Source organism: Paenibacillus tuaregi, from assembly GCF_900086655.1.
In the GTDB taxonomy this organism is placed as follows: Bacteria; Bacillota; Bacilli; order Paenibacillales; family Paenibacillaceae; genus Fontibacillus; species Fontibacillus tuaregi.
Genome location: NZ_LT575476.1, coordinates 645,335 through 703,005, shown reverse-complemented (window position 1 = coordinate 703,005; position 57,671 = coordinate 645,335). Strand labels below are relative to the sequence as shown.

At 50.6% G+C, this 57,671-nt stretch carries 52 protein-coding genes and 2 pseudogenes (2 of these 54 running past the window's edge); 16 read left to right on the top strand and 38 right to left on the bottom strand.

Going from position 1 to position 57,671, the window contains the following annotated elements; genetic code table 11:
* Positions 1-1,719, top strand: the 3' portion of a protein-coding gene (gene acnA, locus BN6628_RS03460) for an aconitate hydratase AcnA (protein ID WP_068614303.1). It extends 1,005 nt beyond the left edge of the window; only the last 1,719 of its 2,724 coding nucleotides appear in the window; its start codon lies beyond the left edge, outside the window; the stop codon is at positions 1,717-1,719.
* Positions 1,720-1,914: 195 nt separating this feature from the next.
* Here the strand turns inward: acnA and cysK are convergent, their stop codons facing one another.
* Entirely contained in the window at positions 1,915-2,847 is a 933-nt protein-coding gene (gene cysK, locus BN6628_RS03455) for a cysteine synthase A (protein ID WP_068614299.1), read from the bottom strand.
* Positions 2,848-3,108: 261 nt separating this feature from the next.
* Between cysK and BN6628_RS03450 the strand changes: the two genes are divergently transcribed.
* Genes BN6628_RS03450 through BN6628_RS03440 form a run of 3 tightly spaced genes read left to right on the top strand, consistent with a single transcriptional unit; the run spans position 3,109 to position 6,280 of the window.
* The gene (locus BN6628_RS03450; RefSeq protein ID WP_068614296.1) at positions 3,109-3,510 is read left to right on the top strand and encodes a GntR family transcriptional regulator; all 402 of its coding nucleotides are present in this window, start codon (positions 3,109-3,111) and stop codon (positions 3,508-3,510) included.
* Between the two features lies 1 nt (position 3,511).
* Positions 3,512-4,615, top strand: a complete 1,104-nt coding sequence (locus BN6628_RS03445) for a DUF1648 domain-containing protein (protein ID WP_068614293.1) — start codon at positions 3,512-3,514, stop codon at positions 4,613-4,615.
* A gap of 39 nt (positions 4,616-4,654) precedes the next feature.
* Positions 4,655-6,280 carry an alpha/beta hydrolase family protein gene (locus BN6628_RS03440; RefSeq protein WP_235847564.1) on the top strand — a complete coding sequence of 542 codons (1,626 nt, stop codon included), beginning with the start codon at positions 4,655-4,657 and terminating at the stop codon, positions 6,278-6,280.
* Positions 6,281-6,347: 67 nt separating this feature from the next.
* Here the strand turns inward: BN6628_RS03440 and BN6628_RS03435 are convergent, their stop codons facing one another.
* Together BN6628_RS03435 and BN6628_RS03430 are read right to left on the bottom strand one after the other, a co-directional pair.
* Positions 6,348-6,641, bottom strand: a complete 294-nt coding sequence (locus BN6628_RS03435) for a hypothetical protein (RefSeq protein ID WP_068614285.1) — start codon at positions 6,639-6,641, stop codon at positions 6,348-6,350.
* A gap of 126 nt (positions 6,642-6,767) precedes the next feature.
* The gene (locus tag BN6628_RS03430; protein ID WP_068614282.1) at positions 6,768-7,511 is read right to left on the bottom strand and encodes an IclR family transcriptional regulator; all 744 of its coding nucleotides are present in this window, start codon (positions 7,509-7,511) and stop codon (positions 6,768-6,770) included.
* Positions 7,512-7,764: 253 nt separating this feature from the next.
* Between BN6628_RS03430 and BN6628_RS03425 the strand changes: the two genes are divergently transcribed.
* Positions 7,765-8,781 (top strand): alpha/beta hydrolase, encoded by a 1,017-nt coding sequence (locus tag BN6628_RS03425; RefSeq protein WP_068614278.1) that lies wholly within the window; start codon positions 7,765-7,767, stop codon positions 8,779-8,781.
* A gap of 103 nt (positions 8,782-8,884) precedes the next feature.
* Entirely contained in the window at positions 8,885-10,081 is a 1,197-nt protein-coding gene (locus tag BN6628_RS03420) for a Fe-Mn family superoxide dismutase (protein ID WP_068614275.1), read from the top strand.
* A 176-nt stretch (positions 10,082-10,257) separates the two neighbouring features.
* Here the strand turns inward: BN6628_RS03420 and folE are convergent, their stop codons facing one another.
* The 6 genes and pseudogenes from folE to BN6628_RS03390 form a co-directional block, all read right to left on the bottom strand.
* Positions 10,258-10,851, bottom strand: a complete 594-nt coding sequence (gene folE / locus BN6628_RS03415) for a GTP cyclohydrolase I FolE (RefSeq protein WP_068614272.1) — start codon at positions 10,849-10,851, stop codon at positions 10,258-10,260.
* Positions 10,852-10,902: 51 nt separating this feature from the next.
* Positions 10,903-11,133, bottom strand: a complete 231-nt coding sequence (locus BN6628_RS03410) for a YneF family protein (protein WP_068614269.1) — start codon at positions 11,131-11,133, stop codon at positions 10,903-10,905.
* A gap of 97 nt (positions 11,134-11,230) precedes the next feature.
* Positions 11,231-12,268: an HD-GYP domain-containing protein gene (locus BN6628_RS03405; protein ID WP_068614266.1), complete on the bottom strand. Its 1,038-nt coding sequence runs from the start codon at positions 12,266-12,268 to the stop codon at positions 11,231-11,233.
* A gap of 88 nt (positions 12,269-12,356) precedes the next feature.
* Positions 12,357-13,535, bottom strand: a pseudogene (gene queG, locus BN6628_RS03400) (tRNA epoxyqueuosine(34) reductase QueG); the annotation flags it as partial.
* A gap of 473 nt (positions 13,536-14,008) precedes the next feature.
* Positions 14,009-14,446 carry a GNAT family N-acetyltransferase gene (locus tag BN6628_RS03395; protein ID WP_068614263.1) on the bottom strand — a complete coding sequence of 146 codons (438 nt, stop codon included), beginning with the start codon at positions 14,444-14,446 and terminating at the stop codon, positions 14,009-14,011.
* Positions 14,447-14,789: 343 nt separating this feature from the next.
* A complete protein-coding gene (locus BN6628_RS03390) occupies positions 14,790-16,004 on the bottom strand; it encodes a chromate transporter (protein ID WP_068621924.1) in 1,215 nt (404 codons plus the stop codon).
* Positions 16,005-16,210: 206 nt separating this feature from the next.
* Between BN6628_RS03390 and BN6628_RS03385 the strand changes: the two genes are divergently transcribed.
* Entirely contained in the window at positions 16,211-16,825 is a 615-nt protein-coding gene (locus BN6628_RS03385) for a superoxide dismutase (RefSeq protein WP_068614260.1), read from the top strand.
* Positions 16,826-16,962: 137 nt separating this feature from the next.
* Positions 16,963-17,157 (top strand): hypothetical protein, encoded by a 195-nt coding sequence (locus BN6628_RS03380; protein ID WP_068614256.1) that lies wholly within the window; start codon positions 16,963-16,965, stop codon positions 17,155-17,157.
* Between the two features lie 100 nt (positions 17,158-17,257).
* Here BN6628_RS03380 and mutY read toward each other — a convergent pair whose 3' ends face one another.
* On the bottom strand, positions 17,258-18,445 hold the full coding sequence (gene mutY, locus BN6628_RS03375) for an A/G-specific adenine glycosylase (protein ID WP_068614253.1): 1,188 nt from the start codon (positions 18,443-18,445) through the stop codon (positions 17,258-17,260).
* 11 nt (positions 18,446-18,456) lie between these two features.
* Positions 18,457-18,876: a holo-ACP synthase gene (gene acpS / locus BN6628_RS03370; RefSeq protein WP_068614248.1), complete on the bottom strand. Its 420-nt coding sequence runs from the start codon at positions 18,874-18,876 to the stop codon at positions 18,457-18,459.
* A gap of 125 nt (positions 18,877-19,001) precedes the next feature.
* Between acpS and BN6628_RS03365 the strand changes: the two genes are divergently transcribed.
* Complete coding sequence (locus tag BN6628_RS03365; protein ID WP_068614245.1) at positions 19,002-19,823, top strand: serine aminopeptidase domain-containing protein; 822 nt, start codon at positions 19,002-19,004, stop codon at positions 19,821-19,823.
* A 194-nt stretch (positions 19,824-20,017) separates the two neighbouring features.
* Here the strand turns inward: BN6628_RS03365 and BN6628_RS03360 are convergent, their stop codons facing one another.
* The 5 genes and pseudogenes from BN6628_RS03360 to BN6628_RS03345 form a co-directional block, all read right to left on the bottom strand.
* Positions 20,018-22,543: a glycosyl hydrolase family 18 protein gene (locus tag BN6628_RS03360; RefSeq protein ID WP_068614242.1), complete on the bottom strand. Its 2,526-nt coding sequence runs from the start codon at positions 22,541-22,543 to the stop codon at positions 20,018-20,020.
* A 21-nt stretch (positions 22,544-22,564) separates the two neighbouring features.
* A pseudogene (locus BN6628_RS26525) lies at positions 22,565-22,735 on the bottom strand (hypothetical protein); the annotation flags it as partial.
* Between the two features lie 510 nt (positions 22,736-23,245).
* Entirely contained in the window at positions 23,246-24,055 is an 810-nt protein-coding gene (gene nadE, locus BN6628_RS03355) for an ammonia-dependent NAD(+) synthetase (RefSeq protein WP_068614239.1), read from the bottom strand.
* A gap of 124 nt (positions 24,056-24,179) precedes the next feature.
* On the bottom strand, positions 24,180-24,614 hold the full coding sequence (locus tag BN6628_RS03350) for a BrxA/BrxB family bacilliredoxin (RefSeq protein WP_068614235.1): 435 nt from the start codon (positions 24,612-24,614) through the stop codon (positions 24,180-24,182).
* 111 nt (positions 24,615-24,725) lie between these two features.
* The gene (locus tag BN6628_RS03345) at positions 24,726-26,432 is read right to left on the bottom strand and encodes a two-component system sensor histidine kinase NtrB (RefSeq protein WP_068614232.1); all 1,707 of its coding nucleotides are present in this window, start codon (positions 26,430-26,432) and stop codon (positions 24,726-24,728) included.
* A 196-nt stretch (positions 26,433-26,628) separates the two neighbouring features.
* Here BN6628_RS03345 and BN6628_RS03340 point away from each other — a divergent pair, with 196 nt between their 5' ends.
* Entirely contained in the window at positions 26,629-27,900 is a 1,272-nt protein-coding gene (locus BN6628_RS03340) for a BaiN/RdsA family NAD(P)/FAD-dependent oxidoreductase (RefSeq protein ID WP_068614229.1), read from the top strand.
* A gap of 61 nt (positions 27,901-27,961) precedes the next feature.
* Here BN6628_RS03340 and BN6628_RS03335 read toward each other — a convergent pair whose 3' ends face one another.
* From BN6628_RS03335 to BN6628_RS03290, 10 genes are all read right to left on the bottom strand, one after another.
* The gene (locus tag BN6628_RS03335; protein WP_068621923.1) at positions 27,962-28,543 is read right to left on the bottom strand and encodes a nucleotidyltransferase family protein; all 582 of its coding nucleotides are present in this window, start codon (positions 28,541-28,543) and stop codon (positions 27,962-27,964) included.
* Positions 28,540-29,811, bottom strand: a complete 1,272-nt coding sequence (locus BN6628_RS03330; protein ID WP_068614225.1) for an ABC transporter permease — start codon at positions 29,809-29,811, stop codon at positions 28,540-28,542. Before BN6628_RS03330 ends, BN6628_RS03335 begins: the two co-directional genes overlap by 4 nt.
* Positions 29,812-29,824: 13 nt before the next feature.
* Positions 29,825-30,544 carry an ABC transporter ATP-binding protein gene (locus tag BN6628_RS03325; protein ID WP_068614221.1) on the bottom strand — a complete coding sequence of 240 codons (720 nt, stop codon included), beginning with the start codon at positions 30,542-30,544 and terminating at the stop codon, positions 29,825-29,827.
* Between the two features lie 163 nt (positions 30,545-30,707).
* Positions 30,708-31,052 (bottom strand): hypothetical protein, encoded by a 345-nt coding sequence (locus BN6628_RS03320; protein ID WP_068614217.1) that lies wholly within the window; start codon positions 31,050-31,052, stop codon positions 30,708-30,710.
* 21 nt (positions 31,053-31,073) lie between these two features.
* On the bottom strand, positions 31,074-31,862 hold the full coding sequence (locus BN6628_RS03315; protein WP_068614214.1) for a polysaccharide deacetylase family protein: 789 nt from the start codon (positions 31,860-31,862) through the stop codon (positions 31,074-31,076).
* Entirely contained in the window at positions 31,862-32,473 is a 612-nt protein-coding gene (locus BN6628_RS03310; protein WP_068614211.1) for a YkoP family protein, read from the bottom strand. Before BN6628_RS03310 ends, BN6628_RS03315 begins: the two co-directional genes overlap by 1 nt.
* Positions 32,474-32,558: 85 nt before the next feature.
* Entirely contained in the window at positions 32,559-33,140 is a 582-nt protein-coding gene (locus tag BN6628_RS03305) for a sensor domain-containing protein (protein WP_068614208.1), read from the bottom strand.
* Positions 33,141-33,484: 344 nt separating this feature from the next.
* A complete protein-coding gene (locus BN6628_RS03300; RefSeq protein WP_235847706.1) occupies positions 33,485-35,287 on the bottom strand; it encodes a helix-turn-helix transcriptional regulator in 1,803 nt (600 codons plus the stop codon).
* Positions 35,288-35,488: 201 nt separating this feature from the next.
* Positions 35,489-37,003, bottom strand: a complete 1,515-nt coding sequence (locus BN6628_RS03295) for an MDR family MFS transporter (protein ID WP_068614204.1) — start codon at positions 37,001-37,003, stop codon at positions 35,489-35,491.
* Between the two features lie 150 nt (positions 37,004-37,153).
* Positions 37,154-37,732, bottom strand: a complete 579-nt coding sequence (locus tag BN6628_RS03290; RefSeq protein ID WP_068614200.1) for a GNAT family N-acetyltransferase — start codon at positions 37,730-37,732, stop codon at positions 37,154-37,156.
* A 275-nt stretch (positions 37,733-38,007) separates the two neighbouring features.
* On the opposite strand from BN6628_RS03290, the gene BN6628_RS03285 reads away from it, so the two are divergent.
* Positions 38,008-38,985: an alpha/beta hydrolase gene (locus tag BN6628_RS03285; protein WP_068614197.1), complete on the top strand. Its 978-nt coding sequence runs from the start codon at positions 38,008-38,010 to the stop codon at positions 38,983-38,985.
* A gap of 97 nt (positions 38,986-39,082) precedes the next feature.
* Here the strand turns inward: BN6628_RS03285 and BN6628_RS03280 are convergent, their stop codons facing one another.
* From BN6628_RS03280 to BN6628_RS03270, 3 genes are all read right to left on the bottom strand, one after another.
* Positions 39,083-39,304 carry an aspartyl-phosphate phosphatase Spo0E family protein gene (locus BN6628_RS03280; RefSeq protein ID WP_068614194.1) on the bottom strand — a complete coding sequence of 74 codons (222 nt, stop codon included), beginning with the start codon at positions 39,302-39,304 and terminating at the stop codon, positions 39,083-39,085.
* Positions 39,305-39,783: 479 nt separating this feature from the next.
* Entirely contained in the window at positions 39,784-41,178 is a 1,395-nt protein-coding gene (locus tag BN6628_RS03275) for a DNA-binding protein (RefSeq protein WP_068614189.1), read from the bottom strand.
* A gap of 199 nt (positions 41,179-41,377) precedes the next feature.
* The gene (locus tag BN6628_RS03270; protein ID WP_068614184.1) at positions 41,378-41,671 is read right to left on the bottom strand and encodes a hypothetical protein; all 294 of its coding nucleotides are present in this window, start codon (positions 41,669-41,671) and stop codon (positions 41,378-41,380) included.
* Between the two features lie 183 nt (positions 41,672-41,854).
* On the opposite strand from BN6628_RS03270, the gene BN6628_RS03265 reads away from it, so the two are divergent.
* Complete coding sequence (locus BN6628_RS03265; RefSeq protein ID WP_068614181.1) at positions 41,855-42,346, top strand: GAF domain-containing protein; 492 nt, start codon at positions 41,855-41,857, stop codon at positions 42,344-42,346.
* A gap of 331 nt (positions 42,347-42,677) precedes the next feature.
* Here BN6628_RS03265 and BN6628_RS03260 read toward each other — a convergent pair whose 3' ends face one another.
* Both BN6628_RS03260 and BN6628_RS03255 read right to left on the bottom strand, forming a co-directional pair.
* Entirely contained in the window at positions 42,678-44,888 is a 2,211-nt protein-coding gene (locus BN6628_RS03260; protein ID WP_068614178.1) for an endonuclease MutS2, read from the bottom strand.
* Positions 44,889-45,316: 428 nt separating this feature from the next.
* On the bottom strand, positions 45,317-46,720 hold the full coding sequence (locus BN6628_RS03255) for an MATE family efflux transporter (protein ID WP_082927072.1): 1,404 nt from the start codon (positions 46,718-46,720) through the stop codon (positions 45,317-45,319).
* A 142-nt stretch (positions 46,721-46,862) separates the two neighbouring features.
* Between BN6628_RS03255 and BN6628_RS03250 the strand changes: the two genes are divergently transcribed.
* The 3 genes from BN6628_RS03250 to BN6628_RS03240 all read left to right on the top strand — a co-directional run bounded on the left by BN6628_RS03250 (position 46,863) and on the right by BN6628_RS03240 (position 49,225).
* Positions 46,863-47,741 (top strand): helix-turn-helix transcriptional regulator, encoded by an 879-nt coding sequence (locus BN6628_RS03250; RefSeq protein WP_068614171.1) that lies wholly within the window; start codon positions 46,863-46,865, stop codon positions 47,739-47,741.
* 293 nt (positions 47,742-48,034) lie between these two features.
* Positions 48,035-48,448 (top strand): hypothetical protein, encoded by a 414-nt coding sequence (locus tag BN6628_RS03245; protein WP_082926766.1) that lies wholly within the window; start codon positions 48,035-48,037, stop codon positions 48,446-48,448.
* Between the two features lie 72 nt (positions 48,449-48,520).
* Complete coding sequence (locus BN6628_RS03240; protein WP_068614164.1) at positions 48,521-49,225, top strand: AIM24 family protein; 705 nt, start codon at positions 48,521-48,523, stop codon at positions 49,223-49,225.
* Between the two features lie 105 nt (positions 49,226-49,330).
* On the opposite strand, the gene BN6628_RS03235 is transcribed toward BN6628_RS03240, so the two are convergent.
* From BN6628_RS03235 to BN6628_RS03225, 3 genes are all read right to left on the bottom strand, one after another.
* A complete protein-coding gene (locus BN6628_RS03235; protein ID WP_068614161.1) occupies positions 49,331-50,452 on the bottom strand; it encodes a phosphodiester glycosidase family protein in 1,122 nt (373 codons plus the stop codon).
* A 168-nt stretch (positions 50,453-50,620) separates the two neighbouring features.
* Complete coding sequence (locus tag BN6628_RS03230) at positions 50,621-51,388, bottom strand: YheC/YheD family protein (RefSeq protein WP_068614158.1); 768 nt, start codon at positions 51,386-51,388, stop codon at positions 50,621-50,623.
* Between the two features lie 281 nt (positions 51,389-51,669).
* Positions 51,670-53,307, bottom strand: coding sequence for an aminotransferase-like domain-containing protein (locus BN6628_RS03225; protein ID WP_316245789.1), 1,638 nt, complete (start codon positions 53,305-53,307; stop codon positions 51,670-51,672).
* Between the two features lie 120 nt (positions 53,308-53,427).
* Here BN6628_RS03225 and BN6628_RS03220 point away from each other — a divergent pair, with 120 nt between their 5' ends.
* On the top strand, positions 53,428-54,357 hold the full coding sequence (locus tag BN6628_RS03220) for a DMT family transporter (RefSeq protein ID WP_068614153.1): 930 nt from the start codon (positions 53,428-53,430) through the stop codon (positions 54,355-54,357).
* 101 nt (positions 54,358-54,458) lie between these two features.
* Here BN6628_RS03220 and BN6628_RS03215 read toward each other — a convergent pair whose 3' ends face one another.
* The 4 genes from BN6628_RS03215 to BN6628_RS03200 all read right to left on the bottom strand — a co-directional run.
* Positions 54,459-55,328 carry a CPBP family intramembrane glutamic endopeptidase gene (locus tag BN6628_RS03215; RefSeq protein WP_068614150.1) on the bottom strand — a complete coding sequence of 290 codons (870 nt, stop codon included), beginning with the start codon at positions 55,326-55,328 and terminating at the stop codon, positions 54,459-54,461.
* Positions 55,329-55,343: 15 nt separating this feature from the next.
* Positions 55,344-56,036 carry an ABC transporter permease gene (locus tag BN6628_RS03210; RefSeq protein ID WP_068614147.1) on the bottom strand — a complete coding sequence of 231 codons (693 nt, stop codon included), beginning with the start codon at positions 56,034-56,036 and terminating at the stop codon, positions 55,344-55,346.
* Positions 56,029-56,952, bottom strand: a complete 924-nt coding sequence (locus tag BN6628_RS03205; protein WP_068614144.1) for an ABC transporter ATP-binding protein — start codon at positions 56,950-56,952, stop codon at positions 56,029-56,031. Before BN6628_RS03205 ends, BN6628_RS03210 begins: the two co-directional genes overlap by 8 nt.
* A 132-nt stretch (positions 56,953-57,084) precedes the next feature.
* A protein-coding gene (locus tag BN6628_RS03200; RefSeq protein WP_068614139.1) for a sensor histidine kinase crosses the window boundary here: on the bottom strand, positions 57,085-57,671 show its 3' portion. 349 nt of this gene lie beyond the right edge of the window; the window shows 587 of its 936 coding nt (coding positions 350-936); the start codon falls outside the window, past its right edge; the stop codon is at positions 57,085-57,087.

The following is a 57,671-nucleotide window of genomic DNA, read 5'->3' as shown; positions in this document are numbered from 1 at the left end:
GAGCAGGTCGCTCTGGTTGAAGCTTACTATAAAGCTCAAGGCATGTTCCGTACCAGTGAGACAGCAGATCCTCAATTCACAGATTTGATTGAACTGGATCTGGCTTCAGTTGTACCGAGTCTTGCGGGTCCGAAGCGTCCGCAAGACCGCATTGAGCTTACAGACATGAAGAAGAACTTCACTGAAATTATCCGCACTCCAGTGGATAAAGGCGGCTACGGCCTGAGCGATGAGAAGATCGCCAAATTCGTTGACGTGAAGCATCCGGATGGACGCGAGACCAAGCTGGGCACCGGTTCCGTGGTTATCGCAGCCATCACCAGCTGCACCAATACTTCTAACCCGAGCGTTATGCTGGGCGCCGGATTGCTTGCCAAGAAAGCGGTTGAGCGCGGCCTGACCAAGCCGGCTTATGTGAAGAGCAGCTTGACTCCGGGCTCCCTTGTGGTAACAGAGTACCTGGAGAAAGCCGGTCTGATCGACTCCCTGGAGCAGCTCGGATTCTACGTTGCCGGTTATGGCTGTGCAACATGTATCGGCAACTCCGGTCCGCTTCCAGATGAGGTAAGTGCGGCAATTGCGGATAACGACCTGACGGTTGCAGCTGTAATCTCCGGTAACCGCAACTTTGAAGGACGTGTCCATGCCCAGGTTAAGGCCAACTATCTGGCTTCACCACCACTGGTTGTAGCCTATGCCTTGGCCGGAACGGTCAACATTGACCTGCAGAACGATCCGCTTGGCCATGACCAGGAAGGCAATCCGGTGTATCTGAGAGATATCTGGCCAACATCCCAGGAGATCAAGGATGCGATCGGCCTGTCCGTCAGCCCTGCGATGTTCCGCAGCAAATATGAAAATGTATTTACCCAGAATGAACGTTGGAACTCCATCCCTGTGCCGGAAGGCGAATTGTACGAATGGGATGAGAAATCCACTTATATCGCGAATCCTCCATTCTTCGAGAAGCTTGCAGACGGCCTGCAGGATATTGAAGAAATCCGCGGCGCGCGTGTGCTTGCCCTGCTTGGTGATTCCGTAACAACGGACCACATCTCCCCTGCAGGTAACATCACACCAACCAGCCCGGCTGGGTTGTATTTGAACGAGCATGGCGTAGCCCGCAAGGACTTCAACTCCTACGGCTCCCGCCGCGGTAACCATGAAGTCATGATGCGCGGTACATTCGCGAACATCCGTATCCGCAACCAGGTTGCTCCAGGTACTGAAGGCGGCGTAACGAAGTACCTGCCAACGGATGAGATCATGTCCATCTATGACGCTTCAATGAACTACCAAAGCAATGGCACCAACCTGGTTGTACTCGCCGGGAAAGAGTACGGTACCGGAAGCTCCCGTGACTGGGCTGCCAAAGGAACCTACCTTTTGGGCGTCAAAGCGGTTATCGCCGAGAGCTTCGAGCGTATTCACCGCAGCAACCTTGTTGGCATGGGTGTACTTCCGCTTCAATTCCAGGAAGGCCATGGCTGGAAGACGCTTGGTATCGATGGTACCGAAACGTTCGATATCCTGGGCATTGACAACGGAGTGAAGCCAGGTCAAGTGCTGAACGTAGTGGCTACACGTACAGACGGAACCCAGTTCGAGTTCCCTGTTGTAGCCCGCCTGGACAGCATGGTGGATGTGGACTACTACCACAACGGCGGTATTCTGCAGACTGTGCTTCGCCAAATGATCAGCGAATCCGCAGCGAAGTAATCTGCTTATAATCAGTTGCAGTTATACTGCTTCAAAAAAGCCTGCAGCCACGGGAACCCGTTCCCGAGCTGCAGGCTTTTTCGCAATTAGTAAAAAGAACCGAAGAAACACATTAAGCCCCGCTGCCCATCCAGTCAGGATGCACAGCGAGGCTTCTTCGTGAGATGTACAAGCGGCAGCATGGACTTATCTAAGCTACTCCCCGAACAAGTCCGTAGATAAATATCTTTCGCCGGTATCCGGCAGTATCACAACGATAGTTCTACCCTTGTTCTCTGGACGCGCAGCGAGCGAGGCTGCTGCAAAAGCTGCAGCTCCGGAGGAAATCCCCACCAGCAGTCCCTCGCTGCGGGCAAGCCGGCGTGCCGTCTCGAACGCATCTTCATTCTTGACCCGAACAATCTCATCCACCACCTGTGGATTGTAGTTATCCGGGATAAATCCTGCGCCAATCCCCTGAATCGCATGGGGGCCCCGCTTGCCTCCCGACAGCACTGGGGAATCGAATGGCTCAACGGCTACAACTTCAATTGCAGGATTATACTTTTTAAGCACTTCACCGACTCCGCTGATCGTCCCTCCTGTGCCTACACCGGCCACAAAAATATCCACTTGTCCGTCCGTGTCCCGCCAAATTTCTTCTGCTGTTGTTTTCTTATGTATTTCAGGGTTCGCCGGGTTGTTGAATTGCTGTGGAATGAAGGCGTTCGGAATTTCTGCCGCCAGTTCTTCCGCTTTACGAATAGCCCCTGCCATGCCCTCGCTGGCCGGTGTCAAGACAAGCTCGGCACCATAAGCATTCATGAGCTTCCGGCGTTCAATGCTGAAGGTCTCCGGCAAGGTGATAATGAGCTTATATCCAAGTGCTGCTGCCGCAAAGGCGAGCCCAATCCCCATGTTCCCGCTGGTCGGCTCAATAATAACAGAATCCTTATTAAGCAATCCCTGCTCCTCAGCACGCTGAATTAAAGCAAAGCTTGTACGGTCCTTAACACTTCCAGCCGGATTGAAGTACTCCAGCTTAGCCAGTATTCGGGCCTGAAGTCCCTCCTTTTCTTCATAAGCACCTAATTCAAGCAGTGGGGTATTCCCAATCAGCTCTGTTAAATTCTTCGCAATCTTCGGCATAAGTATATTCCTTTCACACAAAATATCATTTCCCACCCGATTAAATCGGATTTAACTATATCTAATATACGCCTATATTTAGGGAAAACCAAATTGTATAAGATGAACTATTGATTTACATGTAAGCCATGTGAATGTTCTTCCGTCCCACTTCTTGCCTGTCGGTATTTCTTAAGTTCAACATTTGCAGCATTATCTATTTACAAACCAAATTATAACTGTTATATTTAAACTATAACAGATAGTTAGGAGGCCGCTATTGTGATTATCGAGCTTGATATGCAGTCCGATACCCCCATATACACCCAGCTCATCAACCAGATCATAGAAGGGATTGCCAGCGGCCGACTTCAGCCCGGAGAGGCTCTACCTTCAGTGAGAAGCTTGGCTTCCGATATCGGCATTAATCTGCATACCGTCAATAAAGCCTATACCCTGCTCAAGCAGGAAGGCTTCATTCTGGTCCATCGGCAGAAGGGGGTTGTGGTCAACCCGGATGGGATGCCCTCTGTCACTCCAGAGTTTTTGGAGCAGCAGCGCAGGCAGTTGAAATCCATTATTGCCGAAGCCATATGCAGAGGAATGACGAAGGAACAGCTCATAGATATCACAGGCAGCATCTATAGCGAACTTATGCCTGATAACAATGAGAGGGGCAAGTAATATGAACTGGCTTTCTATTATTATTCTGATCCTGATGATCGCCGCCGTCTCGGCAACCATGATCGCAATGCCATTTCTAAGCCGGAAGACCGTCAGCTTCGGAATTTCGGTCTCTGAGGAAATGTACTACAGCAAGGAAGTGGCAGGCATGCGCAGAGCTTATGCTTGGACTACAGGAGGCATTCAGGCTGTTCTATCGATTGCCTTTGCTCTGTTCATGTCCTCGGGCCAGGAGGGTACACTGGCCAACATTATTCTTCCTGTGTATGCTGCAGCGATGGTTTTAAGCTCTATGCTTATCCAGCTCTATTTTTATTTCAAAATGAAAGGTTATAAGGCTATGCATCCCGCTCTGCCTTCTAAGCAGGAGAAGCTTGTGATTGATACCAGCTTCCGCACGCATAAGCTTGTCTATTCAAACTGGTGGTTCATGCCTCATCTGCTTATAATTGCGGTCAACGTTGTGGTTGCCCTGATGAATTACGACCTTGTGCCCAACATGATACCGATGAAATACAGTATGGATGGAGAGGTCATAAGAAGTGTGGAGAAGTCGCACATGTCTGTTCTTTTCCCCAATGTCATGCAGGTAGTTTTGCTTTTACTCTTCTACATGGTTAACCGTATTATTTCCAGAAGCAAGCAGCAGCTTGAGCCGGGCAAAGGCGCGGCATCCTCCCAGCAGAATGTGCTGTTCCGCCGTAGATGGTCCATGTACAGCCTGGTTTCTGCCTTTACACTCATCCTGATGTTCTCATTCATACAGCTGAGTATGTTCTTGCAGATCAACAACCATATTCAAATGACCGTCATCATGCTGGCACCAGCCTTGATGATCCTATCAGCTCTCCTGCTCTCCTTCCAGACCGGACAAGGCGGCAGCCGCCTGGACAACAGTCCTGATAAATCGGGAACTATGCCTGTCAATGATGATCACAACTGGAAGCTCGGCAATTTCTACTACAATCCGAACGACCCTTCGCTCTTTGTTGAGAAGAGAATGGGTGTGGGCTGGACGATGAACTATGCAAGACCGCTTGCTTGGTTGATGTTGGTGGCACCATTTGTAATTATAATATTGGTTATTACTTTTCTGGCTCCCTAAGCCAGAGATTATTATACTTCATACATTTAGGAGGAACCCATGATGACGAAACGTCCAAAAATCCGGTACACTGCAGTTACCGCTGCCCTGTGTCTTAGTCTATCCGTTCCAGCTGCTGCTGGGGCAGCCAAGAGCGCCTCATCCGTTGCACCGGTCAGAGATACAGCCGCCAAGCTTGGCGCAGCAGTAACCTGGAATCAGAAGTCCCAAACCGTCACGATTACTAAAGGTGACAGCACGCTAGTTCTAACTGTTGGTAAGAAAACGGCTGCGCTGAATGGCAAGCAGATTAATTTGCCAGATTCTCTTCGGGTGGTTCGCAATCAAGCGCTCATCAATCCCGATGCGATCATTCAGCTGCTTCAGGATGCTCCAGCTGAAGAGAAGCCATCTGTGGAAGAGGGGCTTCCTGGGGATGCATTTGTACAGGCGCTTAAAACCGGTGACGCAGATGCTGCTGAGAAATGGATGAGTCCCGCGTTCAAGGTAGCGCTGCCCAAGCCTCAGCTGAAGGAGCTATGGAAAGGATACGCCCAAATCTATGGCGCTCCTTCCACCCAGCTGTCCAGAACGGTAACGCCTAACGGAGTGCACACCAATATCACCTATTCGTTCCAGACTCCAGCTGCACCACTCAATTATACTCTGCGTATGAATAAGGCTGGCCAAGTGGACGACCTGTTCATCGCACCGGGTGGCAGCGTGGCCTATACCAACCCGTCCTACGTGAATCCGGCTTCCTACACGGAAGAAGAGGTTACCCTTGGTGAAGGCGTATTCGCTCTGCCAGGCGTGTTGACCAAACCCGTATCCGGGGGGCCCGCTCCTGTGGTCGTACTGGTGCACGGCTCCGGGCCTAATGACCGGGATTCATCCATTGGCGCAGCTAAGCCGTTCCGTGATCTGGCGAATGGTCTGGCAAGTCAGGGGATTGCGGTACTCCGTTATGATAAAATTACGTATGAGCATACTTTCAAATTTGCCGCTAATCCTAAAGCAACCATCAAGCAGGAGACCGTGGATGATGCCATTACCGCCGTTAGATACCTGAAATCACGCAAGGACATTGATACGTCCCATATTTTCGTAGCTGGTCACAGTCAAGGCGGATTCGCTCTTCCGCTCATCATCAATGCGGACAAGGATGAACGGAATATCAAAGGCACCATTATGCTTGCTGGACCAAGCAGTACGTTCATGGATGTGGCGCTGGAGCAGCAGCAGGAATTGATCCGCCGGATTAAAGGCCTTGGCCAGGACACAGCTCCTTATGAACAGAGTGCGGCAGTATGGAGTGCGGCAGCCAAGATGCTGAATGACCCGCAGTACTCTCTGGATAATCTCCCGGCCAATTTCCCTCTGGGTACCCCTTACTGGTGGTATTCCATGAGAGATTACAAGCCAACGGACATGGCTAAAGGGCAGAAAGGCCCACTTCTCATTCTTGCCGGAGAGAATGACTATCAGGTTCCGATGACCCAATTCAACGCCTGGAAAACTGCCCTCGCTGGCCGCAGTGACGTGGAATATAAGTCTTACCCGAAAGTGAATCATCTTCTCAGCGAGTATGACGGGGTATCCACAAGCATGGAATATGCCCAACCATCTCACGCCTCCGAGACGATAATCAATGATATCGCGGCATGGGTGAAGAAAACCAAATAAGCTGTTTTTGAAATAAGCCGCCCCGCTAACAATAGGTTTAGCGGGGCGGCTTAGGTATATGCATGAATTATTCCAATTTCAGACGGCGCAGCTTGGCGAACATAACCAGTGTCAGTGTAAGTACAAAGGAGACCAGAATTATATTCAGCATCGGGATAATAGAAGATACATTAAACAACAGCGGAATGATCTCCCTGAGCAGCCCAGCCGCGCCAATGCTATAACAGTAAGTACCTAAAGAACGAATCATACGGCTTCCCGGTCCTTCGGGTGTGTCTGGATGCAGCAGGAGCCTCTTCCCTCTACGGACCATATACCCGGCCACAAGCAGAATGCCCCAGAAAATCAGCCATAGGATCAACTTATTCCCTCCTTATCTTCGTTGTTCTAACGGTCCGCGGGCCTGCATGTTTAGCCCAACCAAAAAAAGACCCCTGGCCTCTGGCGGCCGGCAGGGGTCTTTAAAGTTTCCCTCAATTGCGGATGATCAATGCATCATCAGGCCCATCTCGCGGGCAGCCTCAATCAGGATGGGGCCAAATTCCACAAGCGTCTGCGGCGAAAGGCGGCTGACAGGCCCGGAGACGGACAATGCGGCCACACTGGCACCCGCATGATTGAAGATTGGTGCGGATACGGCAGCCGCGCCCGGCTCACGTTCCTCATAGCTGGTTGCGTACCCTTTCGCGCGGATCTCGTCCAGCTGACGGATATAATCCTCACGGTCCACGGAAGATGGCCAATCCGGGCTGTTCAGGACCGCCTGCTGCGTAGACGGATCGGCAAATGCAACCAGTACCTTGCTTGAGGCCCCAACGTAAAGGGGCAGCCTGGCCCCTACAGGTGCAACCCGGCGTATGGCCTGGCTGCTCTGCACTGCCTGAATTCGAATCCGCTCGGTCCCATCCAGCAGATACAAGCTTACCGTTTCACCGAGCCGATCGCGTAACAACTCCATCTGCGGCAGAAGCAGTACGGCGGGATCATCGCTATGCGACAAATGGGCTGACAGCTCCCAAATCCGGAGTCCAAGGCGATACTTCTCTGTTGCCGAATCGCGAATCACGAACCCTTTCTCTTCCAGCGTTGTCATCAGCCTGTGCACAGTGCTCTTGTGCAGGCCGATCTGGCTTGAAATTTCCGTAAGTCCAAGATCCGTGGCTTTGGTAAAACACATTAATATATCAAGTGCCCTCTCTACGGCACGTACAGTCAGTTTGCGGTCCTCCATCAGGAAAGCCTCCCTATCGTTTCACTCCATGAAACCTAGTTACATAAAATTATACTAGAAACAACGCAGTCTCGTCTATATTTTTACTATGGCATAGTTTCTGGAAAAGTCCATATATTTCCCCGCCATTGACTTTGCCTAATCCTCATCATACGATAAAATATAAAATCATTTCTGGATATATAAGATTTAATACGCCCCTACCGGGTAATCACCATAAATATTAACTCAATTGATATAAGGAGGGGAATGCATGAACCCGATGACAACACGGAGCGATGCCCCCCACTCTACTGGAGCTACCGGAGTATCCAAGGACACGCAGACCGCGCTGCTGACCCCGCGTTTTATTAAATTAAAGCATGTGCTGGTGGCCCTGCTGCTGTCCATCGTTTTTTTTCTTGTGTTCTGCTTTATTGCTCTGCACGGTTATATTGCCTGGGTGCTGTCGAATCCGACGGTAGCCCCGCTGTATTCTAACCCCATGCTGGCCAAGGGCATGAAATATGAAGATGTTAATTTTCCTGCGATTGATGGAAGCCGTACTATGCAGGGGTGGTATATTCCGGCCCCCGGGTCCAAGAAGACCATTGTGTTCAGCCATGGGTACGGGGCCAACCGGGAAGAAAGCTGGATCCCGATGTATGACTTGGCTCACTTTGCCCACCGGCTGAACTTCAATGTTATTATGTTCGACTATGGCTTCGCCGCACAGAACAGCAAGGAAGTGGCTACAGGGGGCAAGAAAGAGACCCAGCAGCTGCTCGGTGCGATAGAGCTTGCCAAGCGAAGGGGTGCCAAAGAGATTGTAGTATGGGGCTTCTCCATGGGTGCAGGCACAGCCCTGCAGGCCGGTCTCGTCAGCAAAGATATCGACGCCATGATACTCGACAGTACCTTCCTGCTTGAGCCGGATACGCTGTACCATAACATTCGGCAGAAGATGAACCTGCCGCAGCATCCCTCTATTGAGATTCTGGAAATGCTGCTTCCGATCCAGAACGGAACCAGCCTGCGCCAGATTCCTTATCAGGAGGTCAAGAAGAAGAACTATCCGTTCCCAATCCTGTTCATCCACGGTACCGAGGATGAGAAGGCTCCTTATCCGATTGCGGAGAAGCTTGCGTCCAATCAGACCAATCCGGTATCTGGTGTCTGGATCGTAGAGAAGGCACATCATGAGTTGATTTTCAGGGAGCATCCAAGAGAGTACCTGCGCCGGGTATCCACGTTCCTGGGGCAGGCCCAGGCAGCCATGAAGAACAAATAACCGCTTATAACCTGTACCAGGCCCGTTAAATTTAGGCATAGCCAACCTCCCCTTGGCATAACTTCTATATCGAGAAGTTCATTTTAGAGGGGGTACACCTTTTATGCTCTATATTTACGGGCCTTTTTTGCCTGTTCGCATTTTGGAGGAAATCCGGTTCTGGAAACAGCAGGAGGATGAACATACCGATGTCATTAAGGCGATCGTGCCTAACCTTGAACAACCTTATGTACAACTGCTGGATGAATGGGCCATCGTGTTCAAGGAGACCGAGAAGGCGGCGAACGATCTGCTCCAGCACGCGATTCAGGTTCAGGCGAACCCAGTTCAGCCGGAGCTGCTGAGACAGATTGAACGCCTGCTGGATATCTCGTTCCAGCAATCACGAGAATGGATCCGTCAGCTGTACCTCATGCTGGACCAAAGTGCAGCCGTCAAGACGGTTCCGTTGGCCAAGACCGTCATCCTACATATCATCCGCGAATCCGAATACTTCCTAGGTGTCCTGGAGACACTGAACAGCCCTGGGCAGATTGAACATAGCGTTCACCATCCAGCCGTCCTGGACCCATACGCTCAGGCATTCATACGCAGTGAGGCTTCCCCCGGAACTCAGGAGCCATCTGCCGAGCCCTCCAGCCAGACGGCCGATGCAGGTAGGGTAAAGGCACAGCCGGTCCCCATCGGCGGTCATAAGCTTCCTCCCCTGCCTTATCCATATAATGCGCTCGAGCCTCACATCGACGAGACTACCGTCCGCATCCACCATGACAAGCACCACCAGAGTTATGTGGACAATCTGAACAAAGCGGAGACCAAGCTTGCAGAGGCGCGTAAGACCGGCAACTTTGACCTTGTGAAGCACTGGGAGCGGGAGCTGGCTTTTAACGGGGCCGGGCACTACCTGCACACCATCTACTGGGATACGATGAATCCAAAGGGAGGCGGCCGCCCTCAAGGTGAGCTGGCTGACCAGATCCGCCGGGACTTCGGAAGCTATGAGGCCTTCCATAAGCAGTTCACCAAAGCCGCGGAAGAGGTTGAAGGCGGCGGATGGGCGATTCTGGTATGGAGTCCGCGCAGCCACAGACTAGAGATTCTTCAAGCCGAGAAGCACCAGAACCTGTCCCAGTGGGATGTCGTTCCTCTGCTGCCGATAGACGTATGGGAACACTCCTATTATCTCAAGCATCAGAACGAGCGGAAGAAATACATTGCCGACTGGTGGAACGTGGTGTACTGGCCTGAAGTTGCCTACCGCTACGGTGAAGCCCGCAATCTGAAATGGCAGCCCTTCTAATCTGGGCAAAATGCCAGAGTTATAGAGCTGCTGAGTTATAGAGCCGCTGAGTTTCAGAATATCGCAGTTTAGTTCCGCAGACCCCATCTTCCATACATTATTGTCATATGCAAAAAGGAGCAGCATGCAGAAACCTCTGCAATGCCTGCTCCTTTGTCTTTAATTCAACCTGCTGATTATGACTTAATCAGTGACAGGAATTCGGCTCTGGAAGCCGCATCACTGCGGAATGTGCCGCGAACGGCGGACGTAACTGTCTTGCTTCCCGGCTTTCTGACCCCACGGGCGCACATGCACAGATGCTCACCTTCAACTACCACCATAACCCCTTGAGGGCTAAGGACCTCGTCCATAATGTCGGCGATCTGTGAAGTGATGCGCTCCTGTACTTGAAGCCGCCGGGTAACGGCCTCAACCAGACGGGCAAGCTTGCTGAGGCCCGCTATCCGGCCGCTCGGGATATACCCGATATGCACCTTGCCGAAGAAAGGCGCCATGTGGTGCTCACATTGACTGTAATAGACGATATCCTTAACGATGACCAGTTCCTCGTGGTTCTCTTCAAACGTAACCCCCAGCACATCACGCGGGTCCACCTCATAACCGCCGAAGATTTCCTCATACATTCGCGTGACCCTTGCCGGAGTATCCAGCAGTCCTTCACGCTCCACGTCTTCGCCAATCAGCTTCAGGATCTCACGCACATGGTGTTCCACCTGTTCACGGTTCTTGCCGACCTGGGTATTCAAATAATCCTTAACGCCTGCCATGGAAGCAGCCCCCCTTCGCTCTATAGTTCTTTATAAAATCGATGATACCCCTTATTTCTTCTTGCGATTCATCGGCGGCATTCCGCCTTGATTCTTCATCATTTGCTGCGCACGCTGCATTTGCTTGCCGTTCAGGTTGTATCCCATCTGCTTAGCCATTTTCTGAAGCATTTGCGGGTCGCTCTGCATCTTGGTCAACTGCTTGCGCAAGTATACGACCCCGATGAAAAATCCGCCGATCAAGCCAACGATAAGCGCAATAACACCAACGATATAGACCACGGTCGATCACCTCTAAATTCTGATTCTCTTATGCGTTCAGACAAGCAGACGCACTCACTAATAATATCATTCTTCAGCCCTGTGAAGCAAACAAAAATCAGGCGAGAACCGCCTCAATAAACAGGGTCGTCTCTGTTGCCAAATCCACTTCCTTGACCTCCATGTCATCGCCCGAACCACGGATTAACCGGACCACAGGACGCCCGGGCAGCCCGCGGTGCTGCCTTACGACGACCCCTGTCTCTTTCGTAGACAGCCTTACGGAAGTACCGTTAGGGTATATAGACACGATGCGTGTGAATTCTATGAGCACACTCCGGTCCAAATCATGTTCCGATGCGGCCATCATCGTCTCGCAGGCCTCGTGCGGCAGCATTCTTTTGTCCATACTGCCCGTCCCCTGACCAATCAGATTATCGTACCGGTTCGCAACCGCGACGATTTTGGCATACAAGTGAATCTCTTCATCAGTAAGCCCTCGTGGAACTCCACTGCCATCCGGCTTCTCATGATGCTGCAGAGCCGTGTGCGCTACCAGCAGGCTGAACTCCCGCTTCTGCTTGATCAGATCGAACCCGCGCCAGGTATGATGGAACTTGCCCGTCTCTGCGGCAGCCCCCTCCGGCACAGGCACAATCTTGCCGATATCATGCAGCATCGCCCCAATCGCCAGGTCCTTGAGCTGACTATAGTTAAGCCCTATATTCAGACCGATCAAGGAGGCAAGCAGGCACACATTGACCGCGTGAAGATATTGGTTATTATCCGCGGTCCTTATATCCGTAAGCTGAACAAGCACCCCTTTGTGATCCAGAACCTCGTGCAGAAGCTGATCAATGGACAGGCTAAGCTTCCTGGTACTCCATTCCTTGCCTGAACGCACGGCCTCCAGCGTCTCACTCATCTCCCTGAAGATCACCTGTTTGGTCTGTTCACTCAGCACATCCTCAATCTCCACATCCTCATACCGCTCATCCTGAATGTAGATCATCGTGACCCCGATCCGGTTCAAGGTGTTAATCATAAACACCGTTAATTGAACACCGCTGGACAACAGAACTGTCCCATTCGCAGAATATACGGTTCTGCCGAGATACTGACCCGGTTCAATGTCTTCGATGCTAACGTACCTCATGTTATCCCCCCGTTATCATTCGCCTTCGGAACAGCAATCATTAATCTGTTCTAGGTACCGGTGAGGGATTCCCATACTTGGAATCTCCGGCAAGGGAGGTCTTAAGCAGCTTCTCCCGCGCCCTTTCAATCCGGTCTCTGACGGCTTCGTCCTGCTCGGCCTCCGCAGCTTGGCCCAGCCCTTCCATGGCCTCGCTGCCGCCTATCCGGCCAAGCGCCCATGCAGCCGTCCCTCTCAGTTCCGGCCGTGGGTCCTTAAGCAGCACTTCTATTATCTTCGGTACGGCAAGCCGATCTTTGAAGTTACCCAGCCCAATTAACGCATTGCGCTGGATCGGCTTCTTGCCCCGCCAAGCTGCCGCACTCTCACCGAACCGTTCCTTGAACTCCCGGTTACTGATATCCAGAAGCGGCAAGAGCAGCGGCTTGGCCACCTCAGGATCAGGAAGAAGCTCCGGCCGGTGGTTCCAATGCTTGCCCCGATTCTTCGGGCATACCGTCTGGCAGGTATCACAGCCATACAGCCGGTTGCCGATCTTGAGCATGAATTCCTCCTCTAGCAGACCCTTGGTCTGAGTCAGGAAGGAGACGCACCGCTGTGCGTTCAGTTCCCCAGGGCCCACAAGGGCCCCCGTAGGGCACGCATCCAGGCACTTTGTGCATTCCCCGCAATCCTCAGTCACCGGGGTATCCGGTGGAAAGGGAATATTCGTAATCAGTTCACCCAAGTAAATCCATGAACCCCACTTCGGGGATATAATCAAACAATTCTTCCCCTTAAAACCTATTCCCGCACGCTCCGCCACCGCACGGTCATTTAAAGCACCGGTGTCCACCATGCTCTCAATTCTCGCCTCAGGCACCCTGAGCCGGATGAATTCCTCAAGCTTCTTCATCGCCTCCCGGAGCACATGGTGATAATCACGGCCCCAAGCAGAACGGGCAAGAATCCCGCGATTCCTGCCCGGTTCAGATTTTGGCGGATTCTCCATCTTGGATGGATAAGCCACTGCTATCGATATAAGCGAGGCCGGATTCTCCAGCGACAGCTCAGGATAGATTCGTTTGTCGATATCGGGCTCTTCAAAGCCCGATTCGTAGCCTTTCCGGCGCCGGTCAAGCAGCACCTCTTTTAAAGATAAGAAAGGGTCCGCAGCAGCGAAGCCTATATCATCAATGCCAAGGGATGGCGCAGCCTCCTGGATATCACGCTTCAGCTGCGCCCAGGATATGATGTCATCCTTCCTGGAGTTGTTCTGCGGCTTCATTAGCCATCACCTCATCTATTTAAGACATAAACCGGATATTGCAACATAATATTGAGAGAACCCCGGGTTAAGCCGGAGTTGCTATCTATAAAATATATAAAATGAACTTATGAAGGTTACCCCTTAGGTGCGCTGCGATGCCGAGTGTTCTTTAAGGCCACGGTTGTCTCCGAAATGCTTGAACTAGATATCCAAGCAGGGGCATTTCGGAGACCAAGGCGGACACTTCGCTTCTTCAGAATCACTCGGGATCGAAGCTGAGATCGGTTAATTCTAAAGTTCATATTATATAACGAATAATTTACACATAAGACGTATGAAATGTAAACTCGCCTGTTGGACGTTCTTAAGTTCATGCCATTGTTACTCAGCCCTGCTTCTAACACCTCACAATAATAGAAAAGCATATCTATCCGGCAAATGCAATGCACGGAAAGATATGCTTATAAAGGGATAAATAATTCGACTTAATTCTATGATCTCGATAACGTATGCGCCGCCGCGATTCCGAGTTTCTGGAAAGCCTCGAGAATTTTTCCGGCGTAGCCCATGGCTTCATAAAGCGGCATTGCAGCGAGATTATGCTCGTCTCCCGCGACCATAATGCGGCTGACCTTGCGCTGCTGGAAGCGCTGCTCCATTGCGGTTACCAGATTCTTGCCTACCCCTTGACGGCGGTAATTTGGATGAACGGCGACCCTGTAGATGCAGCCCAAGTTCTGGTCAATGGTGCCGATTAGAACGCCAACGATCTCTCCGTCCGCTTCCGTAACCATGATCAGCTCAGAATCCCAAGAGAGCTGCCGGGCAAATGCCCGCTTCGTATCCTCATAGCATTCCTCTGACAAGGCAACCTGCAAAAGCTCCATGACCTGACTGGCGTCACTCAATTGAAAGGAACGAACCCGCATGTCTATATCTCCCTTTTCCTCACAAGATGGGTTAACGTAAAGTAAAGCGGACGCCTGTCCACTCCAGGAAGTTTACATTAACCGAACATACACATGACAAAAACCGATAAAATAAAGCTTCCTTGACCATTAAACCACATTTATCGCAGCAAATCACCTGTTTTCTTCTGAAAGCGCTTAATAGGAAGCGTTTACATTAATATCATGCTTTTTGCTCATATCAAACAGGGCTTCTCTTATGAAGAAGAGCCCTGTTATACGGAATTATTTATCTCAATTATACACCTGATCCGAACAGCCAGAAATGACGGATTTTACAGTCTTGTAAGCGCATAAGCCAAGTTTAAGCCGCGGCAGCAAGAGCTCCCCCCGCTGCTCCAGCCAGCACAATCACCCACGGAGGACATTTCCAGAAATTAAGCATGACAAACAGAATCATAGCTAGGACAAAATCTGCCGGCTCTCTGACTGTAGAAGTCCAGAGCGGATTATAAAAGGCAGCGGCAAGAATTCCCACTACAGCAGCATTGACCCCTATCAGGGCTGCTTGGGCCCGGGGGTTTCCCCGAAGAGTACTCCAGAAAGGCAGCGCTCCGATCACCAGCAGAAACGCGGGAAGAAATATCCCCACAGTGGCAATAACCGCACCTCCCAGGCCGTAAGCCATCATCCCCAAGTAAGAGGCAAATGTAAAAAGAGGACCCGGCACAGCTTGAGCTGCCCCGTAACCGGCCAAAAACACAGACTTGCTCACCCAGCCTGACCCTACAATTTCCTGCTCTAACAAAGGCAGCACCACGTGGCCCCCGCCAAATACCAGAGCACCTGATCGGAAGAAGCTGTCAAACAAGGCGAGAGCTGGACTTGCAATTGCTGTCCGAAGCAGTGGCAAAGCCACAAGCAGAATGAAAAGGAGAATCAGACATCCCGCTCCTGCCCTACGGCTGATCGGCACTTTAAGCTGCCGCGTCTTCTCCCCTTGGCTATCCTCCCGGTACAGCCAGAGCCCTGCCAGACCTGCTGCGGCAATCACCGCGACCTGGCTGAAAGGATTCTGCCACAGCAGGATCACAGAAGCCGCCACAGCGGCAATCGTGGCCCGTTTCGCGTCAGGGGCCAATTTCTGCCCCATGCCCAATACCGCATGAGCCACAATAGCCAAGGCAGTAATCTTCAGCCCGTGAATCCATCCCGCTTGTGATATATCCATCCCCTGAAGAAGAAGCGCAAAGAAGACTAGTGCGATAACGGACGGAAGCGTAAAGCCGAGCCAGGCCACGATTCCCCCAAGCAGGCCTGTCCGGATCACCCCGATTCCAATCCCAACCTGGCTGCTCGCCGGACCGGGCAGGAACTGGCAGAGTGCCACCAAATCGGCGTAATTCCGTTCATCCATCCACTTGCGCTTTTGAACATATTCGTTATGAAAGTAGCCAAGATGTGCGATAGGCCCGCCAAAAGAAGTCAGTCCCAGCTTGACCGAGACCAGCAAAACCTCAAAAAGCGCCGCACCTCTGCCCTTTCCCCGGACTGCTTCCCCCCGGTCTTTCTTGTACATGAAAGCATCTCTCCCCCACGGATTGGCAATTACAAAATCGTCTCCTACCAACAGCATGCCAGAACCACCGGCCGATATCCAGCCCTTTCCATACAGCCCTATTGATTTAGTCAAGATTATCATGTTTAATTATAAGTGAGGCATCCGTACATAGGTGCTCTTTTGTATGTTTGAATACCAAAAAACATTTCAGGAGGGATTCACAAATGGCTCATCAACTGCCAGCATTGCCATATGCAGCAAACGCACTCGAACCACATATCGACGAACAAACTATGAACATCCACCACGATCGTCACCATAACACATATGTCACTAACCTGAACGCTGCACTTGAAAGCGCACCTGAACTTCAAAGCAAGAGCGTTGAAGAACTGATCTCCAACCTGGATGCAGTTCCAGAGAACATCCGTACAGCAGTACGCAACAACGGTGGCGGACATGCTAACCATAGCCTATTCTGGGAAATCATCGGACCTAACGGTGGCGGCAATCCTACTGGTGCTATCGCTTCCGCAATCGACAGCGAGCTTGGCGGTTTCGACAAGTTCAAGGAAGATTTCGCTAAAGCGGCAACTACGCGTTTCGGCAGCGGCTGGGCATGGCTCGTTGTTGGCAAAGACGGCAAGCTTGCGGTAACCAGCACGCCTAACCAAGACAGCCCAATCATGGAAGGACAAACTCCAGTTCTGGGTCTTGACGTATGGGAGCATGCTTACTACCTGAAATATCAGAACAAACGCCCTGACTACATCGCTGCGTTCTGGAACGTAATCAACTGGAACGAAGTGAACAAACGTTACGAGGCTGCCAAAAAATAATTTTCAGTCTACCCAAGGACCGCAAATGCGGTCCTTTTTTTATTCGCTTGGCTGTACGTCAGTACGGCAATTTTACTGGTTGGATTCAGGCAAATTGGGTAAAGTAATAACAACTCTTATATGGATAAGGAGGTTAGATGATGACTACCAACGATCCGCAAGAGCTGTTAAAGTCCAAGCATGAAGCCGACAAGCATAAGGCGCAGTTTACTAGCTTCGCCAGAAGTGTCAGCGGGGATACCGGTCATGTACAGGATCAGGAGATCCTGGATCAGAGCCGGGTGCCTGATGAGCAGAACAAGATGAAATCTGTCGAGAACCGGATGATCTGACTTTCGTAAACCGATCCGTCCCACGAACACAAACAAACAGCCTTCAATTCTGCCTGGCACTTTCCAGGCGGGAATGAAGGCTGCTTCTATATAGGCTAACTTAAGAATTACCAATAGAAAAGTACTGGTTCAGGATTTTCAGAAACACATTGGGAAAAGCCAGCTTCTCCATATCCTCCCGGTTAATCCAGCGCGTCTCCAGCGGCTCGCCTTCCTGAGCCGCGGCAATCTCATACACGGCGTCGGACTCCGCAACGGCGCCGAGGGCCGCCAGCGCCCCCAATTCGGGGGACTGGCGGAAACGGTACACGCGCAGGTTCCAATGAATGTGGCTGAACGTATGCTCAGCCTCCATATAAGGCCCCTGCGGCTGCGCGTACACCCTTGCGGCGGCAAGCGCGCCGATGAGCCGGTCTTCGGCCGGCCCATCCGGCAGTCCGGCGCCGCCGGCCGGGTCCGCTGCCGCCAGAATATGCGGCAGCTCCCACATGCGGGCGAGCAGGCCCGTGGCCGGGCGCTGCCGCACCAGCACGCGGCCTTCGTCCGGGCCGCTGCCTTCCACAAGCGCGGCCAGCCGGTATTCCGGCCGCGGCTTTTTGGCCTTGGTCTTGACCGGCAGCTCGGTCTCCATGCCTGCCAGACGACCCTGGCAGTGCTCCATCACCGGGCAGGTCAAGCAGTGCGGAGACTTGGGCGTACATACGAGCGCGCCCAGCTCCATTAGGGCCTGATTGAAATCGGAGGCCCGGCCTTCGGGAATCAGCTCTTCAGCCAGAGCCTCCATCTTCTTCCGGGTTGTTGCTTTCATGATGTCCTCTTCAATCAGGAAGTAACGGGACAGCACCCGCATCACATTCCCGTCCACAGCCGGCACAGGCCGGTTAAACGCTATGCTCATAATAGAGCCGCGGGTATAAGGGCCAACCCCTTTAAGAGCCGAGACGGCTTCCAAGTCATCAGGGATACTTCCCCCATGCTGCTCTACTACCTGCCTGGCGGCCTGCTGCAGATTGCGGGCGCGGGAGTAATATCCAAGCCCCTCCCAGCATTTCAGCACATCTTCCTCAGGGGCTTCTGCCAAAGCCTTAACCGTAGGAAACTTCTCTATAAAACGGTGGAAATACGGAATGACCGTGTCCACCCGGGTCTGCTGAAGCATAATTTCCGACACCCATATAAAGTAAGGGTCACGGTGTCGGCGCCAAGGTAAATCACGCTTGGACCGCCCGTACCATTCCAACAATTCAGTGCTAAAGAATTTTTTGATATCCTTGTTATCCTGCTGCATCCGTGTCTCCTCTATCGTTCATCTGATACGCTTTCTGGCGGTATATATTCAACAATAACAAAAGCCGAGGCCAGCTGTCTCTCATGGGTGATACTCACATGTATTTTATAGTGCTGCGGGCTGCCGCTAAGCGTAAGGCGCTCCCACGCCCCTTCGGAGAGCTCAGCCCAAGGCTTCCCGGCCGCATCCGGAGTAATCTGGATATCCTGGAAGCCCAAAGTCCGGCCGATGCCGCAACCAAACGCCTTGCTTACCGCTTCCTTGACGGCAAAGCGACCCGCCGTATACTCCGCCAGGCGATTGCGGCCAGCGGCACTTGCCCGCTCCGCCTCTGTAAGGACCCGCTTGAGAAACCGCTCTCCCAGCGGTCCACCCGCAAGCGCTTCGATACGGGGAATCTCGACTACATCATGGCCAATGCCATAGATCAATGTGACCCCTTCCTTCCGTCCAGACTATATTTCCATTGTACCAACTGTGCCGCATCCATGCGAGTCTTTAGTCCGGGATGTGATATAATGGTAGGCGATACCACCAGATAAGGATGTGAGCTTGAATGCCGATAGATTTCAATATCCGGCTGGATGAAGCGAACCTGCTCAGGTGCACCCGTTATCCCTCGAAGGAGGCTAGGCCGCAGAGCCTAATTATTCTGGCCCCCGGCTTCAAGGGTTTCAAAGATTGGGGCATGTTCCCCTATGTTGCCGAACAATTCAGCCGCCAGCATGAAGTCATTACTTTTAATTTCTCCCATAATGGCATTGGCGAAAGTCCAACAGAATTCACCGAACTTGATAAATTTGCCGTCAATACCTACGATCGCGAGCTTCGAGACCTCGAGGCTCTTCATACCTATATCCGGCAGGACCCGTCTCTGTCTGCCCTGCCCCTATTCCTGATCGGACACAGCCGGGGGGCCGGGGTTTGCCTGGTCTATGGCTTTGATCACCCGAGAACGTTGGCCGGGGTCCTGTCCTGGAACGGACTTACGAAGCTGGATCTCTTTAACGAGCAGCAAAAGAAGGAGATGCGTGAGCAAGGCCGCAGTCACGTGGTTAATGCAAGAACCGGCCAGCGGATGCCGCTGGATGTTGTTATTCTAGAAGATCTTGAGCAGCAGAAGGACCGTTATCATATTATGAACCGCATCGGCCTGGCCGATTTCGCCGTAGCTCTGATTCAGGGAACGGAGGACCATCTGTTGGAGGGCTCCCGAAAGCTGGTTGAAGCGAACCCTCATATTCCTTGGATTCTAATTGAGGGAGCCAATCATACCTTCAATACGACCCATCCCTTCCAGGGAGCGAGCCGCCAGTTGAAGGATGCCATTAATGCCAGCGAGCTGTTCATCTCCGATGTGCTCCGTAAGCGGGGATAACCTTGACTAAATGTTCTCATAACATGAAGAAGCCAAGCACATTCAGTTGTGCTTGGCTTCTTCGGATTAACACTCAAGAAGTTAAAATGGTTGTTCCTATTAAAGCTCATCCTAAGCAGTTTTCCATACCAGGCTAAAGGGCGTCCGAAGCTCAGAGCGTGGTATGGCGTTGCATAGCGGCGGCTGTCAACTGCTTAATTTGTGTTGGTACCCGGTTCAGGTGCTTTGCCCTGTAGAGCATCATAAAGTGCTCCTAACAAGGCCCCCGTCTTATCCTGGCTGTACTCCCAGAACAATACGCCGCCAAGTTTCTTATCCAGTACATATTTTCCTTTTTCCGTTAAGGACTGTGGATCGTCATAAGACAGAAATTCCTTAGTGGTCGGGTTGTACAGGTAAGGCGCCTTGGCTGCTTCATCCCAATGACGGATAAATCCATGCTCTTCGTTATATTTCGTAAGAATATCGTTGTACGTTGGCGTTTCCTCGCTGCCCTTGGCTTTCTGATCAAGAATATTCTCTCCGTCTGCTTCTACGTCTGTCCATTTGTGAGCGTAGAAAGCAGCTCCGATCGCAATTTTGCTTGCTGGCACGTGATTATCCAAGAACATCTGCACCGTTGAATCCACGCTTCTACCTGCATAAAGATTTGTGTGGTGAGCAGTTTTCTGCACCCATCCACCTGCCAAGTCATATGTCATGATGTTCAGGCTGTCCAGGAGCGGAATGATCTTATCCAGCTCGACCCACTTCGGATAGTCCGATGCGGTAGCCGCACAAATGGTCAGCTCATAATATTTGTTGTTCTCAAGGCCCAACTTGTTCAGCCTCTCACGAACCATTTGAAGAAGAAGTGTGAAGTTCTCCTTATCCTCTGGGCTTGCCTTAATCAGATCACCCGCCGTTTGTGTTGGATACTCCCAGTCGAGGTCCACTCCGTCCAGATTGTATTTCTTGATATGCTCGATCACACTGTTGACAAAAGTCTCCCGGGCTGCTGGTGTCGCTGCCGCATCCGAGAACCCATCTGCGCCCCATCCTCCAACAGAATTCAGAATCTTCAAATTGGGGTTCTTGGACTTCAGACTGCTTAAATAGGCATAGTTCTGATCATCATGGTAGTTTCCTTGGAATGGAATGAGCTTGTGATCTTTATCAATATGGTTAAATGCGTAGTTCAGGTGTGTCATTTTGGCTACATCTACCGTATTCGCATCAGACCAGTCTACCCAGCCGGGTACATATCCAATGATCCGCAGAGCTGGATCAATCTTGAATTTAACCGTTGTACTGGCGCTTTTGCCATTCTTGCTGGCCGTTACGACTAACGCATACTCGCCAGCATCCGTGATCCCTGTACCTTTCACATACGTCTTACCATTCAGAGTCGCTGTACTGGTTGTGCCTGCCGCATCGGTCCAGTTCGGCAGAACACCCGAAGTGTACGTCTTTCCTTCCACTACGTTCAATACCACAGGTGCTGCTGGTCCTGATGGATCGGTACCTCCACCGTTGTTAGAACCACCACCGGCTGAACCGCCGTTATTGCCCGTTGATCCACCAGTCCCTCCATTATTCGAACCGCTTGTGCCGGAACTAATAGAGCCGCTTTGAGGTCCGTCTACTTTACCTGGCGCTGTTTCAAATGAAGACCCTTTACCACCCTCATTTACAGTAGCATGTTGAACTTGACCAAAACCTAAAACTTTCACGGTTGCATTCAGAATTAATTTAGCAATGGTTGCATCTTTGCCAAGATGAATGGTGTTGCCGCTGCCATTAACTGTCATGCTTTCCACTAAACCTTTAAGAAACTCTACCTTAATATTCGAGGCCTCCATGGCCAGTGTGCTAAATGCTCCTGTTAAAGTAACAACAGAACCCGTTGGCAATTCTTTTGCAAAAATTACTTTTATAAAACCAGCACCGGTTCCTGCTTCCTCGAGCTTAGCGGATGATACTACATATGTCTCTTGGATAGATGACGTACCTTCAGCTACTATTCTTACTACTCCGCCTAATTTGTTTACAATTAGTTTAGTTAGAACAGTATTCACTAGATGGATGGAGCTCTCCCCACCGCCATTAACCGTTGTAGTCCCGTCTACTTTGACATTTTTGAGGGTAACATCCCCATTCTCAATGCCCTTGCCAAGTAACAGGTTCCCGCGGATTACCGTGTTCTGAAGAGTAGTTCCTGCCGCATTAATGGTCACATTGCCAAGAACCGTTACCGTTCCTGCCGCTGGACCGTAGGTGCCTGCTTTATCATAAGTCACGGTCTGGGCATTCGACATCCGACTTAACAGTACGACCCCTTCAGCACGGGTCAAATTAGCATTGGGGCGATACGTTCCATCTTCATATCCCTCAATAACCCCTTTACCCGCCAAGGTGCTGACCGCATCTTTGCTCCAGCTTGCGATAGCAGCAGCATCTTTGAAGCTGTTTAAGTTCCCCGTAGAAGCCGCCGGGTCAAGCTTAAGTGCTCTAGCGAGCATAACAGCTGTTTCCTGTCTGCTTACCTTTTGATCAGGACGAATCGTCCCATCGCTGTAGCCGTTGACATAACCAGCCTGAACAGCTTTAGCAATTTCCGAATGGTACCACTTATCGCCCTTAGTATCGGAGAAGCTAATGGCTTTCTCTTCTGTAAAATTAAAATATCTGTTAATAAGCGCAATAAGCTCTGCGCGAGTAATCGAATTATCGGGCTTCAATGAACCATCAGCGTATCCTTTAAGAAGACCATGACTTTGCCATTCAGCAAGTTGAGTCTCGGCCCAGTGTCCTTTAATATCCGATGATTGAGCCGATGCTTTTCCTGTTAATGCAAACGATGAGAAAATGAGTGCAGAACATAGTGAATAAACGATTAACTGCCATGCCCTAGTTTTTTGAAGCGCTTTCATATTACACCCCAATCTATCATTTTTGTACAATGCCATATAAGAAACACTGCTGCTTGTTCACCTCCACTATAGAATCTAGCGGCATTGTGTATATAAATTCATTCCTTTGATAGGAAATGAATTTAAACCATACTTAGCGGCACTTCATAAAGGAAATTGTTAAATAAACCGATCAGGGATTTAGAAGATACTCGAGGAAACTCTGTAATGTGGTTATGTCTCTTGAGGGTGTAAGCGGACGGATTGCATTTCATACCGTTCCATCCATTTAGTAGTAATTATATGCGAATTACAGTGACCTACTAGGGATGTTTTCTTACAAAGGAGGGATATAATTATCTAAACAAGCCGCAATCGACCAATTAATGGGCGATTTAGAATTATTTTAATCTATATTTTTATACAGATATAACAATCTTGTTATATGCTTAGAAGTTAACTGCATAAAAAAACAACCCGGCATATCATGCACCGGATTGTTTATGTTATAAATCAAAGTCTTTCATATCATCAAATACCCGGAATCGGGCTGCGCTTGTGCTCCGTTCTGCGGTAGAACTTTTCCAGACGCTCACGGGCCTCGTCGCTGATCTGCTTGCCTTCCAGATAGTCGCTGTTGTCCTCATAGCTGACGCCAAGCTCTTTTTCATCAGTCTGACCTTCCCATAGTCCGGCAGTCGGAGCTTTGTCCAGGATGCTCTTCGGCACGCCAAGCTTAGCTGCAAGCTGTCTGATCTGCCGTTTGTTCAGCGAGCTGAGCGGGGTTATATCCACCGCGCCATCCCCCCATTTGGTATAGAAGCCAGTCAGGGCTTCCGAGGCATGGTCGGTACCAACGACAAGCAGATTCAGTTCAAAGGCGATTGCATACTGAACCACCATACGGGTACGGGCCTTCACATTCCCTTTCCCCTGATAGCTTATATGCCGGGACAATCCAATCTTCTTCAATCCATGCTCCACTTCAAGTGCAATTTCATCTACGGCTTCTTCAATATTGGTCTCCATCGTTTTGGTTATCCCAAATGCCTCAGAAACGGCGTAGCTGTGGGCGATATCTTCCTGTGTGCCATAAGGCTGGTACACTCCCAGAGTGATATATTCCTTACCTTCTTCCTTGGTCAGTTCATCCGTAGCCTGTTTGCAGAGCCCAGCGGCTACTGCACTATCAATACCACCGCTGATAGCAATCAGCAGGCCGGACGTGCCCGAATTCTTTACATACTTCTTAAGAAAATCCACACGCTTGCGAATTTCCTGGTCCACATCAATGCTCGGCTGTACCCCGAGACGTTCAATAATTTCCTGTTGTAAACTCATAATTCCTCACCTCTCTGCTATCATTAACGATCCATTCCCTCACTATGTAAACCAATCGGCTTCCAAGTAAACCAAACGCCCCGCAAAATCGGTTATCCGATCTGCAGGGCGTACATATGAATTATTACCGGCAGAAACGATCAAACGCGCTGGTCAAATCAGCCGCAATTTCCTCCGCAGAACGATCTTCGATTTGGTGGCGTTCAATGAAATGAACGAGCTCTCCGTCTTTGAGAAGTGCGATGGACGGCGAAGATGGCGGATAAGGTGCGAAATACTCACGCGCTTTCGTGGTTGCTTCTTTATCCTGACCTGCGAACACCGTAAACAGGTGATCCGGCGTAATGTCGTTCTCAAGCGCCTTGGCTACTCCCGGACGGCATTGTCCCGCAGCACATCCGCAAACCGAGTTAATAACTACCAGTGACGTCCCTTTCAAGGCAGGAAAGCTTGCTTCCACTTCTTCTGGCGTACGAAGCTCTTGAATTCCCAGGCGAGTCAGTTCATCCCTCATAGGCTGAACCATATCTCTCATATATTGGTCAAAAGACATGGACACGTTCTTTCACTCCTTAGCTTACTAATCTTAAAATAAGTGTTTGTTGATAAAGATAATTTTATTATACATCCCGGACCAAGGAAAGCAAATTTACGTTAATACAGCCCACTTTCAGGCGTCCCCCGCATTATGGCCCAAGGGCTTCATAAATTTAACCGAAAATGTGGTTCCCCTGCCCTCATCGGACTCCACTGAGATCATACCGTTGTGACGCTCAATAATGCTTAGACAGAGGGCCAGACCGAGACCTGTACCCTGCGCTTTTGTTGTAAAAAAAGGTTGAAACAGCTTCTCCTGCTTCGCCGGCGGAATCCCTGGCCCCGTATCCGTGACGCGAAGCTCTACTCCTCCAGGAATATTGCGGGTCTCCAGGGTCAGCTGCCCCTTGTCCTCCATCGCCTCCATCGCATTGCGGGACAGATTGAGAATCACCTGCTTAATCTCTTTGTTGTTAAGCGGAAGTGTTGGAAGATACGGAGCCAGCTTAAGTTCTATGCTCTGCCCGCGGAGATTCGCGTCCGCCCACAATAAAGGACTTAATTCATGAATGATATCATGGAGCTGGCACTCTTCTTTATTCACACTCCGGCTCTGAGCCAACGAGAGAAAATCGTTAATAATCCCGTTCGCCCGGTCCAGCTCGTCCATCACAATGCGGTAATAATGGTCGAGTGAAGGCGGACTCTTCTCCTTCATCAACTGCAGGAATCCCCTGACAACAGCCATCGGATTGCGGATTTCGTGAGTAATGCCTGCCGCCATCTGACCAACCAGACTCAGACGCTCCACATTGCCAAGCTCCGTCCGGAGCGTCTCAAGCTCCGTGATATCCTGAATGATGATGACAGCACCGAACGTTTCATCCGTGTGCCCCCGCTTGATAGGAGAAGTGCTGGTGTAGAACATCCGCTCTCCCACCTGCATAAGCTCACTCGTAGTTTCACGATTGCGGAGCGTCCTTTCGGCCCTGGCGCCAAAAATTTCGATATCAAGGCCCTTAAGCGTCTCATTCAGCATTCTGCCGACCAGTTCTTCCTTAACCGCCTCGGGATGCTCTGTCCGGTAGAAGTTCAGAAATGTATCGTTGACCGATACAATGCGCCCCTGCTGATCCAATAAAAGAATGGAGACCGGGGCTGCATCCATCATCTGTTGAAGCTTCTCCGCCTCGCGGAAATACCGCCGGGACAGCTGAGTAACCTGCATCTGCAGACGTTCCTTGTCGAGGGAGCTCTCTATAACAACCAGCAGCAGCCCCCCAATAACAACAGCTGCGGCTATATTGACGATGCCAAACAAGATAACCGTAAGGTCCATCTTGTAGGATAAGGGCCATGTCAGAAATGACAGGGAAGTTGATAAATATTGTCCGGCCAGAAGGAAGAAGGATAACGTAATCAGCTTGGCCTGCCTTCCTCCACGTTTGAATCTCGCGGATGACAGGAGAACCATTGGATATAAAACAAGGCCGGTATCAAGAAGGAAGCCGATCCCTTTGAAAGGAGTAATTAGAATATAGATGATCAACTGGACTGCGGCCAATATAAGCCCGTCCCGCAGTCTGCCGTACAGCATGCCAATAAATAAGGAAGGCAAAAAGTAATTTAGAGGTATAATACCGAATAAGTAAGTTGAGAAGGTTGAGCATATCAGAATACTAATCAGACAAGAGCATAGAAGAATATTGTAATAGGAGTTCCTCTCGGGTCCAGCATTCTGCACAGGGTGCGGTCTGCATCTTTCAAAAATCAGCGGGAAGAGAAAAGCCGGCGAACACGCAATGAGCACTTGAAGCAGAATTTCCTTTACAGCAACCACGTTCTCCCCCCTTAGCAGTGCAGACTCTGCTATTGATTAAAGCATAGGCGACAATATTTTACAATAACATGTTAGGCAGCAGAGGTTTGTCTTTTATAGGGATTTCCTATTGGGTAATTCCCCACGTTTTGTTATTCGCCTCCGGCCTGTTTAGGGTATACTTAGATTCAGGAAAAATTGCGGAAAGGAAGACAACATGAAGCGTTATGAAGTGATTGTTATAGGAGGAGGACCCTCTGGACTGATGGCCTCGATTGCGGCGGCTATGCAGGGCGCCTCTGTTCTACTTTTGGATAAAGGGGACAAACTGGGCCGTAAGCTGGGCATTTCCGGGGGCGGGCGATGCAATGTGACCAATGCCAAGGAGATTGACGAGCTGATCCGGTTCATTCCCGGGAACGGCCGGTTTCTGTACAGCGCCTTCGCAAATTTCAACAACCGGGATATCATCCGCTTTTTTGAAGATCTTGGGATTGCCCTTAAGGAAGAGGACAATGGGCGCATGTTCCCGGTCTCCGATAAAGCCAAGACCGTGGTCGATGCCCTGATCGGACGGGCCTCCTCCCTAGGTGTCGAGATGCGCACACGTGAACCGGTCAGAGAAATTCTGTACGGGCCCGAGGGTGTGAAGGGCGTTCAGCTGATCTCAGGCCAAACCCTTAACGCTGCGAGCGTTATCGTGGCCACCGGCGGCAGATCGGTTCCGCACACTGGATCTACAGGAGACGGTTATCCCTGGGCCGAGGCGGCAGGACATACGATAACCGAGCTTTATCCGACAGAAGTGCCTATCGTATCCAAGGAACCCTTCATTGCCAGCCGGGAGCTTCAGGGCCTCTCCCTTAGAGATGTCGAGCTATCTGTCATGAATCCCAAAGGCAAGGCGGTGATCTCCCACCGCGGGGACATGATCTTCACACACTTCGGACTGTCCGGGCCGATCGCGCTGCGCTGCAGTCAGTTCATCCGCCAGGTGAAGAAGAAGTTTGGCGTGCCGGAAGCGCTGCTGCAAATCGATCTCTTCCCCGATTATTCTGCCGGGGCACTGGAGCAGGAGCTTCGCCGCCTAGCGGCCGCTGAGCCCAAGAAGGCCCTTAAAAATGTGTTCAAGGGCAAAATTCCCGAGCGGCTGCTCCCGCTTCTCTTCGGCCAAGCCGGACTGAACGGGGATACCACCTTTGAACACCTGCCGAAGGAGCCCTGGGCTGCCTTCATTACGGTGCTTAAGGCATTCCCGGTCAAAGCTAGCGGCACACGGCCTTTTGAAGAAGCTTTCGTAACCGGAGGCGGCGTTCATCTCAAGGAAATCGAGCCGCGCACGATGGAGTCCAAGCTGATGCCCGGCCTTTATTTCTGCGGCGAAGTCCTTGATATCCATGGCTACACAGGCGGTTACAACATCACCGCCGCGTTCACAACTGGGTATACGGCGGGATATCATGCGGGAAGCAGTGCACACGCTAATTGAAACCGAAAAATTCAAACAAGCCAGCGATTCACGCGCTGGCTTGTTTTCTTTTCACATGAAATTAGTAAGTCCGCTGAATAGGATAGACCGTTAGCTTGCTCCAAATGCCCTGCCAATGCTTCTTGCTGATACGCTGCTCGTAAACTCTGGCTCTGTCTTTCTCTTCTGTAAAATAAGGTGTTGGTTTTAAGATCAGATTTATGGCATCCTCAATTCCCCAAGGGGCGGCTAAAACCACGTTATTATGCTCATCTAATGTTAGCCCTAATGCCGTGGCCGTTTCTGGGAATTTAGAGATCGCATCCACGGACGATGAATAAGGCGGGATATTATTTACTAAGTGCATTCTCGCTTCATTCTTAACAGACCAAGGAATATCCGGATGAATGCTTTTAAGCTTCATTTCCAACAGTTTCTCAACTTCTTCATTGAGATTCGATTTATCGTAGTAGATGACATCCACATCAGGCAGTGGGGTTCTATCCACAAACCCATGAAGTGTATCCCATATTTTAGAGCGGACAAAACCCGCACAGATCCACCAGTCAGGCAGATTCAGCGATTTGGCATGTCTGAGTATCTCCATCATCCACGGGTCATCTTCCACAAGTTGAATAAGGTCCTGCTGGCTCTCTATCTTCAGAAGGATCCTCTCCTTCCCGTACCGAGCACCATCCACAGCTCAGCAGCCACCCACCAGCCGAAACCAAAACCAAGCACAAGGAACAGCGGAGCAGCCCACCAGACATGAAGCAGCGCAACTCCTAAGGCGGCACTGATAACCAGCATGCAGGGCAGAATCAGCCATCTTAGCGAGGGCGCCATGGCCTGATATATCATTCCGTCCTCAACAGGCAGCATCTTCATCAGCCGGGAAGAGAAGAACTGCCTGCAGTACCCGTTCATCCAGTAAGCCAACAGAACAACAAGGGCAAAATAGACGAACACGTTTACTGGAAAAGGGGGCAGAATACAGGCCACTATGCTGAATAACGCAAATTGAGCATACATCCTCAGGTAAACTCCGCTGCGGTAAAATGATTTAACAACCGCCTCAGCAACCCGGACGGAGGCTTTCCGCGAGCGGAACAACCGGTTTGAGGCTCTGAAGATAAACGGCTTTGCCTTTTGGGTACGAGGCTTGTCTACAGATGCTGAGAGAACGAACGCTGTCAACCGGGTCATTTGCCGTATATCCTCTCGGACATCAGCAAGAAACGTGCCGGACATTCGGAATCTCACGATGATAAGCCCGGCTGAGAGTCCCGTGAATATGGCGGCTCCGAGATATGTCCACACCGGAGTAACCTGCAGGAATATACTGGCTCTCATGTATCCCGCAGCAAGCAGCCCGACTGCCGTGTATTTGACAATATTCCTGGTCCAGCCTGATAAGACAACCTGAACCATCTGCAGCACCAGCATCTGGGCAGCTTTGAAAGCCGCTGTCAGCATGTACAAAAGCGCAATCTCCGGTAATTTCAGATGAAAAATTCCGAAAAGCACAGGGGTCACCACGAGCACAGCCACCGCAGTTACGAGTCCTTGAATAAGTAGACTAGCTGTGCAGCCAAGACGCAGGATGCCCATCTGCCATCGCTTATTTTGCCTGAGAAACAGCATATCCGCAGCTTCCTGATATAAGATTAGTCCTCCCGACACATTTAAGAACATCATTAAAATCAAAGGGATAAGCAGAAATGGAAGGTGGACCAGCCATGCCGGATGGCTCGACAGCAGCTCATAGTAAAGCTTCGCCAGCAGCAGAATACCTGGAATCAGGATATACAGCGCTACAGTAAGATCAACAACTGAACGGATCACTCCGATCTGCTTCCGGATGTGGTCTATCCACCTGCGCTTAAATATCCCCCAGACAGTACTTCTACAGCTTACTTGTGTATAGGACACGTCACTCCCTCCCCTATGTCAGTTTGTCAAAGCAATCGAACAGCGTTCCCTCCGGCAGGCCGCTTGTGTCCCGGATATCCTGCAGGCTGCCGCTGGCGGCGACCTGCCCTTGCGAGAGCAGGATGAAGTCATCGCAGATCCGCTCTGCAGTATCCAGCACGTGTGTGGACATCAGCACTCCGGCTCCCCTCAGACGCTCTTGCTCCAGCAGGCCAAGGAAATCCTTGGTCGCTCTGGGGTCCAGACCAATGAATGGCTCATCGACAATATATACGTCCGGCCGGGTCAGAAACCCAATCATCAGCATCATCTTCTGCTGCATGCCTTTGGAGAAGCTGGCCGGGAGATGATGCCGGACTTCCTGCATTCTGAACTTGTCCAGCAGGGAATCCGCCTTCTGCTCAAAAACCGTCTCTTCAATCCCATAAACAGCAGCGGCCAACCCCAGATGCTCCCATAACGTCAATGTTTCATAGAATACGGGCTGTTCAGGAACATACGCATATTTCCCGGTGGAACCGCCGAATTCAATCTTCGCCTTGGAATGTGGAAGAAGCCCGAGTATCGTCTTCAACGTTGTGCTTTTTCCGGCCCCATTCGGACCAATGAGCCCCGTCAGCCTTCCAGGCCGTACCAAAATATTCATATCCCGAACCTTGGGGTTGCCATCCTCATAACCGGCCTCCTCAATATGCGCCTGAAGCACATAGTCCTGCTCCTCTTTGTTGTCCATCCTTGTGCACCACCTATGTATAACTAATTGTGAATCTGTCAATCACCTTGAATATCTATATCATATAGGAATATACGTGTACTCTTCTATAAAAGATCCAATTTCCCCGCAGACCAAAAAGAAAGGCAGGCTCCTCTAACGAGGCAGCCTGCCCTTCTTCTGGTTATGACGGGTTCGTAATATGGTGCAGTGCCTGAGCACACTCATGCAGGTGGCGGGAGTAATCCTCCACCATGTTCTGAATCACGTCTCTGCCGACATCCACGTGATCCCCGTCCCTCTCAACGTCCACAAGACTGACCTTGATCTCACGCGGATCCATATAAGAACACTGGAAGTCAAAGGAATAAAATTGATGCCCCGCTGCATCGATATGTATCCGCAGACTTTGGGGTTCCTTCGCATCCGCCTGTACCTGTGCGCTGTCCCCCGGGTTCAGGAACTCGGGCAGCTGCTGCTGCCAGGCATTGACCAGGATATTCTGATCCACCTTCAGCGGTTCATTCATCTAATACACCTCCCCTTACTGTTAAGGTGTGGAGGCGTACCCTTTTTTATACTCCCTCTTGGCTAACCTCCCCGCCGCAGGTGTTATTTCCCCGCAGTCCAGCGCCTTCTTGCCAAGCAGTTCATCTGTCCGGATGCATTTAAGCCCTGTATACGAGAGCTCCACCAATACCTGTTTGAGCCCCTCAAGCATTTTACCCGGCGCTTCGATATCCGCACCCAGCGTATCCCCGCTATCATGCAGTACAATAATCGACCCTTCCCTTATTCTGCCCATCAGCCTGCTCTTCAGCTGATCCGCGCTTATACAGGCTCTCCAGTCCCCTACCATAACCGACCACAATACGATCCGGTAAGAGTTCTTCAGGATAAGAAGATCGCCCAGGTTAAGAAGGCCCCAAGGTGGTCTGTAGAAGGTTGGCCGCTCCCCTGTGATCTGCTCGATAATATCTGCTGTCCGGTCAGCCTGCTTGTGCCGGCTTGTCCAAGGGGACATCAGCCAATTGGTCTTATGGACATAATTATGAATTGCAATTTGATGTCCTTCCCTATGCATTCGCGCAATTAATTCCGGATACTTCTCCGCCTTGCTGCCAAGGACAAAGAAGGTTGCCTTGGCATTATGCTCACGCAGCAGGTCCAAGAGCTCTGGTGTATAAGCGGGATGAGGCCCGTCGTCAAACGTAAATGCTACCCCTCTATTGGACGGGCCTTCGGAAATTACCCCCAGCTTGAATATCCGGGTCAGAATAAAAGGGAGCAGCATATAGAAACCCGATGCGGCTAATAGGAGAATAATAATGTCCGGCATCAGGATACCGCCTCTTGGCCAGGGATACATGCAGCTTGATCAGCAGCACGCTCCTTCAGAGAGGCCTGACTGATGATTAGCATGACTGGGGATAATTTCTCCGAGCCTGCCTGAATCCGCCGGTTTCCTTCAGGATGCATGGTTCTTAGAAGAAGCCGGAGATACATTTTGAAAAAGCTGCGCTGGAAACGTGCTTTTATAGGATGCTGTTCAAAGCCCATTCCATGAATAATTCCCCGGTGCAGAAGAGTAATCCCGGTTAAAGCTTTAATCTTCTGCAGCTCCGGCTGCCCGATCATATCCAGAGTGATCTGCTCTACAGCCTTCCTGAACATACGGGCAGTCCTAAGTCCGGCGCGGTCGGAGCCAAGTGTACGTACCATCTGCAGCACCTGACGGTTATCCAGGTGAAGCTCTCCAATCCACTCCCCTTTGTCAATGCGCTGGCCATCGTAACATTCTATTGGCTTGCCCTGGTGCTTCCGGATAACCAGCTTGCATATGCCATACCTTCTGACAGATTCGCTGCGGTACTTGGTCAGCACATCAAAGAGATCTTCCCATACCATCCACAGGGTTTGAAACGAATTTTTGATATAAGTTGCCGTCATTTTTATACCTGCTTTCTTGTTCAATTTTAATTTAAATCTCTTAAATCTCTTAAATCTCTTAAATCTCTTAATCCCTAATCCGTGGTCATTTGCCCGCCAAGATGGCAGAAAGCCGCCGGATATGAGCTCCCACGAGCTTGGCCATCCTGCCGCCCAGGCTTGGGCCAACCCATACCAGACCTATTCCGGCAAGGATCGTATAAATGCTCGGTCCCAGCGTACCGACTTTGAATCCAAACAGCTCACCCAGCACAGGTAACACCACCATCAAACAAGGGGTGATATAGAGCAGAACCCCGACAAACAAGCTAATCACACCTAGCACAAACATAAACATTAATCCCAGGATGACCCTCCAGCTGCGCGCATCCATGACATCGTCCCTGACCTTTTCCCATAATCCCCCTTGAGCAGGGGGGCTTTCCGGCACAGGGTCGATGGTCAGGTCAAGATAGACCTTAGCCAGAACTCTCTCATGCCTTACAAAAATAAACCGGGACTGCATCACATAATACAGAATAGGCAGGCCAACTAAAGTGAAGGAAAATCCAATCCCAGCCGTGATTCCCATCAGATAGAAACAGAAATAGAATACGCCCTTCACAAAGATGAGCATCAAATAAGTGAAGTTTCGGACATGCCTGTGAACTGACATATTAATAACCATCACTCCTCCTGAAGTCCATATATAAGCTGAACTATAGAATTTTGGCGAAGTAAGCACATAAAATGTTCATGGTTGCCTTGCTTAAATTCTATGGCCTAGTTCATCTTGTGTAATAGCCTGGAACTTATCAGCTTTGAACCTATGCTAGCTCTGCCGGTGTCAAACTGAACAGTGCCGTTATGTCATATGACAACTTTCTTTTACGGATTCCGGGCTTTTGCGCACACAAAAAGACGGTGTCAGGGACAATTCCCTGCACCGTCTTATAAAATTCATCTGTATTAGTTCTTGAGACTAATTACCTGCATCGTCATTTATGCAGTTCTGTTCATCCTGCACAGTCTCTAGCCATCTAACTTGAACGCCTTCTGTACCGCTTCTTCCCGGTTGCGTACCCCAAGCTTGGCATAGATGGTGGACGCATAATTCCGCACAGTTCCATCGGACAAATAAAGCTTGGCAGCAATCGACTTGTAGCGCAGGCCTTTAGCCAAACACTCCAGAATCTCCATCTCCCGGTCTGTCAGCCCGTATTCGCCACCCTGCCCCTCCTTACCAGGCTGTTCCGGGATATCGGGCTGTGACCGGTACCGGTCAATCAACTCATTGGTAATATCGGGGGCGATAATCTTACTCCCACGGTATACAAGACGGATCGTTTCAAACAGTTCCAGCGGCTGTACAGACTTCAGCATATAACCATCTGCTCCCCCGCGCAGAGCCTCTATAGCTTTGCCGGCTTCATCAAAGGTCGTTAGAATCAACACCTTCATATGTGGCCAAGCCGTCTTAATCCTCCGGGTAGCCTCCGCTCCATCCATTCCTGGCATATTCAGGTCCATTAGAACCAAATCAGGCATTACCTGCCCGCAAAGCTCAAGCGCGGATTGACCGTCCCCAGCAGCTCCTTCGATGACGAAGTCCCTTTCTCTTCCCAAGATCATCTTTAGACTGTCCTGAATATACGTCTGATCGTCGACAATTACGATCCGGATCAACTCCTCCATGGAGCCTGAATCCCTTGGCAGATTACACGTAACTGTAGTGCCCTCACCCTGATTGGAATAGATATAAAGCTGGCCCTGAAGGTTGGTTACTCTCTCCCGCATAGCCTGAAGTCCGAAGCCTTCCTGCAGATCGTCGGCTCCAAGCCCATTATCTTTCACTTCCAGCCGGATCTGTCTGTCCTCCACATGAAGGCTCACCTCAATACGGCTTGCCTGCCCATGCCGCACCGCATTCGTCAAGGATTCCTGAAGACAGCGGTATAATGTCATTCCCATCTGCTTGGGCAGTGTGATATCTTCACCATAACTTTTAAACCGGACCTCCGCTTTCGAGAAGCGTTGAAAATCACCGGCCAGCTTCTCCAGTGATTGCACTAGAGTCAGGTTGTCTCCCGAGCTTCCTGCCTGGTGCAAATATTGCCGGACTTCATCAAGACTTTTTCGGGTAAGCCCCAGCAGGGAGTCCATTCTTTTCCTGCCTTCCTCAGACTGCACATCCGGCCGCAAAGCTTCAAGCCCCATCAGTATGGACGTGAAGGCATGTCCCATCGTGTCGTGCAAATCCTTGGACATACGGTTCCTCTCTTCAAGCTGGGTCACATGCTCCATCTGGGAAGTGTACTGCTCCAGAACAGCATATTGATCCCGGATAATCCCACTCTGCCGGTGATTCACGACAAACAGCTGAAAGGCAAAGCCCAGTGTATATGCCAGTCCAAAAGTTATCGAAAGGGCCAGGACACCGTCTGCATGGGCAATTTCATTCAATAAAAACGGAAACAGAACAATAACCACCGGGCCGCTCCAGCGGTATGACTTGTGTGCGCTGTTGCTGGCAATCATGAACGCGGGGGCCAGAAAGATCGAGTAGGACGCCGGAAACAGGTACGCCAGAAACAAACACAAGCTTCCGGTGATCACGATTTCTGCGATTAGATAATAAATATAGTGCAGCTGCAGACAGAACCAGGGAGCCGAAAAAGCCAGTATTCCCCATAATAAAGTTACCCATAAGGGAATCGGAGCAGCCCCATATTGCGAGCATGCTGTAATTAATATTGATACGAAGAAAATGATCCGCAGTAAAAAGACCATCCAATCAAACCAAAACCACTTTTTCACAAGATTGTACACATCCATCTCCTCCAATACACCGGCAGCTCTCCATGTAGTATAGCTTAGCATTCCAGCAGCTTACCAGTTACAAAACGTCATATGACTCGCCATGACATTTATACAGTCAAACCGATAAAGATTGATGCACCGATCGGCATTCATATCTGGCTCCCGATAAAAAACAGCCTCCGGTGTCATCCAGAGGCTGCACAGATGGTACAATTTTCAGTTAGCTGAGCGGGCAGGTTTTGCCTCAGACTCTTCGGAGCCCGGCGGCTTGTTATGAAGCCCAAGCACACTGATCGTCCCGATGATGGCGATCACCGCCATAATGATAAAGAGCAGATGAAGACCACCTTCCAGGAAGTGTCTCAGTGTATTCCACAGCTCTTTCGGCAGGTCAGCCACCTCTTCCGGAGACAACAGCTTATTGATATCGTTCTGAGAGACCATGTTCCCCTGCTTCCGGCTGGCTTCTGCCGCATCGGCAATGTGCTGGTTGATCAGCACACCGAACACCGCCACCCCGATCGTCTGCCCAAGCGATTTCACGAAGGAATTCAAAGCCGTAGAGGCCCCTCTCAGGCTGAAGCCTACGGAGGATTGGGCAATAATGGTGAACACCGTAAAGGAGAAGCCGAATCCTAGCCCATACAGCGCATTCCACAGCATCAGCACATACTCAGGAGTCTCATCCGTAACAAACGCCATTCCCCCGGCTCCAACCACGATGAACAGCAGACCGATGATGGAGGTAATACGTGAGCCATGGCTGACGATCCAGCGTCCGCCGATCACCGATCCGACAAGCCAGGATACCGACATCGGTGCCAGCAGCAGACCCGAGCGCGTTGCATTCTCCCTAAGCACACCTTGAACCCATAGCGGAAAGTATGAGGTAAGACCGATCAACAGCGCACTCGCCAGCAGACTGGCAATGTTGGAGTAAGCTATGTCCCTGTACTTGAACAGTTTAAGCGGAACAAGCGGCTCTTCGGCCCGCTTCTCCACCACAAAGAACAGCACGAGCGACACTACCGCAACCGCAAAAATCACGATAAGCAAAGGGGAGTCCCATGCCAGCTGTTGTCCTCCGGCCGCAAGCCCGAACAGCAGTGCAGCCACCCCTATGGTGAAGGTGATCGCGCCCGCTATATCGATTTTGACTTTCTTCTTCTCAATATTCTCGTCCAAATATTTAATAATAAAGACCAGAGACAGAAGTCCAAAAGGGATGTTGAAACCGAACACCCATCTCCAATTGAACGCATCCACCACATAACCCCCGAGCAGCGGACCCACAAGGGAAGAAATCCCCCATACCGAGCTGATATAGCCCTGAACCTTGGCTCTTTCTTCAATAGAGTAGATGTCCCCGATAATTGTAAAAGTCACCGGAATGAGCCCTCCGGCTCCAATTCCCTGAATCGCTCTAAATATAATCAGCTGCTCCATGCTTGTGGCGAAGCCGCAAAGCAGCGAGCCACCCAGGAACAGGACCGATCCTACCACAAATACCATTTTGCGGCCGTACAAATCACTCATTTTCCCGAAAATAGGAGTCGTTACGGACATCGTGAGCAGATAAGCTGTAAACACCCAGCTCAGCAGCTGCGCACCGCCCAGCTCCCCAACAATTCTTGGACCCGCAGGTCCGATAACCGTTCCCTCAATTGCCGCCAGAAATGTCGAGAGCAGCAGACCGGCCAGAATATAACTGCGTTTTAATGAAGATGGCACTGGCTAGTTCTTCCTTTCTGTGTGAAACCTATAAAATTTAATTATAAGCAACGATCGCAAGTACGTCTATGCCCCAATTACAAAAAAACCATCCAGTAAAGTATCACGTGATGGTTATCGTCGCTAAATTCTAAAGTTCATTTTATATAGCTAGTTGCTCCCCCATCCTCTATACTCCCTCCTAAGCAAGGCATACAACTGCAGGTCAATATAACCTTCTCCCTGCTCATTTCTCTGATATTCCCTCAGCAGCCCCTCCGGTTTGAAGCCCAGCTTGTCCAGTACCCGTTGGGAGGCCTTATTCTCCTCCAGCACGAGCGCCTCAATCCGGTTCAGTCCCATGACGGAATAACCAAATTTCAGGATGGCTGACAGTGCCTCAGGCATATAACCCTGTCCCCAATAAGACTTGCCGAGGTCATAACCGATTTCCCCCCGGTCGGCCCCGGACAGCTGCCATATGTTGAAACCGCAGCTCCCAATTAATCCGCCCGTTTCCTTCAGTTCAATTCCCCATCTTAGGGTATCCTCGCTTTCAGACAATCCGTTGAGCAAATCAATCATATCCCTGGTCTCCTGAATGCTCTCCAACCGGGTCATATTCAAGAATCTCACCACGTCGGAATTGCCCCAAATCTGGAAGAGAGCTGAGGCATCGCGATCTTCCAGCTTCCTCAGCCGCAGCCGGCTTGTTTCTAGATCAGGGATTTCCCCTCTACATCTGTACACGGCTTGACTACCTCCCTCACCCGAACGTTCTCACCATTTATTATCCATAAGGTAACCATATTCCGGTGCAAGAAGTCAAAGCCTTTTCATGAAACAAACAACAATATTCAAGCTGCGATTTGCTTGGAACAATTTAGGTGATACTATAGACACTATACGGGGATACTATGGTGGAATCCCAGGTGTTGGTCAGAGTATGACGGACAAGAGCCACAGCAAATTAGGACTTCGGGCATCAACCAATTCAATAAAGAACAATAGTTTGGAGGACCATCATGGTATACACAATATTAATTATTGTGCTGCTGATTATTCTGCTCGCCGTCAGCGGCATAACCCGGTTCGGCTTCCGCCAGATTACCCAGATGAAGCTTCAGACTTCAGATGGCTTATTTGGCTTCATGGAACAGATGGGGGTATACTCAAGAGAGAAATTTCATGCCCTGGTGAAAAGAGAGGCGCGGGTGACCTCCCGCGACGGCCTGCTTCTTCATGGCTACGTGCTTGAGCCGCATCCGGACTCCAAGCGCTGGATGATCATTGTTCACGGCTATACGGCCTCACTTGAGGTTGCGGCGCAATTCATTGGAATGTTCGAGGACAAAGGCTTTAATATTCTGCTGATTGATCAGCGCCGTCACGGCCGGAGCGAAGGGAGCTATACCACCTACGGGTATCAGGAGAAGTATGATATTGAGACTTGGGTTAAATGGGTCACCGATCATTACGGGGAAGATATCACCATTGGACTGCATGGCCAATCCCTAGGTGGGGGAACCGTATTGGAATACTTAAGCATCGCCCACCCCAGCGTCAAATTCGTTATCGCTGATTGCCCTTATTCTGATCTAACCGAGCTTATCCGCCACCAAATGACGGTGCTGAACAAAGTTCCGGCATTCCCGTTCATGCCGCTCATTGATCAGCAACTGGAGCGCAAGGCTGGATTCCGATTGGCCCAGGTGAGTCCAATTAAGGCGGTAAGATCAAGCTCTCTGCCAGTTTTATTTATTCATGGCTCTGAGGATACCTATGTTCCTACTCATATGAGTGAAGATATGTATGCGGTCAAGCCAGGTCCCAAGGACCTGCTTATTGTAAGAGGAGCTGTACATGCCAACGCTTACGGGGTTGATCCCAAAGGCTATACCGATAAGGTACAGCACTTCATCGATGAGGTTCTAAGAGCCGCTCCCACCCCGGAAACGTATCATACCGAAAGCGAGACTTCCGCGCTGACACATTCCCGCTGACACCATTCCTAGATGAGGAAACGACTTAGAGCCGCACTGGCTGCTTGATATCCAAGCTCAGGGCGGCTTTTATATGAATTCTATTCTCCATTCATGGTCACTCTACAGCATATCCACGGATCATTTGGTGCTGGGCCATAACGATATACTTGTCCAATCTTTGGCTAAGTTCCAGCACATTCGCGCTGGTAAAGTCCCGGTCTCCAGCCATGGCCGCCAACTCATATCTCAGATTCTCGATCAACGCGAGAAGTTCCTCGTTTACCCTGCCGCTTCCTTTGTTATGCTGCTCATGCGGTTGATAAGCTTTGGATGCCATAATTCTCACCTTCTCTCTTATCATTACAAAACTATCATACCCCATGATGCCAAAAAAACATATTTTACAAAATTCAAAAAAATTAGCATTCTTTGTCGGTATATTTTAACTTCAAGTAAATGTCAGACTATCACATAATTGTATCCAAACATATACAAAAATAAAAGAGCACTCTCTCGAGTGCTCTCTAGACATGTAAGGTCTATCCGCCAACACCATGGTTGTGCAAAGCCTGAATGCCACCTTGGGAAACTTGTTCAGTAGCAGCAACGCCACTAAATACCCCAACGGCCAAGATCAATGACAGAATAATCTTCTTCATCCTGACTCACCTCCCCCGGTTAACACCTTATTAAGTTAGCAAATGATGACTAGCTCTCAAAGATGGAAGATCAGGGTTGACTAAAATGGATAATATTCCCTGATAGGATCATCATACAAGTAGACTCTACTTTTGTAAAGCAAATTTCATAGGATCCTTATACAATCCTGAAACGGCGGGTGCTAAAGGGATTGTTCTTCTCCTTGTTTCTTAATTCTTCCATCATATATTGATACTCACTTTTATGCTGCTCGGAAGCGTACGCCCTATATGCTTCAAACAGGGTGATACACTGAATGACGTCCCAGTCATTGTTCAGGATAAGGGCCAGTCTTAGTGCGAATAAGGTGCTAGATATGCCTTCGGCGTATTGATTCTTCCTGAACTGGTATACCGCGAGCTCGTAACGGAGTGAGAAATGCCTGTCCACTTCAATCGGATCTTGTTCATTGAAATCATAGATGACCTGAAAGATCTGCTCGATAATATCATCTGCATAGAAGCCATATTTGTTAGCTGACTCAATAATGGTCAGCATGCCTGGAAGAATCTCGCCCGGGTGTTCGAGCAGGAAGCTGCAGTACTCAGGTAGAATGGAAATATTGCCTGTCAGCATTTCGAGTGTATAGGCATTGGCCTGTGCCCATAACCTGAACTTCTTCACTTCCATCCAGCCTATTTCATTCAGATCCTCGAACCAGCTTAAATCGGCGTAACCGGTGACGTATTTCTTTGCCTTGTCATACAGTTCCTGCTTCTGAAGAGCAATCGTCTTCAAGAGATAACCTTGTCCGTAGTAGACAACCAAATGGCGCTCGGTGCCAAGCACCTGCGGCTCCCTCTCACGGACCTTCCTTTGTAACTGTTCGCGATATACAGCTTGTGCCAGAGCTCTGAGTTCATCGGCATACTTCTCGACCTCCCTCCACTTATGGAGGGTAAAGCAAACGTTCGCAAGCTTCAGAATCGCATCAAGCTGATAGTTCTCCGGAAGTCTCCTGCGAAAGGGCTCGAACCGGATAACCGCTCTCCAGTTCTGTTCCGCATCAGGTCCCTGATGAGCCATGAACAATCTGTAATGACTGATGGCAAGACGCTCGGAGTGACTGTCCTTCTCCATTTCCGCAACAGCTTCATAGAATAAGGCGGATTCTTTAATCTTGCCTTGATGGTACAGCTTCTCACCTATTTCGAATAACAGAGCAAGGGGCTTAGCGGTCTCAAGCAGCCTGGAGATCGCGGCATCGATACAGTCCCGTTTACCAAGCTCTGCACATCGGAGCAGGTAAGGCTCAAGCCGCCGTCGTGATACCTTGCCGCCCGCAAAGCATTCATCCAAATATAAATGATAGAACCACCCTTCCGGGTATCCCAGCGTTTCTGTGATGATATCCAACTGTCTTATAGCTATAGGCTTAGGGGGAGACCCGTGCAGAATCGCACTTAGACTCCCCCTGTTCATTCCGGAAAGATGTCCAAATGAGGTGAGTGTATAACCGGAGCTGAGCAGATGATCCTTGATCTCTGAACGAATTGCATTCATAGACTCCATTCCACACCTCCTGTGATTTGTATTGATAATAATAGCAAAATTACATATATTTGACAATTGGTTAATTAAAAACAAAAAAAAGCCATCCCTACTAGTTATTCACCGGATAAATTAGGAAATCCTTCCGGTTTAGAATAAACGGGATGTCTTTTTCAGATCGAAAAAATTTTCTGATGCCCTTCGGCTCCTCGGCTCCAACTTATCTTGATTGCTCTGCCTCAGGCTGGAGAACTTCACTGCAGAGCTCCTTCAGCACGCCCTTGATCTCCTTAAGTTCCTCAAGTCCGGCACCGGTAATGGAGTATTGATCATCATGCGGGGTCAGAAAGTTCTCCTCCGTCAGACGCTCCAACTCCTGCTTCACCTCTCGCTCGGCGACCTTATAGCCGTGTTTCTCCAGGATCAGCAGCGTATCCCCCATATTAATATCCTCCAGACTGGCATTATGGAGCATGTGGATACGGATAAATAAATTTTGCACATCTGCGCGCATATGTACCTCTCCTTCCGGTGTGAGATAATTCAGATTGTACTTACCCCCAATTGAGGAATTGGAAACACGCCACTGCGGCTTAAGCCTTACCGGGCCTGCACTCTGAGACTGCAGACAGCCTTGACAATCAAGTTCAAAAAAGCTCTAATTATATGATCAGATGTGCACGAAGGAGGAGTTCCTGTGTTTCAAACAAATGAATACAGCGGCACACGCCGTGAACAATACGAAGCTGTGCTGACCCAACTTAAAGGGCTTATTCAAGGTGAGCCAAGCTATATCGCCAATCTGGCCAATGCCTCGGCTCTACTGGGCCAATTTCTGAAAGATGTGAACTGGGTAGGCTTCTATCTCTATGATGGAACCGAGCTCGTGCTCGGGCCGTTCCAAGGTCTTCCGGCCTGCATCCGCATCCCGCTGGGCAGAGGCGTATGCGGAACCGCCGCCGGGGAGCGAAGAACGCTCGTTGTTGAGGACGTCCATGCATTTCCGGGCCATATCGCTTGCGATGCCGCTTCTAATAGTGAAATTGTGGTGCCCATTATCAAGAATGATCAGCTTATCGGCGTGCTTGATATTGACAGCCCGCTTAAAGGCCGATTTGATGATACGGACCGCGAATACCTGGAGCAATTCGTCCAGGTGTTGGCCGGGGAGCTGCAAATCGCACTCTAAGCCTGACTGGAGCTAAATCAATTGAAGCTATATCACCTTTCATCTAACAGCAACCAGTCCTTGCTTTTGCGGCGGTGCTGCTGACACCTCTATTCATCAAGGGGCCGTCCTTTTTTGGGGACGGCCCCTGATTTTGTTCAGGAATTCAGTTCAGTTTGTGTTCGAAAAGCTCCGAGAACGAACGCAACAATGGTCGGCATCGCTGCTCGGGCTGCGGACCGCTGACCGTATATTCATCTCCAATCTAGCCGTGCCGCCCGGGGGCCAACAGACAGCACGGCGCTAATCTTTTGAATTCTTGCAGCAGCCTACAGACTCAATCTTGTCTAAGCTAACTGTAATCATCCGGGCGATGGATAATCGTTAATCCCTCGACATGGCGCTTGCTCATGATTTTCTTCTTCTTCCGGTTCTCCTTCGACTCGAACACTATATCAAAGTCGTACTCCTCCGGGTACAGCTCCTCCTTGGCAATGTAAGGCTTCAGGCGTTTATGGTTGATCCTCAGCTTTTGCTTCTGCACCATTACCCCTAACATCCCGCGTCCGTCTTGAGCTTCACAGATAATACCAACCCGGCCCAAGGAGGTCACCATGACCGCATCTCCGATTTCAAAAGGTTTCCTTGCATTCAAAACAGGCGGTTTCTGCGTTTCGGAGGCAGGTTCTTCCTGGGGAGCGGACTGGGAACGCCCCTGTCTGTCCTCTGCTCTCTCCCCTACAGGGGCGGTGCTCACACTGTTCTCCTCTGACACATGGGCACCGATTCCTGCCGAACCAGCTATGGCCTCATCGTCCACAGCCTGCTCATCCGGGGAATGCTCTTGCATCTCCCATGTGCAATCCGCCTCTTCCCCTGTCCGTCCTTCCAGCCGCTTCTCCAACTCCTCCTCCTGGCCCAATTTCGCTCCCACGTCATCCTGTCCCTCCGATTCCGCGCAGTCAGCATTCTGAAAGCTGGCAGGCTCTATCGACGGCACGTTTTGCGTAAAAGTCTCCGGGCTCGCTTGGCGCATCGGCTGGCTTAGGAGCAGCTCTCTGGAGCGCTTCAGAACCTGGGAAGCAATGCCCAGCTTCTCGGCAATCTCAATTGCGTAGCTCTGACCAGCCAGGCCGATGGTCAGCCGGTATAGAGGCTGGAGCGTCAGCGGATCGAATTCCATCCGCGCGTTCTCGAATCCCGGAGTAGCCGCAGCGAAGGTCTTGAGTTCGTTAAAGTGCGTAGTCACGAGCACCGAAGCGCCTTTGCGGCTGAGCTCCTCCAGGATCGCAGTCGAAAGTGCGATGCCTTCCCCCGGATCTGTCCCGGCGGCAAGCTCATCTATCAGCAGCAGCGTTCCCGGGTCAGCGGCTTCCAGCATCCGGACCAGGCTGCTGATCTGAGCCGAGAAGGTACTGAGAGACTGTTCAATGCTCTGGCCGTCTCCAATTACGGCCATAATCCGGTTATAAATACCGAACCGGCTTCCGGGCCCTACGGGAATGAGCAGACCTGACTGCACCATCAGTGTCAGCAGCCCCAAAGTCTTGAGCACAACCGTCTTACCTCCGGTATTGGGTCCGGTAATAATAAGGGTTCTGAAGCTTCGTCCAATTTCGATGTCCAACGGAATCATGCTCTCCAGCAGCTTAGGGTGCTTGGCGCCACGAATCCGGGTATGCCGCTCTTCACTCAGTTCTACCGAAATGCCGCCAATCGACACAGCAAACTTGGCTTTGGCAAAAATAAAATCATACGTGCCTGTGATCTCAATATTCATGCCGATCTCTGCGGATTCCCTCTCCACCATTTCAGACAGAAGGCTCAGCACCTTCGCTTCTTCACGGGCCTCATCTCCCTGAAGCGCCTCCAGCTCGGATTGAAGGCCCGAAATTTCGTAGGGCTCCACAAACACGGTCTGCCCACTGGTTGAATAATCAAGCACACTGCCCTTCACTTGGCGGTAGTACTCCTTCTTAAGCGGGATTACATAACGCCCGTTTCTTACGCTGATCAGGTTCTCTTGAAGAATCGCCTGATGCCTGGACATGATGCCCTGGATCTTTTTCTGGATACGCTCTTTCACAACTCCGATGCGCCTGCGGGCCTTCTCCAGTTCCCGGCTGGCCTCATCGGTTACTCTCCCGTGCCGGATGCAGCGGAGTATCTCACTCTGCACGGCGGGAAGCTCTCTGAGCGAGGCGGCATAGGAACTGATCGTTGGAGCCAGATCCCCCTTGCCCGCCATATACTTGCGAAGCTGTGTACAGCTGTGCAGAAAGGTGTACACTGCCGTCAGGTCGTCTTCTCTGAACAGGTATCCCGTCCCCATCAGGGACATGACCAGCTCAATCCCTTCCAGCGAAGGCAGCGGAATGCTCGCCCCCTTCTCAAGGATGTTCTTGGCCTCCTGAGTCTCCTGCATCGCCCTGTAAATCTGGGGAAGCTGGCTCATCGGCTGCAGCCCGCTGACCTTCTCCCTCCCCGCATAGGATACCGCATAGCCCATAATGTCCTGCTTGATATGATCATACTCGAGTGTGGTTAATGTGTACTCTTCCATGTGTGTACCTCCTAATGTTTTATAAAATAAAAAAAGAGGGCAAAGAATGCACGTGTGTCATTCTTTGCCCTCGGTAAATACCTGTTTATTCCCCTGTGTGTAAAGCCAAAAAAACCGTGCTGAAAGACAGCACGGTTCACATACATGGGAAATAAACAGCCATAAGGCGCCGTTTGATGTACCGCGTGTTCTTAACTAAGTCACAGACCGCAGAAGGGTGCAGGAAACCAGGCCCCCGCTTAGAGCAAAGCCGGGCCAGATCGTTCTTCTCACAGTCTTATGAAATTAATTAGTTAAGAACATTCACCAACATCAAGATTTCCCCTTATTTTAGAGAATGGAGTAGAATACACGCCTAGCTTCCGCCAGCGTCCACCCTACTCCTATAATTTAACAGCAACCTCTGCCTCAGTCAACCCGGAAGAAACCTAACTGAAGCTTAAGCCTTCCTCCGGGTGCAGCGCATGGCAAGCCGGGCTCTCCTTCAGACGTTCCCGCTCCATCTCCGCTTCCTTGCTGCGCAGGTATTTACGGCCCCTCCAGCGGATAAGGGACAAGGCTCCGCGGAAGTACTCATCCGTGATCATGCAGGCGTAGATGGCAACCACACCCCAGCCAAGGGACACGCCAAGCAAGTAAGAACAGCCTGTCGCGATCAGCCACATGGATATCAGCGAGATATTCATGACAAAGCGGGTGTCACCCAGTGCGTTAAGCGCATCGCCCAGCGCCATATTGAGCATTTTTCCCGGCTGCAGCAGCAAATTCATCCACAGCAGGGACACGCCGATCGTTAAGATTTCCGGGTCTGAGGTGAAAAGGCTCAACAGGTACTTGCCAGCCAGCAGCAGCACCAGAGCATTCAGCATGACGAGGGGCATACCAATTTTCAAGGCACGGTATGCCGCTGAGTAAGCTTCCTTCGTACGCCCGCCCCCGAACAGATGGGCGATCTGAATCTGGGTGGCGAGCGCAACGGAATAACCCAGCAGGAAGCAGAACGACTCCAGAGTATTCATGTAAGTCCGGGCCGCCAGCACCTGGGTGCCGAGCATTGCCAGGAAAGAGAAAATCGCCAGCTGGGAGAATACCCAGCAGCCCATATTCACACCCAGCGGCCATCCGATCTGCATAATTTCCTTAAACAGCCTCCGGTCAAAAATCCGCAGGTCGGAAACGGTAATCTGACGCTGAAAGGTCCCTACATAGATGAACAGCAGTACCAGGGTGGCGATCAACCTGCTGACCAGCGTCGAAATGGCCACTCCGGTAAGTCCCCATTGCGGAAAGCCAAACGCGCCAAAAATAAACCCATAATTCATCACAATATGAATGATGTTCATCCCGACAGCCGTATACATCGGCCCTTTGGTGTTCCCGGTATTGCGGATTGCTGTGCTGAGCGTAGACATAACCGCCGTTAGCACCATGCCTCCGCCTACAATGGAGATATACACTCTCGCCAGAGGAACCAGTTCCTCTGGCATCTGCAGCACGCGGGCGATCGGTCCCGGCACGATAATCAGGATCACGCTAAGCACAGCACCGATTAAAGCGGTCACCTTCAATGAAATGATGGAAACGGTACGCGCTTCTTCCTCCCGATCGGAGCCCAGCTTCTGGGCAATCAGGATTCCTGCCCCGCCGGCCACCGTCGCAAAAAGAGTGGTCAGCGCATTGAAAAGCTGATTCGAGAATCCAACCACTGCCACGGCGTCATCCGACAGCCGGCTGACCATCAGCGTATCCACGGCTCCAAGCAGAAACTGGAGAAACAGCTCAATAAATATGGGCCATGATAGGGCCCATAGGGTAAATTTGTCTTTTTGCAAACTGCTCACTGTGTTAACACCTTCCCGGTAAGTTCTGTATGTAAACAAAATTATAGATGGTATACTGGGATGGAAGTATCAGTATTCAAACTCAAAGTATCAATTTTCCAACCTGAATTTCTGCCGAGATGAGGTGCTCTATATGCCGCTTCTGCAATTTAATATACCTCCGCTTCCCTACTTCATCGTCAGTGGACTAGCCGAGCTGGCTCCGGGCAGCAAGCATCCGGCAAGACGCAGCATCGGTGTATTCGACCTGCTTGTTGTGGTAGAGGGCTGTCTGTATGTGGGCGAGGAGGACCGTCACTATGAAATTAAGGAAGGCCACTCGCTTATACTCCGGCCTGACGCCTATCACTATCCCACCATGGCTTGTACGGAGGTGACTCGCTACTACTGGATTCATTTTCATACCAGCGGGGAGTGGAGCGCCGCGGATGAGACGGGCGGGGCGGATATGAAGGACAAGAGCGCAGAGCCTCCTCTGTTTCTCCCCTTCTATTCCATTACACCCTTTTCGATCCGGGTCCCCCAGTTCACAGAGCTGCTTCAGCCGGATAAGCTGTATGCTACGATGCAGGAGCTTACCCAGATGAACCAAAGCATTCATCTGCCCAGTGTAAGACTGCGCCAGCAGGCACTTTTCCAGGACGTCATCCAGCAGCTTTCGGACACCCTTACGACGGAGGCGCCGTCTCCCCAGACAGCCTGCGCCGAACGCGCCGCCGCTTTTCTAAGAGCACATTACCAGGAGGAGATCACATCCAAAGTGCTCGGGGAGTTTATGAATTTCCACCCGGTATATATTGCACGCTGCATGCAAAAGGTGTTCGGCTGCTCCCCGGCAGCCTACCTGCTCAGGTACCGGATTGCCCGGGCCAAGCTGCTGCTGCTGCAGACCGACTTGTCGGTTACACGGATCTCTGAAGAGGTGGGATTTAACCACCCCGCCTATTTCACCTCCTCTTTTGTCAAGCAGGAGGGGTTGTCGCCGCGTAAATTCAGGCAGCATTTCTCCTGATATATTTTATATTTTCCAAACCTTTACATCTGCCTGAGCAGCTGCTTTAGCAGCCTCCATCTCTTATGCGAAAATTAAGATATCGGGTAATACTATCTATATAAGTGGACTTAAGGATTGCCAGTAGAGCAACAGCGGCCTTAAGTGGCCCTTCACACTGGCTGCCTTACTTGTAAATCCAGCAGTTGAACTTATACAGATCGCATTTCCTAAGAGGGAGACCTCGGAAACTTTATCTGCCATCTGTACGTATTAGAGATTGTCAACCAACAAATTCAGAGGTGGTGAATCCGGTGAAGAGATCCCTGCCCCATACTAAAATAACTATTGTTCTATTCTTGCTGCTGTCCTTAGGAGCTCTCTACAGCCCTTCTTCCGCCCATGCCGGATATCTTGATGACTTCTTCAGCGGCGTTCAGGAAATTACTGAAATCCCAGCCGAAGTCAATCAATTGAAGCAGGAATATAAGAAAACAGTGAATAAGCTCGAAGAGGCCCAAGGTACGGTGGAGGCTTACCGAAAGCAGAACGAAGCGTTAATGGAGCAGAACAAAAAGCTCAATCAGACCGTACAAGCCCTGACTGAGGCAGAAAAGGACCGTGAGGCCAGTTCCAAACGGATTCGCATTCTGGTAATCACAGGAGCCGCTCTGCTGCTGGGCTACTTCATTCTGCTGCGTGTTCTGCGGGTGGTTCTCCGGCGATAGAAGAGCCAAGGTGCAGCAGCCAACAGCCAGCAGCCGCGCCATTCACAATAGATAAGAGGAGGCCCAGGTGGCATGCAGCTGATTAATGAAACCGAGACCGGACACTCCGGTGGACAAGCCGTGCGGTTCGTGCTTGAAGAGGATGAGAAGGTACACGTGCTTCATCCCCAGCAGATTATTGCTTTTAAGGGGCCTTCCGCGAACCGGAGTGACCGCCTGATGAATATGAAAGGCATGTACCGGAAGAAGAAGTTGATCCAGGCCGACCTGCGGGGAACCTGTGAATTCATTGCGGCTCTTCCCACCGGTTACAGCATGAAGCCCATTGCCCTAGCGGAGGGGGACGATCTGCTGTATGACTTCCGCCACCTTTTCTTTTATTCCGAAGGAATTACGATGCAGACCCGGATTCTGAACGTTAAGAATATGCTGATTACCCGGGATGCGGTAAAGATCAAATTCTCCGGCAGCGGACAGATCGGCATTCTGACGGAAGGCCAGGTCTGCGAAGTAGCTCTGGACCCCGTTGAGCCGCTGTATGTGGATGCGGGCAGTGTGATCGCGTATCCCGAGAATGCCAAGTTGGAGCTATCCGTGTATGGCAACCATCTGGCCAGCCAGCATATGAGCTACCAATGGAAAATGACCGGCCTAGGAAAGGTCATCCTCCAGGCCGGACGCCAGAGCCACCGCCTGGAACAAGAACTGAAGGATGATGGCCTCATCAAGCGCATCCTGCGTGAGGTCATTCCGTTCGGGGGCGTTATCATCAAATAAGCAAGCCGCCTTGATCATCTCAAGACGGCTTGCTTATTTGCTTTCGTTCTATATTAAATACATAAGGGATAAGTAATCCTAAAGAAAGGTGAGCGGGCATTCGCCTCAGCGGGAGCGCTTCTTCCCGGCGTTGATGTTGTCCACATCAAGGCCTTTCCAGATATTCGGCATCTCCACGTCTTCAGGATGCTCGAACACCAGAAATGCCGTCGGCAGATAGCGTTCACCATACTGGGACGAAGGTTTGTTCACAACCTCATTGTCCTTCACCAGCACCGAGGAGGAGCCGCCATCCAGATTCGCGGCAATCACAGCCCCGTGCTCCAGCATAATCTGCTGCACATCGTACAGATTCGCCCCGATGCTGTAGCCCGGCTGGCGACCGTCAATGACAACAAAAATTATTGCTCCGTCCTTGCGCTGGCCCATGGCCGTCCTTGGGGCAATCCCCCAGCCCTCTGCCGCATTCTTGATTAGTCCCTTGCCGTTAACAATCATGCGCGGCTGGAATGTTACCGCCTCCTGGAGGCCCAGACGGGACAGCTCTTTCAAAGTATAGTTGCCCGCGATCATTTTGCCCTGCTTGTCGATACCCACAATCTGCGTGGACTTCGAACCGTTACCATTGTAATACAGCTTGCCATCCACCACGACAACACCGATGGGCTTGAAGCCGTTGCCATGTCCATTAGGGTCCACAAATCCGCCGCCGTTCACGCCGGCAATGGCACCAGTGCGTTTCACCATACTGGAGACCTTCTCCCCTGAACCAACCTTCCCGGGCACTCCTAGCCGGATCTTAGTCGGATCGTTAACAATCATGACGTAACCTTTGTAGCCGCTGCCCGAAATATTCTCAATCTCCACAAGCGGCTTGTTCTTGTCGATTCCTGTCCGGACGATCTGGTGCGTATCCTTCTCATCCCCCATATGCTCGAAGCGGCTGTTGTACTCGGCCACGCGCTTCTTCAGCTCATCCTCACCAATAATAAACTTGGCCCAGCTTCTATGCTGAGTGGTGATCAGGGTATCCGCAATCATATATCTGAGATTCTGGGCTGATGGGGCGAAATACAACCAGCTTCCACCTGCAATCATCAGTACTAGCAGAGCCAACACAATTCTTGAAAACACACGGAAAAAGCCCGCTTTCTTCTTCCTCCGCTTGCCCGCAGCCTTCTTTTGTACACGTGCACTGGAACGGCTGGGTAAAGTTCTTGGTTCCACCTGAATTCTTCCTCTCTATGCATCCTATCTATTTTTTTTGAAAATATGTTCTTTTTCATCATAATAGACGAAAAGCCGAGAATCAAAGTTTCAATATTTTCATTTTTGGACCGATTCGGCAAATAAAAAAAGACTGCCGGTACTGGCAGTCCTAAGCCCTTACAGAAGCTACTTAACCCCAATCCCTTGGGCTCTTCTGTACCGCATAATTTTACGGAACATCGTTTTGTCCTTAAGCTGATTAAAGATATATGGGTCCGGGCTCGTATTTACCTCAATGATCCAAGGCTTCAATGACTTATCGAGTCCGACATCCACGCCAATCTGTCTGAAATGCGGGTATGTGGAGTTGTAGGCTTTAGCCACCTTCTCCCCAAATTGATTCAGCTCCTGAATAAGTGAAGTCAGCTTCGGTCCCGACACATGCTGGGCAAGCAGCACCTTCGTCGGCATCGGCGTTCCGCCGCTGTGATAATTGGTTACGATCTTACCTGGATGTGCTGCTCTTCCAATCTGCCCTGTAGTCTCCCACTTGCCCGATGGGTTCCGTTGAACCATAATCCGGATATCAAACCTTCTCTTGTTATGCTTGAGCAGATGAATCCCCTTCTGGATAAGATAGCTGCGGCTGCCGATGAGTTTTTTCAGGCTCTTGTAAAAAGCGTCAAATGAACTAAAGCTTTTGGTAGAGAAATTGTACTGGTACTTATACCGGTCTGCCCCCTCCAATTCGGCACGGATGACCCCATTCCCTTGGGTACCGCTCTCCGGCTTGACATAGACCATATGAAAGCTGCTTAACATACTCTTCAGATTCTTCTCGTTAAATCTCCGGGTATCAGGAACGAAAGGTTTTACTTGGGGATTCTTCAACAACACTTGGGTCTTGACCCACTTACTTTTTATCGCCCGGATCAGTTTTTTCTTACCACTCATCTTGCCATCCTCCTCTGTCTTTGCCCGGATCACATCCGCGTCCTGCCGGCTGCCCTACCCATCAATTTCGTACAGAGCAAAATCAATATCAAAAGTATCGTATGCGGAGCTGTACGGATTGGTCTGAAACAAGGGCCTACTAGGTGGGAATATGCGGGAACAGAAGAAGGCCGCCTGCCAGGGTACTAAACCTGCACAGACAGCCTCATAGTTAGAGGGCTTCAAACTTTTCAAACTCTTCTCAATCTTGATTCTGATTGTAGGTGGAATGACTTCCACAATTACCTGGATGAAGGTGGTTCTAAAGCTTGGGCAAGCTGGATGAGGCGGCGAATCCCTTCGCGAATCTCTCCCTCATTGACGAAGGAATAGCTGAGCCGAATATGGCTTCGCAGCTTACCCAGCGGGTCATGGGCGCTACCGGGTGAGAAGACGATCCCCTCCCGTTGGCATCGCGACAAGAGCTTCTCCACCGTAATTCCCTTCTCAGGAAGCCGTACCCATAAGCTTAATCCGCCGAGCGGACTCTCCCACTGCCAATCTGTTGCACCTAAGGCTTCCTCCATGACAGTCTTACGTATATTCAGGGCTATTCTTAGTTTCTCTAAATGGCCGGTCAGCCGCTCAGAAGCCAGGTAGAGCAAGAACACCTTCTGATTGAGCAGCGGAGCCCCGTTATCCATCTGCATTTTGTACCGCAGCATCAGGTCCATCCGGGGCGGCTGCGCACACATTACGGCGATCCGCAGGCCCGGCGCCGCGTATTTGCTGAAGCTTCGAATGTACAGTACCCATCCTTCCGTATCATAGGCTGCAACAGGCAGCGGCGGAGCTTCACCGAAATAGATATCACGGAACGGGTCATCCTCTACAATCAGGCACCGGTACCTCTCTGCCAGTTCAACCAAAAGCTTGCGCTGCCATACAGGTACCGTGTATCCAGTAGGGTTATGAAAGGTCGGATTCATGTAAAATACCTTGGGGTGGTAGCGCTGCATCAGATCCTCAAGACAGGATAAGTCATATCCATCCGAACGGATATCGACAGGGACAATCTGAGCACCCCGGCCTTCAAAGATGGGGATGGCCGCATGGTAGGTTGGCCGCTCCATAAGCACGTAGTCCCCCGCATCCACAAAAGCCCGCGCCGCCAGGTCAATCGCCTGCTGTGCCCCGGTTGTAATCAGCAGATCCTCGGCAGCCATATGCAGCCCGTGGGTTCCAGCTAAGTAAGCTGAGAGGATCGACCTCAGTTCCTCATCCCCCTGAACCGAGGAGTAGGTTCCCAGCACCTTCGGATATAAATCAAACACCTTCTTGGCGTACTCTGAGAAATAACGGTTCGGCAGCAGTCCCGGATCGACAAGGGCCTGGGCGAAGGAAGGAGGAGTTTGCCTTAAGGAGGCCGAGGAGAATTGATCCCCTTCACCTGAATCCGCCTGGTGTATACGCTGATTCACCGGGAGTACATAATAACCTGATTTCTCTTTCACATAAATGCGGCCGGTATCCTTGAGCAGCTGGTAAGCCCGCAGCACAGTTAATCTGTGCACTCCCAATTCTTCAGCTAACAACCGAACCGATGGAAGCTTCTCATGCTCCCCCCAGAAGCCGGTGGACAGCTTACCCAGCAGGTAATCGTGCACCTGCCGAAACAGCTGTGGAGAACGCTCCCCCGCCTGTATACGAAGCTGGTCCTGCCATACGGTTGGTCCAGCCAAGATAGCATTGGTTTCTGTCGTAGGAGCTTTGACACCGGTTTGGGTGCGCGGTTTAGCCCCGGCATCCACGATAACTGCCGCCCGATTCGATAAATCCTCGGGTATACGGCCTTGTTCAGGCTTTTCAACACTTGAAGCCTTTGACACCCGGCTCCGTAACAATTCCGCCGGCTTGCCCCTTTGAGAATTTGATGTCACGCTCCCTCTCCTCCCTCCATTAGAGAATATTCTAACGTTACGCCAGCCTACATCTGGTCTATTCATCTCAATCTGTTCTATCTTCTGTCTTCTATAATAAAACAAAAGGAGGATATGTTTATGGTTTATTTGGCTTTTTCGGTTATGTGCCTGATCTTTGGCACTACTTTTCTCGCAATCAAATGGGGGATTGATGCGGGACTTCCCCCATTTTTCGGAGGGGGACTACGATTCTTCCTCGCCGGTCTGATCCTGTACAGCTTCATGCTGTGGAGAGGAAGAGCCACCCTGTCCCTGCTGCTGCGCAAAGAGATGATGCTGACCGGACTTGGGCTAACCTTCGGCACCTTCGCTTCCCTGTATTGGGCCGAGCAGTATGTGTCCTCAGGAATAGCCGCCGTCCTGTCCGCCACAGGCCCCATCATGATTCTGCTGCTCGGGTCCGTTACCCTCCGCACCAAGGTCAATCCCCTCGCCCTAGCCGGCTGCCTGCTTGGATTCGGAGGGGTGCTGCTTCTGCTGCTTCCCGGAGTGGCGGACCCGGTTGGCCCGCTCTGGATTTCAGCTTGTCTTATCATTCTGGTTGGCGAGGTGTTCTATGCGGGCGGGGCGCTCTATTCCAAGCAGGTCGCGAACCGGTTTAAGGAGGTGTCCCCCATTGCGCTGAATGCAGCCCAAATGATGTATGGGGGAGCAGGTCTACTGCTGATCTCCTTATTTACCGAAAAGGTTCATGGAGACTCTCTGCTGAATCCACATGCTCTGTACTCCCTGCTCTACTTGATTGTCATTGGTTCTATGGTGGCTCACAGCCTCTTTTACTGGCTGGTTGTGAAGACCACTCCGCTCTTCCCTTCCACATGGCTCTATATCTCTCCGGTAATCGCACTGGCGATTGGTACCGTCTTGTATAAGGAACCGGTATCCTTGACTACGCTCATAGGCGTACTTGTCATCCTGACCGGTCTCATACTTGTAAATGCTCCGGCACTCCGGCAGCTGCTGAGGCGGAAGCCTTCTGTTCCGAAGGCTGAGCAGCTCCAAAGTTAATTTTTAATCACTTCATACCAGAAGCCCGCGGCCAAGATGGCTCGCGGGCTTCTGGTATAGTTATGGTCATATGGCTTTTTATAGTCAAAAATAGCTTTAAGTCACATGACTTTGGAGCGCCTGGAACTCTGCGCATGGGCTGAACGCACGTCTCCCCGGCCGAGATTGCCCAGGCAGTGGGTTATAGAGGCGTCCCCATAAATTAGCTTGGCTGTAACAAGGATGAGAATCACATACAGAGCAATTGGCGTCAGAGTATACCACAGCGGAAGTTCACCTTCAACAATGAGGAAGGCCACTGCACCGCTGCCGAATAAATGCCCCAAAGTGAAATTATAAATAAAATGAGCGGCAACCGCCGGGTAAATCGATCCGCTCTTCAGGTATACATAAAGGAACGTGGAATTCATGATAAAGATCAGAATCGCGTATATCCAATCCAGTCCGTTAATTGCATGCATTAGGATCGCCGTCACACCGGTGATCAGAAACATCGGGAGAGGCCCGAGACTTTTCAGCTTAATGGCAAAATATCCACGCAGCAGTTCTTCATAAAAGGCATTCACGAACCAGCCTGCTCCGGTACACAGAAGCATAGGCACCAATTGGGCATTCTCGAAATAATGCACATTAAAGTAAGCCTTGAGCACACCGCCTTCGTCCAGGCTTTTTAAATAGACTAAATGAAGCACCAGGGTCATAACGACCGCTGTTACCGAATAGATCAGATGCTTGCGGTTCCACCCAAGTCCAACCAGGCGCACAGGCATCCGCTCGACTCTCCTTAAGTACAAGGTAATCAGGCCCAGCTCAAGCAGACCTGCCGCAAGATTAATAATCCCGAACAAATAAGGATGCTCGGGCCCGTCATATTGTCCGAGCCCAAGCGGGTATAGAATAAGATAGTTCAGCAGCAGGCTCATCAGGCACAGCAGAATCAGGCCCTTATAACCGCTTATTTTGTTAACCATCCAGGTGTTCCTTTCTTATATAACATCTTTGGTGTTCACATTCCTGATTGTCAGAAACGCTGTGATCACCCCTACCAGCCCTAGAGTTATAGGAATCGCAATAATATCGCTGAGGTTTACGCCGCCGTTGTTTGAAGAGATTAATCCCACAACCAGGAAAGATGAGATAATTGTCGCCGGAGTAGAGTACTTTCTCATCCCGAAGAATAGGGGAATCAGGCTGATCCCGCCAGCAGACAACGAAGTGATCAAAACCTTTATAGAGGTTTGAGCAAGTATAGTTGACGTTAGCGGCTCTTCAATAATATTGAAGAAGCGGTCCACTACAATGATAAGGGCATCAATAAAGGCAGTGGACAGAAGTATGGTAACCACCGTAAATACAAATATGATCATCAGCTTGGCAGCAAGAATTTTCTTGCGGCTGATAGGATACATGAACATCAGTTGGATCGTCTTCGCTTTATACTCATCGATAATCATCCGCGACATAATTGCGGATGCGAAGATCACAAAGGTTACCTTGACTATAGTCCCGGCCATGTCGAAAAGTCCCTCATACGTTTGCAATAAGCGATCCATCTCTTCTATTCCACCATAATAGACTAAGGAGAGAAAAGCAATGATCACCAGATTAGCGATAATCACACCTTTGATATAACCGCCCATTCTGTTCTTCTTCAGTTCTAATCGGATCAGCTTAAGCAACGCCTTCACCTCCTTGAACAAGCTCCATGAAGTAATCCTCAAGTGAATTCTTCTTAATCGTCAGTGATTCAATATCCACATTCTCATTCACCAATCCCTTGGCCAGTTCCCCGCGGGACATTCCGTCTGAATAAATACGGATAAGCTGTTCGTTAACCACTTTGTAATTGAGGATGTTCAGCTTGCTCTCCAGCACATAAGCTGCCTTTCTGGAATCACTTGTTGTCAGCTCGATATATTCCGTATTCATATCCCGGATAGAACTCATCGCCACTTCCTCTACGAGCCTCCCGGAACGGATGACCCCGATCGTATCGGCAATCTGCTCAATCTCGCCCAGAATATGGCTGGATACGAGCAGGGTTATTCCGAACTGTTGGCTGAGCATCTTGAATAGATCACGCATTTCCTTAATTCCCACCGGGTCCAGCCCGTTGATCGGCTCATCGAGAATCAGCAGATCAGGTTTGGTAATCACCGCTCTGGCAATGCCCAGACGCTGCTTCATCCCAAGGGAGAAATCCTTCACCGGTTTCTTCCCCAGGTTCTGCAGGTTCACCAGTTCCAGCGCATCCTTCACCGCTTTCTTGTCGTAGAATCCCATATACTCGCAGTGCAGGTCCAGATTATCCTGAGCGGTTAACCGCTCATAGAAGAACGGATACTCGATAATGCTCCCGATCCGCTTAAGAACCTGGAAAGAGTCCTCGCTTAGCTTCTCCCCAAACAGTTCAATTTCTCCCCCTGTCGGCTTGATCAGGTTCGTAATCATCTTCATAACGGTTGTTTTGCCCGCTCCGTTAGGCCCGAGGAATCCGTAGATTTCCCCTTGTGTAAGCTTCATGCTCACATCCTGGACAACATCTTTGCCTTGAAAAGTTTTGGTCAAATGGCTGGTTTTAAGAATGTATGTCATTTTTCCTGTCTCCTTCGTTGATTCTCTTAGGCCGTAGCAGCACCGCAGCCGCTGGTCTCTATACTTACATTTTAAGGAGCGGAATTCTCTTTTTTATTAATCGATTCTTACATAATTCTTAAGTATAGATAGCTACACTCTCATCCTGGGGATTCGGATACTGAATACTGTGCGCTTATACGGTCTGCTCCTCAGGGAGATGCTCCCTTCCAACTGTTCCACCAGCCGCTTCGTGATTGTCAGTCCCAATCCGCTTCCCTCATAGGACTTGTTTCTCGAATCATCCAGGGTGTACATCCGCTCGAACACTTTGTCCTGATCGCTCTCCTTGATGCCCCTTCCCCGGTCCCATACTTCAATGACAATCTCGGATTCCAGAGCCTCCACATTCAGCCCGATGATCTTTCCTTCGTTTCCATAGCGGATTGCATTGGAGATCAGGTTATTCATGACCCTGTTCAGGGCCTCCTCATTAGCCAATGCGACTACTGGATTCTCAGGAATCTTAAGACTAACCTCCATCCCTTCCGTCACAATCAGGTCGTAGAAGGAGAGAATACTCCGTCGGCACAGCTCCCCCACATTGACCGGGGATAACGGCAGCTGCTTGTCTCCCGATTCAAGCTTGGCCAGATCAAAGAACTTGTTGATCAGCTCCAGCACTTCCTCTGCCTTGCCATGGACCTTACGCAGCAGCTTGTCCCGCTCTGCATCAGTCA

Excerpts from the sequence above, each read along its gene's own strand:
- cysK (WP_068614299.1), bottom strand. The coding sequence starts at position 2,847 with ATGCCGAAGATTGCGAAGAATTTAACAGAGCTGATTGGGAATACCCCA.
- BN6628_RS03445 (WP_068614293.1), top strand. The coding sequence starts at position 3,512 with ATGAACTGGCTTTCTATTATTATTCTGATCCTGATGATCGCCGCCGTC.
- BN6628_RS03440 (WP_235847564.1), top strand. The coding sequence starts at position 4,655 with ATGATGACGAAACGTCCAAAAATCCGGTACACTGCAGTTACCGCTGCC.
- BN6628_RS03430 (WP_068614282.1), bottom strand. The coding sequence starts at position 7,511 with ATGGAGGACCGCAAACTGACTGTACGTGCCGTAGAGAGGGCACTTGAT.
- BN6628_RS03425 (WP_068614278.1), top strand. The coding sequence starts at position 7,765 with ATGAACCCGATGACAACACGGAGCGATGCCCCCCACTCTACTGGAGCT.
- BN6628_RS03420 (WP_068614275.1), top strand. The coding sequence starts at position 8,885 with ATGCTCTATATTTACGGGCCTTTTTTGCCTGTTCGCATTTTGGAGGAA.
- folE (WP_068614272.1), bottom strand. The coding sequence starts at position 10,851 with ATGGCAGGCGTTAAGGATTATTTGAATACCCAGGTCGGCAAGAACCGT.
- BN6628_RS03405 (WP_068614266.1), bottom strand. The coding sequence starts at position 12,268 with ATGAGGTACGTTAGCATCGAAGACATTGAACCGGGTCAGTATCTCGGC.
- BN6628_RS03395 (WP_068614263.1), bottom strand. The coding sequence starts at position 14,446 with ATGCGGGTTCGTTCCTTTCAATTGAGTGACGCCAGTCAGGTCATGGAG.
- BN6628_RS03390 (WP_068621924.1), bottom strand. The coding sequence starts at position 16,004 with ATGTACAAGAAAGACCGGGGGGAAGCAGTCCGGGGAAAGGGCAGAGGT.
- BN6628_RS03385 (WP_068614260.1), top strand. The coding sequence starts at position 16,211 with ATGGCTCATCAACTGCCAGCATTGCCATATGCAGCAAACGCACTCGAA.
- BN6628_RS03380 (WP_068614256.1), top strand. The coding sequence starts at position 16,963 with ATGATGACTACCAACGATCCGCAAGAGCTGTTAAAGTCCAAGCATGAA.
- mutY (WP_068614253.1), bottom strand. The coding sequence starts at position 18,445 with ATGCAGCAGGATAACAAGGATATCAAAAAATTCTTTAGCACTGAATTG.
- BN6628_RS03365 (WP_068614245.1), top strand. The coding sequence starts at position 19,002 with ATGCCGATAGATTTCAATATCCGGCTGGATGAAGCGAACCTGCTCAGG.
- nadE (WP_068614239.1), bottom strand. The coding sequence starts at position 24,055 with ATGAGTTTACAACAGGAAATTATTGAACGTCTCGGGGTACAGCCGAGC.
- BN6628_RS03340 (WP_068614229.1), top strand. The coding sequence starts at position 26,629 with ATGAAGCGTTATGAAGTGATTGTTATAGGAGGAGGACCCTCTGGACTG.
- BN6628_RS03325 (WP_068614221.1), bottom strand. The coding sequence starts at position 30,544 with ATGGACAACAAAGAGGAGCAGGACTATGTGCTTCAGGCGCATATTGAG.
- BN6628_RS03320 (WP_068614217.1), bottom strand. The coding sequence starts at position 31,052 with ATGAATGAACCGCTGAAGGTGGATCAGAATATCCTGGTCAATGCCTGG.
- BN6628_RS03315 (WP_068614214.1), bottom strand. The coding sequence starts at position 31,862 with ATGCCGGACATTATTATTCTCCTATTAGCCGCATCGGGTTTCTATATG.
- BN6628_RS03310 (WP_068614211.1), bottom strand. The coding sequence starts at position 32,473 with ATGACGGCAACTTATATCAAAAATTCGTTTCAAACCCTGTGGATGGTA.
- BN6628_RS03305 (WP_068614208.1), bottom strand. The coding sequence starts at position 33,140 with ATGGTTATTAATATGTCAGTTCACAGGCATGTCCGAAACTTCACTTAT.
- BN6628_RS03300 (WP_235847706.1), bottom strand. The coding sequence starts at position 35,287 with ATGGATGTGTACAATCTTGTGAAAAAGTGGTTTTGGTTTGATTGGATG.
- BN6628_RS03285 (WP_068614197.1), top strand. The coding sequence starts at position 38,008 with ATGGTATACACAATATTAATTATTGTGCTGCTGATTATTCTGCTCGCC.
- BN6628_RS03280 (WP_068614194.1), bottom strand. The coding sequence starts at position 39,304 with ATGGCATCCAAAGCTTATCAACCGCATGAGCAGCATAACAAAGGAAGC.
- BN6628_RS03275 (WP_068614189.1), bottom strand. The coding sequence starts at position 41,178 with ATGGAGTCTATGAATGCAATTCGTTCAGAGATCAAGGATCATCTGCTC.
- BN6628_RS03270 (WP_068614184.1), bottom strand. The coding sequence starts at position 41,671 with ATGCGCGCAGATGTGCAAAATTTATTTATCCGTATCCACATGCTCCAT.
- BN6628_RS03260 (WP_068614178.1), bottom strand. The coding sequence starts at position 44,888 with ATGGAAGAGTACACATTAACCACACTCGAGTATGATCATATCAAGCAG.
- BN6628_RS03250 (WP_068614171.1), top strand. The coding sequence starts at position 46,863 with ATGCCGCTTCTGCAATTTAATATACCTCCGCTTCCCTACTTCATCGTC.
- BN6628_RS03240 (WP_068614164.1), top strand. The coding sequence starts at position 48,521 with ATGCAGCTGATTAATGAAACCGAGACCGGACACTCCGGTGGACAAGCC.
- BN6628_RS03230 (WP_068614158.1), bottom strand. The coding sequence starts at position 51,388 with ATGAGTGGTAAGAAAAAACTGATCCGGGCGATAAAAAGTAAGTGGGTC.
- BN6628_RS03220 (WP_068614153.1), top strand. The coding sequence starts at position 53,428 with ATGGTTTATTTGGCTTTTTCGGTTATGTGCCTGATCTTTGGCACTACT.
- BN6628_RS03215 (WP_068614150.1), bottom strand. The coding sequence starts at position 55,328 with ATGGTTAACAAAATAAGCGGTTATAAGGGCCTGATTCTGCTGTGCCTG.
- BN6628_RS03205 (WP_068614144.1), bottom strand. The coding sequence starts at position 56,952 with ATGACATACATTCTTAAAACCAGCCATTTGACCAAAACTTTTCAAGGC.